62 protein-coding genes (1 of these 62 running past the window's edge) are annotated in these 53,505 nt (G+C 63.3%); 32 read left to right on the top strand and 30 right to left on the bottom strand.

The window, feature by feature from the left end; all coding sequences use genetic code 11:
• Positions 1 to 151: 151 nt before the first annotated feature.
• Positions 152 to 550 carry a mercury resistance transcriptional regulator MerR gene (merR, locus tag CKW06_RS15085; protein WP_024956393.1) on the bottom strand — a complete coding sequence of 133 codons (399 nt, stop codon included), beginning with the start codon at positions 548 to 550 and terminating at the stop codon, positions 152 to 154.
• Positions 551 to 624: 74 nt separating this feature from the next.
• Between merR and CKW06_RS24285 the strand changes: the two genes are divergently transcribed.
• The 3 genes from CKW06_RS24285 to CKW06_RS23990 are packed head-to-tail and all read left to right on the top strand — an operon-like array spanning position 625 to position 1,483.
• Positions 625 to 972, top strand: a complete 348-nt coding sequence (locus tag CKW06_RS24285) for a mercuric transporter MerT family protein (protein ID WP_024956394.1) — start codon at positions 625 to 627, stop codon at positions 970 to 972.
• A 15-nt stretch (positions 973 to 987) separates the two neighbouring features.
• Positions 988 to 1,263, top strand: coding sequence for a mercury resistance system periplasmic binding protein MerP (merP, locus tag CKW06_RS24280; protein ID WP_024956395.1), 276 nt, complete (start codon positions 988 to 990; stop codon positions 1,261 to 1,263).
• 7 nt (positions 1,264 to 1,270) lie between these two features.
• Positions 1,271 to 1,483: a GDCCVxC domain-containing (seleno)protein gene (locus CKW06_RS23990; RefSeq protein ID WP_071534228.1), complete on the top strand. Its 213-nt coding sequence runs from the start codon at positions 1,271 to 1,273 to the stop codon at positions 1,481 to 1,483.
• A gap of 627 nt (positions 1,484 to 2,110) precedes the next feature.
• On the opposite strand, the gene CKW06_RS15065 is transcribed toward CKW06_RS23990, so the two are convergent.
• From CKW06_RS15065 to CKW06_RS15045, 5 genes are read right to left on the bottom strand one after another with little or no spacing between them, the layout of a single operon-like run.
• Positions 2,111 to 2,338 carry a hypothetical protein gene (locus CKW06_RS15065; RefSeq protein ID WP_024956396.1) on the bottom strand — a complete coding sequence of 76 codons (228 nt, stop codon included), beginning with the start codon at positions 2,336 to 2,338 and terminating at the stop codon, positions 2,111 to 2,113.
• Positions 2,339 to 2,342: 4 nt separating this feature from the next.
• On the bottom strand, positions 2,343 to 2,525 hold the full coding sequence (locus CKW06_RS15060; RefSeq protein ID WP_024956397.1) for a hypothetical protein: 183 nt from the start codon (positions 2,523 to 2,525) through the stop codon (positions 2,343 to 2,345).
• Complete coding sequence (locus tag CKW06_RS15055; protein ID WP_024956398.1) at positions 2,522 to 2,734, bottom strand: hypothetical protein; 213 nt, start codon at positions 2,732 to 2,734, stop codon at positions 2,522 to 2,524. The genes CKW06_RS15060 and CKW06_RS15055 overlap by 4 nt, the downstream gene beginning before the upstream one ends.
• Positions 2,731 to 3,204 carry a DUF5681 domain-containing protein gene (locus tag CKW06_RS15050; protein WP_024956399.1) on the bottom strand — a complete coding sequence of 158 codons (474 nt, stop codon included), beginning with the start codon at positions 3,202 to 3,204 and terminating at the stop codon, positions 2,731 to 2,733. The genes CKW06_RS15055 and CKW06_RS15050 overlap by 4 nt, the downstream gene beginning before the upstream one ends.
• 45 nt (positions 3,205 to 3,249) lie before the next feature.
• Complete coding sequence (locus CKW06_RS15045; RefSeq protein ID WP_004083494.1) at positions 3,250 to 3,966, bottom strand: hypothetical protein; 717 nt, start codon at positions 3,964 to 3,966, stop codon at positions 3,250 to 3,252.
• A gap of 251 nt (positions 3,967 to 4,217) precedes the next feature.
• Between CKW06_RS15045 and CKW06_RS15040 the strand changes: the two genes are divergently transcribed.
• Positions 4,218 to 4,700 carry a hypothetical protein gene (locus tag CKW06_RS15040; protein ID WP_024956400.1) on the top strand — a complete coding sequence of 161 codons (483 nt, stop codon included), beginning with the start codon at positions 4,218 to 4,220 and terminating at the stop codon, positions 4,698 to 4,700.
• Between the two features lie 198 nt (positions 4,701 to 4,898).
• Here the strand turns inward: CKW06_RS15040 and CKW06_RS15035 are convergent, their stop codons facing one another.
• From CKW06_RS15035 to acuI, 6 genes are all read right to left on the bottom strand, one after another.
• Entirely contained in the window at positions 4,899 to 6,245 is a 1,347-nt protein-coding gene (locus CKW06_RS15035) for an AAA family ATPase (RefSeq protein WP_032963212.1), read from the bottom strand.
• Positions 6,246 to 6,375: 130 nt separating this feature from the next.
• The gene (locus CKW06_RS15030; protein WP_024956402.1) at positions 6,376 to 6,621 is read right to left on the bottom strand and encodes a helix-turn-helix transcriptional regulator; all 246 of its coding nucleotides are present in this window, start codon (positions 6,619 to 6,621) and stop codon (positions 6,376 to 6,378) included.
• Positions 6,622 to 6,891: 270 nt separating this feature from the next.
• A complete protein-coding gene (locus tag CKW06_RS15025) occupies positions 6,892 to 8,124 on the bottom strand; it encodes a tyrosine-type recombinase/integrase (RefSeq protein WP_024956403.1) in 1,233 nt (410 codons plus the stop codon).
• 417 nt (positions 8,125 to 8,541) lie between these two features.
• On the bottom strand, positions 8,542 to 11,289 hold the full coding sequence (locus tag CKW06_RS15020; protein ID WP_024956404.1) for a UvrD-helicase domain-containing protein: 2,748 nt from the start codon (positions 11,287 to 11,289) through the stop codon (positions 8,542 to 8,544).
• Positions 11,290 to 11,396: 107 nt separating this feature from the next.
• Positions 11,397 to 11,717, bottom strand: a complete 321-nt coding sequence (locus CKW06_RS15015; protein ID WP_005410147.1) for a hypothetical protein — start codon at positions 11,715 to 11,717, stop codon at positions 11,397 to 11,399.
• Positions 11,718 to 11,863: 146 nt separating this feature from the next.
• A complete protein-coding gene (gene acuI / locus CKW06_RS15010; protein ID WP_024956405.1) occupies positions 11,864 to 12,853 on the bottom strand; it encodes an acrylyl-CoA reductase (NADPH) in 990 nt (329 codons plus the stop codon).
• 101 nt (positions 12,854 to 12,954) lie between these two features.
• Between acuI and CKW06_RS15005 the strand changes: the two genes are divergently transcribed.
• The 3 genes from CKW06_RS15005 to CKW06_RS14995 all read left to right on the top strand — a co-directional run bounded on the left by CKW06_RS15005 (position 12,955) and on the right by CKW06_RS14995 (position 15,671).
• Positions 12,955 to 13,302 (top strand): winged helix-turn-helix transcriptional regulator, encoded by a 348-nt coding sequence (locus tag CKW06_RS15005; protein WP_005410145.1) that lies wholly within the window; start codon positions 12,955 to 12,957, stop codon positions 13,300 to 13,302.
• Positions 13,303 to 13,453: 151 nt separating this feature from the next.
• A complete protein-coding gene (locus CKW06_RS15000; protein ID WP_032963213.1) occupies positions 13,454 to 14,317 on the top strand; it encodes a Smlt3025 familytype IV secretion system inhibitor in 864 nt (287 codons plus the stop codon).
• Between the two features lie 31 nt (positions 14,318 to 14,348).
• Positions 14,349 to 15,671, top strand: coding sequence for a Smlt3024 family type IV secretion system effector (locus tag CKW06_RS14995; RefSeq protein ID WP_024956407.1), 1,323 nt, complete (start codon positions 14,349 to 14,351; stop codon positions 15,669 to 15,671).
• A 110-nt stretch (positions 15,672 to 15,781) separates the two neighbouring features.
• On the opposite strand, the gene CKW06_RS14990 is transcribed toward CKW06_RS14995, so the two are convergent.
• The 3 genes from CKW06_RS14990 to CKW06_RS14980 form a co-directional block, all read right to left on the bottom strand.
• A complete protein-coding gene (locus CKW06_RS14990) occupies positions 15,782 to 15,979 on the bottom strand; it encodes a hypothetical protein (RefSeq protein ID WP_005410142.1) in 198 nt (65 codons plus the stop codon).
• Between the two features lie 161 nt (positions 15,980 to 16,140).
• A complete protein-coding gene (locus tag CKW06_RS14985) occupies positions 16,141 to 18,282 on the bottom strand; it encodes a TonB-dependent siderophore receptor (RefSeq protein WP_038646177.1) in 2,142 nt (713 codons plus the stop codon).
• A gap of 86 nt (positions 18,283 to 18,368) precedes the next feature.
• Complete coding sequence (locus CKW06_RS14980; RefSeq protein ID WP_024958237.1) at positions 18,369 to 19,013, bottom strand: TetR/AcrR family transcriptional regulator; 645 nt, start codon at positions 19,011 to 19,013, stop codon at positions 18,369 to 18,371.
• An 82-nt stretch (positions 19,014 to 19,095) separates the two neighbouring features.
• Between CKW06_RS14980 and CKW06_RS14975 the strand changes: the two genes are divergently transcribed.
• Positions 19,096 to 20,619: an FAD-dependent monooxygenase gene (locus CKW06_RS14975; protein ID WP_024958238.1), complete on the top strand. Its 1,524-nt coding sequence runs from the start codon at positions 19,096 to 19,098 to the stop codon at positions 20,617 to 20,619.
• A gap of 8 nt (positions 20,620 to 20,627) precedes the next feature.
• On the opposite strand, the gene CKW06_RS14970 is transcribed toward CKW06_RS14975, so the two are convergent.
• The 7 genes from CKW06_RS14970 to CKW06_RS14940 form a co-directional block, all read right to left on the bottom strand.
• Positions 20,628 to 22,331: a hybrid sensor histidine kinase/response regulator gene (locus CKW06_RS14970; RefSeq protein WP_024958239.1), complete on the bottom strand. Its 1,704-nt coding sequence runs from the start codon at positions 22,329 to 22,331 to the stop codon at positions 20,628 to 20,630.
• Positions 22,332 to 22,512: 181 nt separating this feature from the next.
• Positions 22,513 to 22,761, bottom strand: coding sequence for a hypothetical protein (locus CKW06_RS14965; protein ID WP_005410137.1), 249 nt, complete (start codon positions 22,759 to 22,761; stop codon positions 22,513 to 22,515).
• A 97-nt stretch (positions 22,762 to 22,858) separates the two neighbouring features.
• Positions 22,859 to 23,104: a hypothetical protein gene (locus CKW06_RS14960; protein ID WP_024958240.1), complete on the bottom strand. Its 246-nt coding sequence runs from the start codon at positions 23,102 to 23,104 to the stop codon at positions 22,859 to 22,861.
• 125 nt (positions 23,105 to 23,229) lie between these two features.
• Positions 23,230 to 23,499: a hypothetical protein gene (locus CKW06_RS14955; RefSeq protein WP_005410135.1), complete on the bottom strand. Its 270-nt coding sequence runs from the start codon at positions 23,497 to 23,499 to the stop codon at positions 23,230 to 23,232.
• 86 nt (positions 23,500 to 23,585) lie between these two features.
• The gene (locus tag CKW06_RS14950; RefSeq protein ID WP_012480650.1) at positions 23,586 to 24,230 is read right to left on the bottom strand and encodes a hypothetical protein; all 645 of its coding nucleotides are present in this window, start codon (positions 24,228 to 24,230) and stop codon (positions 23,586 to 23,588) included.
• 133 nt (positions 24,231 to 24,363) lie between these two features.
• Positions 24,364 to 24,840 (bottom strand): membrane protein, encoded by a 477-nt coding sequence (locus CKW06_RS14945; RefSeq protein WP_005410133.1) that lies wholly within the window; start codon positions 24,838 to 24,840, stop codon positions 24,364 to 24,366.
• Positions 24,841 to 24,934: 94 nt separating this feature from the next.
• Positions 24,935 to 26,173, bottom strand: coding sequence for an NADH:flavin oxidoreductase/NADH oxidase family protein (locus CKW06_RS14940; RefSeq protein ID WP_005410132.1), 1,239 nt, complete (start codon positions 26,171 to 26,173; stop codon positions 24,935 to 24,937).
• Positions 26,174 to 26,262: 89 nt separating this feature from the next.
• On the opposite strand from CKW06_RS14940, the gene CKW06_RS14935 reads away from it, so the two are divergent.
• On the top strand, positions 26,263 to 26,742 hold the full coding sequence (locus CKW06_RS14935) for a MerR family transcriptional regulator (RefSeq protein ID WP_024958241.1): 480 nt from the start codon (positions 26,263 to 26,265) through the stop codon (positions 26,740 to 26,742).
• A gap of 16 nt (positions 26,743 to 26,758) precedes the next feature.
• On the opposite strand, the gene CKW06_RS14930 is transcribed toward CKW06_RS14935, so the two are convergent.
• Positions 26,759 to 27,970 (bottom strand): MFS transporter, encoded by a 1,212-nt coding sequence (locus tag CKW06_RS14930; protein WP_005410130.1) that lies wholly within the window; start codon positions 27,968 to 27,970, stop codon positions 26,759 to 26,761.
• A 132-nt stretch (positions 27,971 to 28,102) separates the two neighbouring features.
• Positions 28,103 to 28,522 carry an HD domain-containing protein gene (locus CKW06_RS14925; RefSeq protein WP_005410129.1) on the bottom strand — a complete coding sequence of 140 codons (420 nt, stop codon included), beginning with the start codon at positions 28,520 to 28,522 and terminating at the stop codon, positions 28,103 to 28,105.
• Positions 28,523 to 28,652: 130 nt separating this feature from the next.
• Between CKW06_RS14925 and CKW06_RS14920 the strand changes: the two genes are divergently transcribed.
• The 19 genes from CKW06_RS14920 (at position 28,653) to CKW06_RS14830 (ending at position 47,017) form a co-directional block, all read left to right on the top strand.
• Entirely contained in the window at positions 28,653 to 28,910 is a 258-nt protein-coding gene (locus tag CKW06_RS14920; protein WP_005410128.1) for a hypothetical protein, read from the top strand.
• A gap of 36 nt (positions 28,911 to 28,946) precedes the next feature.
• Positions 28,947 to 30,626 carry a type IV secretory system conjugative DNA transfer family protein gene (locus CKW06_RS14915; RefSeq protein ID WP_024958420.1) on the top strand — a complete coding sequence of 560 codons (1,680 nt, stop codon included), beginning with the start codon at positions 28,947 to 28,949 and terminating at the stop codon, positions 30,624 to 30,626.
• A 424-nt stretch (positions 30,627 to 31,050) separates the two neighbouring features.
• On the top strand, positions 31,051 to 31,497 hold the full coding sequence (locus CKW06_RS14910; protein ID WP_012480646.1) for a hypothetical protein: 447 nt from the start codon (positions 31,051 to 31,053) through the stop codon (positions 31,495 to 31,497).
• 89 nt (positions 31,498 to 31,586) lie between these two features.
• On the top strand, positions 31,587 to 32,633 hold the full coding sequence (locus CKW06_RS14905; RefSeq protein ID WP_024958421.1) for a VirB8 family type IV secretion system protein: 1,047 nt from the start codon (positions 31,587 to 31,589) through the stop codon (positions 32,631 to 32,633).
• The gene (locus tag CKW06_RS14900; protein WP_012480644.1) at positions 32,630 to 33,409 is read left to right on the top strand and encodes a TrbG/VirB9 family P-type conjugative transfer protein; all 780 of its coding nucleotides are present in this window, start codon (positions 32,630 to 32,632) and stop codon (positions 33,407 to 33,409) included. Before CKW06_RS14905 ends, CKW06_RS14900 begins: the two co-directional genes overlap by 4 nt.
• The gene (locus CKW06_RS14895; protein WP_012480643.1) at positions 33,406 to 34,659 is read left to right on the top strand and encodes a TrbI/VirB10 family protein; all 1,254 of its coding nucleotides are present in this window, start codon (positions 33,406 to 33,408) and stop codon (positions 34,657 to 34,659) included. Before CKW06_RS14900 ends, CKW06_RS14895 begins: the two co-directional genes overlap by 4 nt.
• Before the next feature lie 14 nt (positions 34,660 to 34,673).
• Positions 34,674 to 35,717 (top strand): P-type DNA transfer ATPase VirB11, encoded by a 1,044-nt coding sequence (gene virB11, locus CKW06_RS14890; RefSeq protein WP_012480642.1) that lies wholly within the window; start codon positions 34,674 to 34,676, stop codon positions 35,715 to 35,717.
• A gap of 3 nt (positions 35,718 to 35,720) precedes the next feature.
• The gene (locus CKW06_RS14885; RefSeq protein ID WP_024958422.1) at positions 35,721 to 36,686 is read left to right on the top strand and encodes a lytic transglycosylase domain-containing protein; all 966 of its coding nucleotides are present in this window, start codon (positions 35,721 to 35,723) and stop codon (positions 36,684 to 36,686) included.
• A gap of 73 nt (positions 36,687 to 36,759) precedes the next feature.
• Positions 36,760 to 37,179, top strand: coding sequence for a TrbC/VirB2 family protein (locus CKW06_RS14880; protein ID WP_012480640.1), 420 nt, complete (start codon positions 36,760 to 36,762; stop codon positions 37,177 to 37,179).
• Positions 37,172 to 37,480 (top strand): VirB3 family type IV secretion system protein, encoded by a 309-nt coding sequence (locus tag CKW06_RS14875; RefSeq protein ID WP_012480639.1) that lies wholly within the window; start codon positions 37,172 to 37,174, stop codon positions 37,478 to 37,480. Before CKW06_RS14880 ends, CKW06_RS14875 begins: the two co-directional genes overlap by 8 nt.
• 84 nt (positions 37,481 to 37,564) lie before the next feature.
• Complete coding sequence (locus tag CKW06_RS14870) at positions 37,565 to 40,012, top strand: VirB4 family type IV secretion/conjugal transfer ATPase (protein WP_024958424.1); 2,448 nt, start codon at positions 37,565 to 37,567, stop codon at positions 40,010 to 40,012.
• 24 nt (positions 40,013 to 40,036) lie between these two features.
• Entirely contained in the window at positions 40,037 to 40,864 is an 828-nt protein-coding gene (locus CKW06_RS14865; RefSeq protein ID WP_024958425.1) for a hypothetical protein, read from the top strand.
• A 74-nt stretch (positions 40,865 to 40,938) separates the two neighbouring features.
• Positions 40,939 to 42,096 carry a TrbL/VirB6 family protein gene (locus CKW06_RS14860; RefSeq protein WP_012480636.1) on the top strand — a complete coding sequence of 386 codons (1,158 nt, stop codon included), beginning with the start codon at positions 40,939 to 40,941 and terminating at the stop codon, positions 42,094 to 42,096.
• Positions 42,097 to 42,107: 11 nt separating this feature from the next.
• Complete coding sequence (locus CKW06_RS14855) at positions 42,108 to 42,626, top strand: DUF4189 domain-containing protein (RefSeq protein ID WP_043034651.1); 519 nt, start codon at positions 42,108 to 42,110, stop codon at positions 42,624 to 42,626.
• 32 nt (positions 42,627 to 42,658) lie between these two features.
• The gene (locus tag CKW06_RS24220) at positions 42,659 to 43,039 is read left to right on the top strand and encodes a DUF4189 domain-containing protein (protein WP_077684470.1); all 381 of its coding nucleotides are present in this window, start codon (positions 42,659 to 42,661) and stop codon (positions 43,037 to 43,039) included.
• Between the two features lie 339 nt (positions 43,040 to 43,378).
• Positions 43,379 to 43,903, top strand: a complete 525-nt coding sequence (locus tag CKW06_RS14845) for a DUF4189 domain-containing protein (protein ID WP_005410115.1) — start codon at positions 43,379 to 43,381, stop codon at positions 43,901 to 43,903.
• 317 nt (positions 43,904 to 44,220) lie between these two features.
• Positions 44,221 to 44,757, top strand: coding sequence for a hypothetical protein (locus CKW06_RS14840; protein WP_005410114.1), 537 nt, complete (start codon positions 44,221 to 44,223; stop codon positions 44,755 to 44,757).
• A gap of 57 nt (positions 44,758 to 44,814) precedes the next feature.
• A complete protein-coding gene (locus CKW06_RS14835; protein ID WP_005410113.1) occupies positions 44,815 to 45,819 on the top strand; it encodes an XVIPCD domain-containing protein in 1,005 nt (334 codons plus the stop codon).
• Positions 45,820 to 45,916: 97 nt separating this feature from the next.
• Positions 45,917 to 47,017, top strand: coding sequence for a hypothetical protein (locus CKW06_RS14830; RefSeq protein ID WP_024958428.1), 1,101 nt, complete (start codon positions 45,917 to 45,919; stop codon positions 47,015 to 47,017).
• A 49-nt stretch (positions 47,018 to 47,066) separates the two neighbouring features.
• Here the strand turns inward: CKW06_RS14830 and CKW06_RS14825 are convergent, their stop codons facing one another.
• The 3 genes from CKW06_RS14825 to CKW06_RS14815 are packed head-to-tail and all read right to left on the bottom strand — an operon-like array spanning position 47,067 to position 49,742.
• Entirely contained in the window at positions 47,067 to 48,395 is a 1,329-nt protein-coding gene (locus CKW06_RS14825; RefSeq protein WP_024958429.1) for an XVIPCD domain-containing protein, read from the bottom strand.
• On the bottom strand, positions 48,392 to 49,045 hold the full coding sequence (locus CKW06_RS14820) for a hypothetical protein (RefSeq protein ID WP_012480629.1): 654 nt from the start codon (positions 49,043 to 49,045) through the stop codon (positions 48,392 to 48,394). Before CKW06_RS14820 ends, CKW06_RS14825 begins: the two co-directional genes overlap by 4 nt.
• Before the next feature lie 40 nt (positions 49,046 to 49,085).
• A complete protein-coding gene (locus CKW06_RS14815) occupies positions 49,086 to 49,742 on the bottom strand; it encodes a hypothetical protein (RefSeq protein WP_024958430.1) in 657 nt (218 codons plus the stop codon).
• A 274-nt stretch (positions 49,743 to 50,016) separates the two neighbouring features.
• Between CKW06_RS14815 and CKW06_RS14810 the strand changes: the two genes are divergently transcribed.
• Positions 50,017 to 50,523, top strand: coding sequence for a GNAT family N-acetyltransferase (locus CKW06_RS14810; protein WP_024958431.1), 507 nt, complete (start codon positions 50,017 to 50,019; stop codon positions 50,521 to 50,523).
• Positions 50,524 to 50,545: 22 nt separating this feature from the next.
• Here CKW06_RS14810 and CKW06_RS14805 read toward each other — a convergent pair whose 3' ends face one another.
• The 3 genes from CKW06_RS14805 to CKW06_RS14795 all read right to left on the bottom strand — a co-directional run bounded on the left by CKW06_RS14805 (position 50,546) and on the right by CKW06_RS14795 (position 52,082).
• Entirely contained in the window at positions 50,546 to 50,752 is a 207-nt protein-coding gene (locus tag CKW06_RS14805) for a hypothetical protein (RefSeq protein WP_005410107.1), read from the bottom strand.
• A gap of 56 nt (positions 50,753 to 50,808) precedes the next feature.
• On the bottom strand, positions 50,809 to 51,246 hold the full coding sequence (locus CKW06_RS14800; RefSeq protein WP_005410106.1) for an acetyltransferase: 438 nt from the start codon (positions 51,244 to 51,246) through the stop codon (positions 50,809 to 50,811).
• A gap of 68 nt (positions 51,247 to 51,314) precedes the next feature.
• Entirely contained in the window at positions 51,315 to 52,082 is a 768-nt protein-coding gene (locus CKW06_RS14795; protein WP_024958432.1) for an NAD(P)H-dependent oxidoreductase, read from the bottom strand.
• A 78-nt stretch (positions 52,083 to 52,160) separates the two neighbouring features.
• Between CKW06_RS14795 and CKW06_RS14790 the strand changes: the two genes are divergently transcribed.
• From CKW06_RS14790 to orn, 3 genes are all read left to right on the top strand, one after another.
• Positions 52,161 to 52,520, top strand: a complete 360-nt coding sequence (locus CKW06_RS14790; protein WP_005410104.1) for a winged helix-turn-helix transcriptional regulator — start codon at positions 52,161 to 52,163, stop codon at positions 52,518 to 52,520.
• Positions 52,521 to 52,595: 75 nt separating this feature from the next.
• Complete coding sequence (gene tadA, locus CKW06_RS14785; protein ID WP_005410103.1) at positions 52,596 to 53,120, top strand: tRNA adenosine(34) deaminase TadA; 525 nt, start codon at positions 52,596 to 52,598, stop codon at positions 53,118 to 53,120.
• Between the two features lie 75 nt (positions 53,121 to 53,195).
• Positions 53,196 to 53,505, top strand: the 5' portion of a protein-coding gene (gene orn / locus CKW06_RS14780; RefSeq protein ID WP_005413827.1) for an oligoribonuclease. 263 nt of this gene lie beyond the right edge of the window; only the first 310 of its 573 coding nucleotides appear in the window; the start codon lies at positions 53,196 to 53,198; its stop codon lies beyond the right edge, outside the window.

Below are 53,505 nucleotides of genomic sequence, written 5' to 3'. Positions count from 1 at the left end.
TAAAAACAAACACTTAGCGCAGTTCTGTGAGCGCGCAAAGGGTTTGTCAAAAGCGACAAAAAGCCCCGCCAGTCGGGGCTTTCTTGTAGTTGGGCAAAAGGTGTGGCGTAAGCACACCATAAGCAGTTCGCGTGACAACTACCTACGAAGCTCAGTCTGCTGCCAGTGTGTGAATGATCGGGCATGCCCCTTTCATGCCAGACGATTCGCACTCGCGCATCAGGTCAGCAAGCGCCTTGCGCATCGCAGTCAAGTCCGCGAGCTTGGCATCAATGATTTGGAGCTTGTGAGCAGCAAGGTCGAGCGTCTCTGCGCATGCGCACGCTTCCTCGAGCCTCAAGAGACCGGCGATCTCGTCCAGTGTGAATCCTAGAACCTGCGCGCGGCGGATAAATCGTAGACGCTTGACTTGCTGCGGCGCATAGCGGCGATGACCGCCCAGAGGCTTGGGTGGCTCATCCAGCAAGCCTCGCCTCTGGTAGTACCGGATCGTCTCGATGTTCACGCCAGCCGCATTTGCCAGCTTGCCGATAGTTAGCTCTGCCGCCATCAAATTCCCCTTGATCCCGTACCTAGGTACAGCATTTAGAGTAGCACCAGGCAGATAGGTTCAAGGAGACTCTTATGGCACAACTCACCGGCAACGGCTCATTGATTGCGGGTGCCTTGGCCGCAATCGGTGCCTCGGTGTGCTGCGTCGGCCCTCTCGTGCTGTTGACCCTCGGCATCGGCGGTGCATGGGTCAGCAGCCTGACCGCACTTGAGCCATATCGACCGATCCTCATCGGACTGACACTGGTGTTCCTCGGGCTTGCGTTCCGCAAGCTCTATCTAGTGCCTCAGGCCTGCGCGCCAGACACGCCTTGCGTTGATGCACGAACGCGCAAGCGCCAGCGACTAGTGTTCTGGATCGTTACTGTGCTGCTCTTCGCCTTGTTGTCGGTGCCGTGGCTGGCCCCACTGTTCTACTGATAGGAGGTTGTTCCCATGCGCCGATTGTTAATTACCACGCTTGCAGCGCTTCCGTTGGCGGTGTTCGCCGGTACGCCGAAGACGGTCACTCTTGATGTCCAGAACATGACCTGTGGCACATGCCCAATCACGGTCAAGAAGTCGCTCGAAAAGGTCGTTGGCGTGAGCGCGGTGAAAGTTGATTACGACTCGAAGACCGCCACGGTGACGTATGACCCTGACAAGGCGCAGCCGCAGGTGCTGACTACAGCGACGACAAACGCCGGTTATCCCTCCACAGTGCGGAAGTGATACTACTATGGATGCCGTTGTCCTTGAGTCTGTGCTTACGTGTCCGCATTGTGGCTTCGCAAAGAAGGAAACCATGCCAACCGATGCGTGCCAGTTCTACTACGAGTGCGAGAATTGCAAAATTCTGCTGCGCCCAAAGCCGGGTGACTGCTGCGTATTCTGCTCGTTCGGATCAGTGCCTTGCCCGCCGATCCAGACTCAGAAACAGTGCTGTGGTTAGTACGCTGGGCTTATGCGCTCCCGGTTGAACCGAGCTAACCACAAGCCCATCAATCGGTTAGCGGGCAAGCCCGAATAACTCCGTGTTTGTCGTTCCTTATCCGCTGGCATGCGCGCCGCTGCAGGCCACTTGCCGTGCTCGCTAGTACCCTAGCGGCGGCGGTGTGGTGATCGTCGCCCCAGCCGCCCGCTACGCTCGCGCAGCCGCACAAACGACAACGGGTGCCAGCGGCACCCGTTGAAGGCAGCGTCGGACAGGTAGGAGCACAACCCGCCTCGCTGCTGCATCCGATTGATTAACGTGCATCGGCATGCTGTGGCACGGCCCGGCTTCTCTAGTACCGGGCACCGCTGCACCGCTGACGACGATAAGGGCGGTGCAGGGTTTTTCAGATGCCGTCGTCGTCTTGTCTGCTCCTGCATCCTTGCCGGTTCGGTTGCGGGGTGCATAGGCGCAAGCGCTGCACGTCCTCCGACCAAAAGAGCTGACCACAGCGCATGCACTTCCGCCAGCCGACATAGCGCACCACGCGCGGCGGCTTGTGGTCAGCATCAAGCACGGGTTCGCGTCGCGCTCCGTCGTCCTGCGGCCACATGCGCGGCTCTACGAAGCCTTGGAAATTCGGCTTCATCGCAGCAACCCCCAGCCAGCAGTCCCGGCGCGTGCGGTGCCGTCGTCGATCCAGTTCATCACGCAGTGCAGCACCACAGGGCCATCGACCGGGCACATGCGACCGTCAGCAATGGCAGCGCCGAGCATGTCACTGACCCAGCCTCGCATCTCGTCGGTCGCACCTTGCGAGCGCTCCAAGTGCTTGAGGCGGGCGAGCATGCCCTTGGCGCTGCTGATGCTCATGTGGTTACTCCCGTGCCTCGCGCAGCGCCTCGCCCAGCTTGAAAGCGCGGAGCAGGTTCAGCGCGTCGCTAGTCTCGCGGGCTGCATGCGCCTCGATGCGGCGCTGCTGAATCTGTTGCAGGTCGTCGGGCGTTACCGTGTGCTTGACGGGCGCGTTCTCGCGCGGGTCGGTGTGCAGGTTCTTCATTGCAGGGTTCCTTTCAATGGGCCGATTGCTTGCAACAGGCGCGCGGCCTGCCAGCGCACGGCAGGGTCGTCGCAGTTGAGGATCGCGGCGTAGCAGGTCTCGACAATCAGCTTGAGATCGGCTTGCCCCTGCGGCGTGTCGATCGGGCGCTCGATCTTTGGCCGCGCCCAGCCATTCAGCGGAATGCTGTCGGTGTCATAGATGCTCATGCTTGTTTCTCCTCCAGCGCGATAAGGCGCGCTTCCAGTTCATCAACGGCACGGATGCCCGCCACCGACTGGATACAGTCGATAAGCAGCTTTCCGGTCTCCGGGTCAATCGCGCCTTCCGCCACCGACGCGAGCACCTGATTGGCCTGCTCGTGCAGGGGCGCGTCCGGGGTCAGTTCAAACGTCACCTTTTCAGCGCGGGCACGGAGCGGAGGCGACAGACGTTGCAGCACCATGTTGGCGGCCTGCATATCACCGGCAAGCGCAGCGTCCATGACCACACGGGCCACCGCGCTACCTTCCTTGGCAAGCTCGTCAGCGATGACGTTCTTCTTGTTCCGCGACCCGACCGGCCTGCCCCGAGGATTTCCGCTCACTCCGGGCAAGAACCCGCCACGGTGCGGCGGCTCCTGCGCAGCAGGGGAGTCCTGCCATGTCTTGAGCCATTCAGGCGTTTGGGATTCGGACACTTGATTACCTCCGCTTGATGTTGTTGATTGCAGGGGCCAACAAGGTCACTGGCCAATGTCCTTGAGGACGAAGGCTTGCTCCGCTTCCGTCTTGGCTTTCCGAAGAGCGGCGGCCTTGTGCGGGGGCGCGCCAACAGCCTTCTCAAGCTCTTTGAACACCAATCCGGCCCGCTCTTCGATCATCTGCTTGGCACCCTTCATCGCCTTGAGGCGCTGGGCAACTTCGGGAGCGCTGCGCTCGTTCCAGAAACGAACATAGGTCTGCTGGAAGTTCGCATCGAGGCCGGACAGATATGGCGGGGCACCCAGAAGCGCCGCGACTGAAGTGTGGTCACCCTCGTCAATGGCTTGCTGGATGAACTTGTGGCGCTGTTCGCTGGGCAGGTTCTTGGCGTAGGCGCGAATCTCAGCGCTGACGCTCTGCGCTGCCTTGGATTCAAGTGGCGTTGCAAGCTGCTGCTCCAGCATCGCAATACCCTTCTCCAAGTTCGAGCGGGTTACGTCGAAACTTTTGGTGATACGAGCGAGGTGCTTTTGCGCGAAGTCGTCCGTGTGAATGATCTGATGCGCTTCATTCCAAGTCGGATTGGTTTTGGCTTTCTCCCGCGCCTCATGGACAGCACGAATGCCTTCATAGGCGGTGCTGAACGCGGTCATGGTGGGCGCGAGATACGGCGCGGTCTGCTCGTCAAAGCCGTCAATGCTTGCGACGTTGTCGGGGTGCAGCGTGGGCGTGATACGGGCATCAATTTCGGTAGGCATGTGCAAACTCCTTGATAAAAGGCGCGTAACTGGTACGCATTGCTTACATGCTGGGAAATATCAGCGAAGGTCCGCAAGGAATATTTATTTAAAACAACGCTCTACAGTTCAAGAACAAACTGGGAACAAGTAATTGGGCGTTATTCGTTCGGCATCAAAGGCGCTGTCGGGTGCATCCAAAAAGTCGTTGCCGAGTCTCGGAGATGCGTCTTAGCGTTGCCCCATCTACAACCCGCACAGGAGCAACGACGATGGAAGCCAAGACCTACACGAACCGGAACAACGCCCGCCGCGCTGGTGTTGCCGCAGGGGTGCCCGCTGAACTGGTGGAAATCACCGTGCATAAGAACGGCGACGAGGTGCGCTTTGGCTGGAAGGCGAAGCAGCCGCCCGCAAGCGCTGCGCAGGGTGCGGCCAGTACCCCAGCGGCGACCGCTACCGAAAGCGAGCCTGTAGCGCCCGCTGTCGCCGTGCAGGGGGTGACCACAAGCAAGGCGAAGAAAGCAGCCGCCCCGAAGGTGGAGCGTGAAGAACGCAACGGCGTCAAGCGCCCGCGTGCGGGTGGCCTGTGCGCTGCGGTCTGGGCGTGGCTGGACGCGCACCCGGGCGCAACGATCAAGGACGCGAAAGCTGCCGCCACTGACCACGGTTGGAACGAGAACAACGTGGCCTGCGAGTTTTACGTCTGGAGGCGATTTAACGGGCTGTCACGCGCCACCGCTGCAATTGGGTGACCACGGGCAACACACCAAAACGGCGACCGACCAGCACAAGGCCGCTTTGGCATGTGGGACGCCGCCGCTTTGGTTTGCTGTGTTGCCCTAAGGGAATTACACAGCAACACGGCAAAAACCGTGTTTGCATGTGTTCCCTTCCTTGCTGTGGTAACACACCACCAACACACCAAAAACACAGCAACACACCAAGGCCGTTTAGGCCTGCTGCGGTAGCTCCATCGGTCGTAGGAACTGCCGTGCGCCGCCTTGGCCGGTTGTGGTTAGTTTCTCGTCCATCAGCCGGTTGTCAGCCTTCAGCCGCGACACGGCGGCGCGCAGCCTGCTCTGTGAGCCAACCAGCTTCATATGAATAAGGTCGTTCTGGCTGTACTTCTTGCCGTGTAGGTATTCCTCGCGCACGAACTGGAAAATCTTTTCCGCATCTCTGTCAATCACAGCGCCAGCACCTTCGGTCGCTGCAACAGCGTCAAACCGCTCAAACAAATAGCCGCGCCTCTTGAGATAGACGTGGGGCTGTGGTGCGCACCATGTCATCTTTGGCCGCGCAAGCACGAACCCCGAATCGTCGTCCGTCAGTTCGTCGCCGGTTGCTTCCGTCCATGCTTCGTGGTCAAGCCGCTGAAGCACATGCACCATGCGCGCCCCGTCTGCCAGCGCGCTGCCGCCGCGCCCGCTGTACTGGTCTAGCGACGCATCCCGCGCGTTCGCCTTGCCGGTGTGATGAACGTAGAGCACCGCGCACCGCAGTTCGTTCTTGATCCGCCGCGCGGCATCAATCAGACCCTGCTCAGAATCGTTGATACGGCTTTCACCGACGCCGAACGACACCATTGGGTCAATGATGATTAGCGACGGGTGCAGTTCGGAGGCATTGACGACGAATCGGTCAAGGAGCTTGCTCGGTGCCACCACATCCTTTTCCACTGTGGTGAGTTTGAACCCTTTGCCTGATACGTCTGTGATATTCACTTCTTCACGGACTTGCCGTTCCTCGTCCTGCGACAGACGAAGTTGCTGGCACATGTGCCGCAGGCGGGCAACCAGCGTTTCACGGCTGTCCTCTGCTGTGAGAATGATGACCGGGCCGGGATTCAGCACTCGGTGACCGAACAGATCGCGCCCAAGCACGATATGGATGACCTGAAACAGCAGCAGCGTCGTCTTGCCCGTGCCGCCCGGTGCGACGAATACGCCAACGTCCTCGTGGAACCAGTCTTCCACAATGGCAGGCTGTGCAACCCGTGCATGCCACCACTCTTCGGTTGATATTGCGGCACCGAGCTTGAATAGCTCCGTTTGTGCCCGCTGCGCCCTGCGCTCCACCTCGTCAAGGAAGCTACTGGCAAAGCCTACGTTATCTTTCCAAAAGAACCCTTGGCTTTCGGGGCTGCTGGGCGGCTGTGCGGCGGCTGGGGCCACGTTTGCATGTTGGCCGCCGTTACCCCATTGGCCCGCATGCTGGCCGTGCTGTAGCGGCGGCTGTGCCGCCTGCAAAATATCAGAGCCGCCTGAACCGGCATGTCCTACAGTGTGTTCGTCCATTGCAGTTGTTCCTCTTCAAAGCTCGCCTGACCCGCGAGCTTTTTTCTTGATGAAGTTACGGTGGGCTTGCCAACGAGGGTGCGGGGTGGGCACGTTGCGCGGCTGCATTGGGTTTTCGTCGCCATGAACGTCAAACAGCTTGTTTGGCGTTCGGCGCGTAGGCGCTGGTACTGCGGAAGGATTGCTGCTCCAACCACTCGTCAATATCGGAATCCCGATAGCGGATGGGAGCCTGCTTTGAATCGCCCAGCTTGATGAACTTCGGGCCTTTGCCCTTGCCCCGCCAGATTTCGAGGGTGTTGGGCTTGATCTTGAGCCGCTTGGCAGCTTCTTTGTTAGTGCGCAGGTTCGGGTCGAGCGCGGAAATTGTGGTCATGGCAAGTAGTCCTCAGACTGAGCCTTGCCAGCGCATGCAATAGGGAGCGTCAGGCAAGGCGAATGCTTGCCGTCATTTATGTTGTCACCTGCCCGACGGGATGGGGTGTCCGGGTCCTGGGAGGCTGGTTACTCTTGCTCCACCGGCTAACGGAGACAGATATTTAGGTGCCCCGTCTCCGGCACCGAGCCGCCCCGCGTTGCACGGGGCTGGCTAAGTTGGCGCAACTATAACGCAGCTTTACGCTAAGTGTTTGATATTTTTAACTGTTTAGCTTTCTGAACAGTCGTTTAAGGCCGCTGCCTGCTGCTCAATCCAGTCGGATATGCGTTGCGTTTCAGGCTTGAGATATTGCAGGTGCGAAGTCTCAAGGTAGTGGCGTGCGGTTACACCCTTGGGCACATGGTTCGTCAGCAATTCGACCTTGTGCAAGTCGATGCCGCAATTGGCGATGCCGATGGTCGTAAAGGTGCGGCGCAGGTCGTGCGGCGTGATCTTCGTACCTGCCGCCTCGCTAACCTTCTTCATGGTGTCGCGCGGGTCTTTGATGTGTCCAGCCTTGCCCCAGGACGAGAACACGAACGGGCTACCTTTGACCCGCTGGCGCGTGGTCAGCAACTGCACCGCCTGCGTGGATAGCGGCAGCCATACGGGGTTGCTGTTCTTCGGGTCGGGTATGTGAATCCAGCCTTCCTCAAGGTTGACCCTGTCCCATGTCAGTTCGCTGCACTCGCCAATCCGCAGGCCGGTGAGTATGAGCAGCATCACGAGGTCGATGCTTGCCAGCGTGTCGCGGTTGTAGGCTTGGTCGCGGGCATGGGTAAGGAATGACCACACCGCGCCGACCTTGCTATCCGGCACGCGGCTGGTGCGGGGCTTGAGCGGCACCCACTTCTTATAGAGCACATCGACGGGGTTATCCGTCAGAACTGGCGACCCGTCCGGCTCGCGGTATTCACGGATGGCGTAGTTGAACAAGGCGCGAAGCACCGCCATTGACTGGTTCGCCTGCGCTGGGGCTGGCCCATCGCCGCGCGTGCCGTTGTTTTTGATGTCGTTGAACCGCTTCGTGACCATCTCGCGGTTGATGTCCCTGAGCGGCTTCTTGAGCCATGCCTCAAAGGTTGTGGTCACATGGCGTTCAATCTCGGCCTTGCTGCTGTCCTTCAAGGGGCGGTCGCGCTTGTAGGCGTCGGCCACGTCGCGGAGGGTCACGCGCTGGGCTGCTTCCTTCTTGGCGACGGCGCGCGGGTCGATGCCCATGCGCATGCTGCGCAGGTGCTCGCGCGCAACATCACGGGCTTGATCGACGGTGAAGACCCCATGCGGGCCGATACTGATGCGGGGCGAACTGCCATTGACGCGCCCCTGCACGATGTAGGTGATCTTGCCGGTAGGAGTGACCCGAAGGCCGAACCCCTTGAGCGAGTCGTCCCAGTGGAACGCCTCTTTGTCAGCGGGCGCGGTGATCTTGTCGATGTAGTTCTTCGTCAGCTTAGGCATATAGCGCCTCGCTGACTGGTGCGGTTGTGGTTACTATCGTCACGTTGGCTTCCTTCGTACTTAAGGGAGTTGACCACGCGGTCGGGACTGTTGGCGCAGTCGCCGGCCGCATCTTTTCAGGCGCTCATAAGCAGTTCGTAAGCGCCACAGGTAAAGTTACGACAAGTTCCACAAAACAAAAAGCGAACGCAACTCATTGACCTGTAAAGGTGCGTATGGCTTACTAAAGAGGCGCACAGTTGCGCAGAGTCTGGGTGCGGGAAACTTGAAAACCGGCGAAGGGTTAAACCTTCCGTGGGTTCGAATCCCACTCTCTCCGCCATAACGCGAACGCCCCGGAAGGGGCGTTTTGCATTTCGGACAAGGTCCACTTGAACGCCCGCACAGCGGGTTGCAAGAGATTCCACGGGCCCATTCCTAACGCCCACCCTTCGGCTTGTTATGGCACAACGGGTAACTGGAGCACGACCGGAACGCCCCATGCGGCCCATTGCGGTCCACGAACACGCCGACCTTGCACACCGGGCAGCGTTCTTCGTGGATGGCCGCGCCTGAAATCGCGGTCACTTCCACCGCGCCGTCCTTCACCAGCTCGTCCAGGAACGGCGAACGCTTCCCCTGTAGGGTGAACATGGCCACCGAGCGTCGCGCACGCGTCAGCGCGACATAGAACAACCGCCGCTCTTCGCTCAGCGGGTAGGTATCACCCTCCGGCATTGCCAGGGAAAGCACCGGGTCATCCGAGCGCAGGCTCGGGAAGCTGCGGTTGATCATGCCCGGCAGAATCACGTAGTCCGCCTCGCATCCCTTCGACCGATGGACCGTGAGGAACTCCACGTCCATCGTGCTGCCGAAGGCAGTCTTCCAATCCGGTGGTACCGCGCTGCGATCGGCGCGATACCGCCCCAGGATGAATACAGTCACGCGCCCACTGCGGCCCTGCGGCATCGCGCCTGACAACAGCTGCTGATGCAGCCTGGCGAGGTACTGGCGAACGCCATCCTGCAGCTCCTCGCGACGATTCATCTGGAACGCTTGCAGCACTGGCCCCATTGCCGGTGCGGCAGAACGAACCGCCTTGGCAATCTGCGCTGGATTCCGGCTGACGAAACGGCTGGACGCATGGCAGAGCGCCTGGGGGCAGCGGAATGTCTGCTCCAGTTTCAGCACTTGGCCATGACCCATCCACTCGCGGAATCCGGTCATCACCGAAACGTCGGCACCGGCGAAGCGATTGATCGATTGCCAGTCATCGCCCACCGCAAACAGATAGCGGCCGGGGCGGCTGACCAAGGCACGGCAGAGCCGGGCGCGGGCGCGCGAGGCATCCTGGAATTCGTCGGCCATCACCAGTTCGTAGGGCGATTCATAGCGGCCCTGTTCCAGCAGTCCGGCCGCCATGTTGAGCATGTCTTCGAAATCGATGCCGTGCTCGTCAGCCAGTGCGTTGTCCCAGGCCTGGAAAACAGGGCTGGCGATTTCCAGGAAGCGCCGATGCCGTTCCTTGAACTGGTCTTCGGGCATCTGTCGCAGGCGCTCCGCCATATCGTCCAGCGTCAGGCAGTTGCTCTTGGCATGGGCAATGAAGGTGCGCATCAGCCCGATCAGGTCCGCGTCCGGCATGGGCTTTGCGCCTTGCTCGGGCAGCTCGCGGTCGGGGTTGGGGTCGAGTTCGACACCGGACTCGCCAAGCCTCTCCGCAAGATCCTGCAGGGCATGTCCACTGCGCAGACCAAACGAAGTGGTTTCGACAAGGGCGGTGCCGCGTGCCGCATGCTGCTGGCGCTTCCAGTGCATGCCATCGGCGTAATGGGCGAAGTGCGGCGGCGGTTGGCCATCGGCATCCAGCGTAAAGTGCTCGTGATACATCCGGGCGTCCGGGTAGTAGAAGTCCGGGCGATAATGGCGATGGGTGTCCGTCGCAGTATCGAACTCGTAGCGTCGCTCGTAGTCGTACGTCACGCCGTTGTAGAACAGCCAGTCGGCGATCACGCATTCTTCCAGGCTCTTCACCCGCTCACCCTGCAGGGTGCGGATGTAGGGCGTGCCATCGCGGTCGTAGCCATCGGCCTCCATTTCCGCGCCGAATGCCGGCAGGTCGCGCCCGAACACCAGGCGGAACATGTCCCACTGGGTGCGGAAGTGGATCGAGCGATCCTTCAGGTCGTCCACCAGTTCGGCCAGCTTGTTGAAGCCCAGCGTGGCGTCAATGGCCCATTCGGGGATGTCGGGCTTGCGGCCGGTGGCCTTGGCGATGATGGCCAGGCCCAGGGCGTGGAAGGTCCGGGCCTCAACCACGGTGTTGCCCATGCCGAGTCGATCGAAGGTTCGCTGCGCACGCTCCTCCAGTTCCTTGGCAGCATCCTTGTTGAAGGCGAGCATCACGATGCGTTCGGGCTCGACAAAGCCGCGGTCAATGGCATAAGCGGCCTTGGCGACCATCGTGGAGGTCTTGCCGGAGCCGGCCGCGGCCACGACCTGCACCCGATTGTCGAAGCAGATGACGGCGCGGGCCTGTTCCTCTGTCAGCGGCTTGCTCTCGACCTGGCCCAGGAAGCCCTTGGCCAACACCAGCTCGCGCAGGGTCATGGCCTCATTGGCTTCGGCCCAGGCAGCGGGCCAATCCAGGTTCCAGTCGCGCAGGGCGTCCAGCGCTGCGCGATGGCTGTCCGCATGCAGATCTTCATGCACGTCTTCATCGCGGAACAGCTGCTCCAGCTCAGGCGGCTGCAGGGGCAGGTCTGAGCGCTTAGCCAGCAGCGCCTGCTGCTGCTCATGGGTGATCCAGCGGCGGCCGGCACTGCCACGATCAATGAGGGCATCCGCGTCGCTCAACCAGGACTGGATCTGCTCCAGAATCGTGTCGAACAGGGCCTTGCGTCCGCGCGTGGTTCGCGCAAAGAGCAGGTGCTGCAGGGCCCCCGCAAGCCGGGACGCTGGTCCGTTGGGGAGCCCGTCCACGCACAGCCCGGCAGCATCGCCGGTCTGCAGTTCGACCCGTGACCAGCAGACCCCTCGATGGACCTGCACCTGCTGATCATCATCCACGCGCAGCCGGTACTGCTGGCCGGAGACACTGAGTTCAACGTACTCGCCATCAAGCCGCAGCGACCAATGGGGCGAACGGGTCACGCGTCGGCCCCAGCCCGAAGGGCGCCATTCCATAGACATCCAGATACTGCCCCGCAAGCCTCAGTGGGGCGTACAGCGCCCCCAGGCCCACATGATAAGGGCCCTTGAAGATGCGTGCGTCCTCGCTCGCGGGCAAGGCATCACTCGTAGGCGCGATCCTGCTTCGTCGGCGGTACTTCCACCACATCACCGCGTCGGATCAGCTCGTCCAGATCCACCGCCGAAGCGGCCAGGGCATCCTGCGCATCGAAATCCCACTTGTCCTTGTACTCGCGTGCCAGCAGGTCGCAGACCGCTTTGGCACGCGGATAGGCATCGTCCTTGCCCTCGTTCTGCTTCAGCGCATCGCGATGGATCTGGCACAGCATGAGCTGGTGCGCATCCTCGGCGCGCTCGCGCTCCCAGGTGATGTCGGGCAGGCCCGAAAGCGCAGCGGCAAGTGCGAACGCGGTCATTGGCATGTCGGGTGTCCAGGCAGCGATGGGAACCCGAGCGTATGCGAGCGGCAGTGGCTTGGGGACACCACCGCCCGCGTCGTTTCACTGCATGTTCACCATTCGCCGCAGCATGGAAGCTGCATCAGATGCAGTTGATCCAGACTATCTCCTCACGCATTCACATTCACCACAATCCGCCCACGCACCTTGCCCGGGATGATCTGGTCGTAGACGTCCAGCACCTCGGCAAGCCCGATCAACTGCACGGTACTTTCGAGCTTCTGCGGATCCAGGTCGGTGGCAAGCCGGTCCCACGCGCGCTGTCGGATGTCCTGCGGCGCATTCACCGAATCCACACCGGCAAGCGTCACGTTGCGGAGAATGAAGGGCAGCACCGAGCCATGCAGCTCATCACTCTGCGCCAGCCCGCAGGCGGCCACGGCGCCTCGGTATTTCGTCTCGGCAATGGCGTTGACGAGGGTAGGGCCACCGGCCACATCCACCACCCCGGCCCAGCGTTCGGCGCTCACCGGCCGCTCGCGCGGTTCTGAAAGCCGCGCGCGGTCGATGATCTCGGCGGCACCCAGGCTGTGCAGATACTCGGCGTGTTCAGGTCGCCCAGTGGCAGCCACCACGCGATAGCCCAGCTTTGAGAGGATCGCCACCGCGATCGAACCGACGCCACCGTTGGCGCCGGTCACCAGCACATCGCCCTTTTCGGGCGTCAGCCCCGCATGTTCGAGGGCCAGTACGCACAGCATGGCGGTATAGCCTGCGGTACCGATGGCCATGGCGTCGCGGGTGCTGAAGTTGCCCGGAATCCGGTTGAGCCATTCGCCCCGCACGCGCGCGCGCTGGGCCAGCCCGCCGTGATGTCCCATGCTCAGGTCCCAGCCATTGAGCACAACGCGGTCGCCTGGCTGGAAGTCGGCTCTACTGGATTCCAGCACCACACCTGCCAGATCGATGCCGGGAATGAGCGGGAACGTCCGGATGACCGGACTCTTGCCGGTCAGGGCGAGCGCATCCTTGTAGTTCAGCGTGGAGTACTCGACGTCCACCAGAACGTCGCCGTCCATCAGATCGGCTTCATCAAAATCGACCAGCTCGGTCGAAACCTGGTTGTTCGTCTTGCGGGTGAGCAGTGCTTTGAACGTCATGCTGGGCCTCACATTCAAGGAATGGGGTCATGCTAGGCTCGCACCGTTATCGCAACAAGAACGATGATTTTCCGTAGGTACTATGGTTTTCCGGAGTATGCATGCGTAGCAGGCGTTGGGACGGCAAGAGCGGTTGCGCGGTGGAAGTCACGCTGTCGGTGATGGGCGGCGTGTGGAAGCCGATCATTCTGTTTCACCTGATGACAGGCAAGCGACGCTTCATGGAGCTGACGCGGCGTGTGCCCAACGCCACCCAGTCCATGCTGACCAGCCAGCTGCGGGAACTGGAGGCTGACGGCGTGGTGATCCGCCACGTGTACCCGGAAGTGCCGCCGAAGGTGGAGTACGAGCTTTCCGAATTCGGCCGCACGCTGGTGCCGGTGCTGCTTGCCATGCGCGAGTGGGGTGAAACCTATCGCGGCCATAAAGGCACGGACAGCAACGGCTGAGACCTGGAGTGGAGTGCCGAAGCAGTATCCGCAGTACTGCCGGCAGCGTATGTGGAGCGCCGCCTGGTTCCATGAAGGGCTGCGATGCGGTTCCTGTTCCGTGGACGCCCGGTTGCCTATAGTGACGCTGGAACCCTGCAATGGAATGCCCATGCACGTGATGTCCCCCAGCCGGTGTCTGACGCTTGCACTTGCCGTTGCAGTGAGTGCCGGCGCCTGTGCGCGGCCACCGTCCAACGAACACGAAAGGAATCCCGCCATGTCCGGCGCAACCCAGACCGGCCGCACGATCAACGGCCACACCTATACCGATGCGCCCGTGGACGTGAAGCTCGGGCCGAATACCTTCCGCATTCCAGCCAACTACCGGGACAGCCAGATCGCACCGTGGCCGGGCGAGGGCGTGACGCTGGTCATCGAGTGGCCGGACATGAAGCCGACACCGCCGGGTGCGCGGGCGAATCCGCGTACGAATGATTTCCGGAAGGAGATTCCCATTCGGATCAACTACGTCGATCGCGTTCCCGTCGAAACACTGCTTTCAAGGCTGTCGTCAAATGAAGCCATCACGGAGGAGGGCTCTGTGGAAAGGGAGGATCCCAGGGACCGTCTCGATCAACGCGTTGCAAAGCCGCAGACCTTGGGCCTGACGCCCTATGCAATCGATGAAGCGAAGATGGTGGTGTACGCGAAGAAGTATGAGGCGCGGTACGGGAAGCCGCCTGTGCGCAATCCCGCCTACGAGAGAGACTGGTACATCGCACGCCAGGGCGATGGTCGGATCAGCTCGTTCATCAAATGTGACGGCGAGGAATTCCGACGCGACGGCGTGCGGCTGGAGGGGCGCGAGGTGATCAGTGAGCCCGGGGAAGTGGCAGCGGGCTGCGTTCATTACTTCGTGGACATCGACAACAAGCTGTCCGTCAGCCTGGACTACAAGAGAGCGTTTCTGAAGGACTGGAAGCGCATGGAAGAGGCCGTCAGGGACGTCATCGCGCGCACCCGGTCCAAGTGATCGGTGATTCAAGGAAGAGAAGGGGTAGGGTATGAGTGGATTGACCGAGCGAGATCTGAGCGTCCTTGGCAGCTACGCCAGAGACGGTAACCGCGAGCTTTACTGGAACTACCTGTCGCAACTGCCGGGAGCCGATGGATACGGGACACTGGCACTGGGTGTTGTACGCAATGACAGCCTGCCGGGACGCGTCGCGAACGTGTATGCACAAAGCTACGCGAAGACTCAGCAGGACGAGGGATCCCGGTTTCCAAATGCACAGTTGACGGAGCGGCAATGGGAGTCCTTTGGGCAGACCCTGCTCGAAAGAGATCTTGAGTTGCGGCAGCAGTGGATGAACGAGCGCCGCCCAGACCTGGCACTGAATCTTCCCGGCAAGGATGTAATGCTGGCTCACGATCGGGCATTTGAACGGCATGAACTCGATCCCAACTGCTGGACGCCGCGCGTGTTGCTGCAGGCGGCTGAGCAGAAGAGCGGCCCCGCGAAGCTGGAACAGATCTGGACCAACATGCTCAACAATGACTACGCCGGAGGCCCGCGTGTAGGCAACACCAGCGTCGATGCCATCAGCCAGATGGGATGGACGAAAGGCGGCCAGTACCTCACCCGGTTGAGCGTGCTGGAAGCCACCCAGGCCCTGGAAGGGCGCTCGGCGGTCGATCCGAACGTCATCGGTGGCAACAGCTACTACGCGATGTACTTCGAGGCGGACAGGAAATGGGCCAGCATCAGTGCGGGCGGCGGTCACATGTCGCTGCGCGAGATCACCGATCCCTCACGTATCGCCGAACTCAACGACGCGCGCGAGGTTCGTCTGGAGCGCCTGGAGAAGCGAACCCAGTTCCACCCGGACGACCCGTATCGGACCATTACCCGCAGCCCGCTTACCGCAGCCGTGGACGACGTGCCGGATCCCTCACAGGCGCCGACCCGTCTGGCCGACATTGGTCCTGGCCACCGTGAGTACACATTGCTGCAGCAGGTGCGCGAAGGCGTGGCCGCGATCGATGCCAGCGCGGGGCGTACCCACGATGAGAACAGCGAGCGTCTTGTGGCGAGCGTGATGGCCTTGGCCCGCCGCAACCAGCTTGAACGCGCCGATCACGTGCTGCTGAGCGCCCAGACGGGCGACGCTCCCGCAGGGCGGAACGTGTTCGTGGTGCAGGGCGAGATGACCGACCCCGCCCACCTGCGCGTTTCAATGCCCACGGATATAGCAGTACAGACGCCGGTTACGCAGTCGTTGCAGCAGATGAAAGCGGTCGACCTGGAGCGCCAGCAGACTGCCGGGCAACGCCAGCAGGAAATTGATGTGCAGGCGCGCGAGAACCATGCGATGCGGATGGGATGAAATCACACCGCCAGTCGCGTATGGAACCTTTTCAGTAGTAAGGCGCAGCGCCTGCCAGCCAATGCCAGCCCCCGAAATGGGGGCCGGCACGCATCACGGCAGTGCGTGGCTTACGGGATGGTGCAGCCGCTGTTCCGCAGGCAACGAGCAAACGCCGGGTAACAGACCTTCTCGCCATTACCCGCCGCCAGGCACGCGTCATACGCGGTGTAGCAAGGGGTACAGCGGGACTGCGCGGAGGCACTGCCGATTCCCAGGGTCAGTGCAGCAGCCGCGATAGCAACAGACAGCTTGAATCCAATCTTCATGCTTCACTCCGTTGATAGCCCTCCTTGGGCAACGGCAACGCTACAGGCGGAGGAGATCGTGCACAAGTGACTGGAAGTGCCGACGGTTTCGGACACGCGTGGGCCAGTGCCAGGCAACGATCTGCTTGCCGGCATTGGATCAGCGCTAAAAGTGCTTCCGGTCAGAAGCTGTAGGCCGCCTGCACATACACCCGCCGTGGCTCGCCGGGGAAATGCCCGTTGCGTTCAATGAAGCCACTGGCCGCGTACACCTTGTCGAACAGGTTCTTGACGTTGGCCTGGAACTGCCACTGCCTCCACGTGGTCTTCCAGCTCATGTCGAACACGGTGTAGGCCTTGACTGTCTGCCCATCCAGGCTGACGCGCTCGCCGACGTGATCGGCGCCAAAACCGATGGCGGAGTTGATCGCCGGCAGGTCATAGCGCGTCCACAACCCCAGCTTGTTGCGCGGCGCATTGGCGAATCGGTCGCCTGAGGCGTTGGTGATGCCATTCGGTCCGGCGTCCTTCACCCGCGCATCGTTGTAGGCGTACGTCAGATTCAGCACCCAGCGCTCGCTGAGGTCGGCCAGCAGGTCAAGCTCCATGCCGGTGCTGCGTACCAGGCCCAGCGCGGCCAACTGGTTCACGCCACCGATCACCTCGCCGGTGGCCTGCACGATGTTGCTGCGGTCGATCCGGTAGACCGCCATGTTCAAGGCCACACGGTCGGCCAGCAGCGACTTCATGCCTACTTCCCACTGCTTGCTGCGCTCGGCATCGAACGGTCCGCCAGCGGCCGGGTTCTGGTTGGCGGCACTCTGCGGCACGAAACCACTGGCGACGTTGGCGTAGACGTTCAGGCCCTCGCGCACGGTGAACGTGCTGCCCAGCCGCCAGCTGAGATCGTTGCCATCCACACTGTTGCCAGTGATGCGATCCTCATCCTTGAAGCCATCCCAGCGCAGCCCGGCCAGCACATGCCAGCGTGGGCCCAGTGCCAGTTCGTCCTGCAGATAGCCGCCATGGCGCTTGCTGCGGGTGGACGTGCTGCGCCAGGGCAGGGCCGCCAGGTTGTAGTCGTGCCAGGTACTGGCGCCGTACATGGGATTGAACAGGTCGATGCCGCGCACCGGCCCGGCGCCACGCGCAAGGTCAGCGCTGTTCGCGGTCTGTGCGGTGAAATCCGCATCCAGCTGGTACACATCGGCGCCGAACAGCACCTTGTGCTCAACCGTGCCGGTGGCCACCCGCCAGACGGCATTGCCGTTGGCAGTGAATGCTTCGTTGTCGCGGATCTGGTTGCGCAGCTGGCGGGTCATCCACTCGGCCACGCCATCGCGGTCACGATCGATCAGGCCCATCGGCTCGTGGTACATCTGGTGTTCGTTGTTGCTGAACCAGCGGGCGGCGAAGTCCAGGTCCAGAGTGTCGCTCGGCGCGAAACGATACTGCGCCAGCGCCACCTTGGCGCGCATGTCGAGGAAGTCGCTGGCCTCGTTGTGGTTCCAGCGGCGGTCGGTCAGGAACGTGCCTGCATCGTTGACCGGCACGCCGCGCAGGCGGTTGCCGCCAAGGTTCTGGGTAATGTCGGTGAACTGCAGCACCAGTTCGCCGGTCTGGCCGACGTCGAAGGCCAGCGAGGCATCGCCGATCACGCTCTCGCTGTCGGTATTCCAGCGCACGCCCTGTTCACTGTCGGCATAGAGCCCGGCGCGATAGCGCACGCTGCCGGCGGCATTCAATGGCCCGGTACCCTCGATCGATCCGGCACGGAAGTCCTTGTCGCCCAGCTGGACCTCGATGCGGCGTTCGGCGCTGGCTTTCGGCTTGCGGTTCACGTAGTTGATGACACCGCCCGCATCACCCCCGCCATACAGTGCACCTGCCGGCCCCTTCAGCACTTCCACGCGCTCGATGTTGAACAGCTGCGGCACCGAAAATCCTGCATACGGGTCACCGCGCAGACCGTCATACAGCACGTTCTCCTGGCGGAAGCCGCGCAGGGTCACCCCGGCATAGCTGAAATAGCTGATGCCGCTGATGCTGCGATAGAGATCGGTCACCTGGCGCGCGGCCTGGTCGTCGATCAGTTCACGCGGGATGACCTGGATCGACTGTGGGACCAGTTCCAGCGGCGTATCCGTGCGGGTACCGACCGCGGCATCGTCTACCCGATACAGTGTCTGTGCGCGTCCGCGGACTTCGACCTTGTCCAGATCCCTGGGTGCGGCAGCGGAGGGCTCAGCTGCATGCGCAAGGGTCGCCACGTGCAGGGTCAGTGTCAGGCACAGGGTGCGTTGCAGGGGCATGGGCAGGGGCATTGGGGAGGGGCATTGGGGAGGGGCACGTGTCTGCAAATGAGAAAGATTAGCATTTGCGATACTTCGGCGCCTATTCCCCGGATGCGCTATGGACGCGCGCCGGGGTCCGTATACGGGGTGCCCGCCAAGGCCACCAGTACCCCGGTGGCACCGCGCACGATCAGCTGCCGCATGGCCTCACGCGGGTCCTCGCCCTCCAGCTGGCTTGCCAGTCCTTTCTCATAGGCCGCCACCATCGACGCCAGCAGCATGGCCGCGCCCAGTCGCGCTTCGGCGTCATGTTCGGGCCGGCCGACAGCGTGGGCCATCAATCGCGCCAGATCGTCAGTCAACTGCGCCTGCAGCCGTCGCGCGTGCGCGACCAGTACCGGGCTCTCCGCCACGGTGCCCCAGAAGGCGACAGCGCCGGCATTGATGCGCAGCAGCGGATGGCCAGCCTCCAGCAGCTCACGAACGAGCGACTGGAAGGCCGCGAGCGGGGTCAGGCCGCTGCGCGCCATCATGCCCTCGCGCAGCAGCGTGCGCGCCTCCTCATCCCGGTCGAACACCAGGTCTTCCTTGCTGGCGAAGTAGTTGAAGACCGTCTTGCGTGAGACGCCCGCGGCTTCGGCGATCTCGGACATGGAGACGGCCTCGAAGCCGCGCCGGATGATCAGCTCGGTGGCGACGTCCGAAATCGTTTGTCGAGTCACGGCCTTGCGTTGTTCGCGGCGGCCAGGAGGCGGGGTCATGGGCGGTTCACTTGTGAAAACGTACACCGAGTGTAACATTTGATCCGCCAGAGCGCCGACCCGGCGCTCACAAGGAATCTCGATGCTGTACGACGTCGTCATTGCCGGTGCTGGCCCGGTTGGCCTGTTCCTGTCCTGCGAACTGGCCCTGGCCGGGTGTTCGGTGCTGGTGCTGGAGCAGGCCGGGTCCGCCGGTTCGCCGTTGAAGCGCCTGCCATCCGGGCTGCGCGGCCTCAACGCCCCCACGCTGGAGGCACTTGATCGGCGCGGCCTGTTGGACGCGGTCGCCGCGACGCAGGTGCTCAAGCCCGACAAGGGCGCGCCGCCGCCCGGCACCGCTCATTGGCTGGCGCAACCGCGGGCGTTGGGCGGCCACTTCGCCGGAATACCGTTTGCGTTGGACGACGTCGACCACACGCGCTGGACCTGGCGCCTGCCGACGCCGGTGGGCACCCAGATGGCGGTGGAATTGCAGGCCCTGGAAACGGTGTTTGCCGAACGTGCGACTGCGCTGGGCGTGCGCATCGAACGCGGGCGTGTGGTACAGACGGTGGATGCGCACGAGGCGCAGGTTGCCGTGCACACCGGCTCCGGCAGGGTCCACGGCCGCTGGCTGGTCGGTTGTGATGGGGCCCGCAGCACGGTACGCAAGCAATCGGGCTTCCTCTTCGCTGGAACCGGGCCAGAGTTCACCGGTTACACGCTGCTGGTCGAACTGGCAGATGGGTGTGTACTCACACCAGGCCGACAGTTCACCGATCACGGGATGTGCAATTTCAACCCGCCAGGCATGCTGGCGCTGGCCGATTTCGATGGTGGCGCCGGCCATCGCACGCCACTGGACCGGCACACCGCGCAAGCGTTGCTGCGGCGGGTGTCTGGCCGCGAGGCAACGATCACCGCATTGCACCTGGCCACGACATGGACCGATGCTGCGCGCCAGGCGACGGCCTATCGCAGCGGACGTGTGCTGTTGGCAGGTGATGCCGCGCACATGCATTCGCCGTTGGGCGGCCAGGGACTGAACCTCGGCATCGGCGATGCGATGAACCTCGGTTGGAAGCTGGCCGCCGTGGCGCGGGGCAAGGCCGATGAGGCGCTGCTGGACAGCTATCAGGCTGAGCGCCATCCGGTGGGCGCCAAGGTGCTGGACTGGTCGCGCGCGCAGGTTGCGCTGATGCGACCCGGGGCCGGTTCGCGCGCGCTGGCAGCGATCATGGCCGACCTGGCCGGCACCCGCGATGGGGCCACGTATCTGGCCGAGCGGATCTGGGGTGTTTCGCAGCAGCTGGATCTTGACGGAGACCACCCGCTGGTCGGCAGGAGCGCGCCGGACTTCCGGTTGGTCGATGGCCGCCGCCTGGGCGAACTGCTGAGAGCGGGGCAGGGGGCGCTGCTTGTTTTCGACCCGGCGTCTTCGCCACCGCAGCATGGCCAACGCTGGCAGCCTTCCATCGCCTGCGCCGCAGATACCGGGGATGTGGCGTCGGGCCTGGGGGCGGTGCTGGTGCGCCCGGATGGCATCGTTGCCTGGGCCTGTGGCACACGGGGGGATATGTCCGGCCTCGATTCAGCGCTTGCTTCCTGGACCGGTCCGATCCGGTGATCTGCCCGCTAATGCGCAGTCACCATCGTCTGCGAGCGACAGCTGGCCTCGGTCATCACCAAGGCCAGCTGCTTCAGTGAGTAGGGCTTGCGCAGCAGCGTGAAACCGTGGCCTGGATCGCGGGCCAGCAGTTCGCTGTAGCCACTGGTGAGAATGATCGGAAGATCGGGCAGGCGGCTGCGGATGGTGCGGGCCAGATCCAGCCCATTGGTCCCGGGCATGACCACGTCGCTGAACACCACGTGGAAACGCGCAGCGTCGCGCTCGAGCTCCGCCAGTGCTTCGTCGGCATTGCGCGCGAGTACGACGTTGTACTCAAGCTCGCGCAGCGCACCGACTGCAAATTCGGCCACATCCACATTGTCTTCCACCACCAGCACGCACAATCCGTGACCATGCAGCAATCCCGGTTGCGCGGTCGGCAGCTCGATGGAGGCGTTAGCCTGCGCCAGCGGCAGATACAGCGTGAAGCGCGTACCGACACCGGCCTGGCTCTGTACGTCCACTTCGCCCTCGGACTGCTTGACGAAGCCGAACACCTGGCTGAGGCCAAGCCCGGTGCCCGCGCCCACTCCCTTGGTGGTGAAGAATGGCTCGAAGATCCGGTCCACCACGGACGGATCGATACCGGCACCGGTGTCGCTGACGCTGATCGCAGCGAAGTTGCCTTTCATCGGCGCCGCGAACCGCACGGAAGGCACCGATGTCAGCTGTTCCACATCGATCGTCACCTTGCCGTGGCCGTCGATGGCGTCGCGCGCGTTCACCGCGATGTTGATCAGTGCGGTGTCGAGCTGGGTCCGGTCCAGCAGCACCGGCAACGGGGCGTCGGGCAGGTTCACCGACACGGAGATGCGTGCACCCAGCACTGTGGTGATGATGTCTGAAAGCGCGCGTACGCTCTCGCAGAGGTCGAATACCTGCGGCGACAGGCTCTGCCTGCGCGAGAACGCCAGAAGCTGGGCGGTCAGGCGAGTGGCGCGGTCAGCGGCGGTTTCGATCGCCTGTACATAGCGCAGGCGCGCATCTTCGGCCGGCCAGGTATGCAGCAGCATGTCCACGGAACCGGTGATGACCTGCAGCAGATTGTTGAAGTCGTGGGCAACGCCGCCGGTCAGCTGGCCGATGGCCTCCAGCTTCTGCGACTGCCGCAGCTGTTCGCGGGCGCGTACCAGTTCAAGATGGGCCTCGCGTGCCTGCTCGGTGATGGCCGCCACCTGGCGGGTGTGCCGGTCGCGTTCGATCACCCGTTCGGTCTGCTCGCTGACCATGCAGATGATGCCGGCCACGCCTCCGCAACCGGCACGCAGCGGCGAGTAGGAGAACGTCCAGAATGTCTCGCGCAACGTGCCATCACGGTCCATCATCAACGGCATGTTCTTGAAACTGCGGCTTGTACCGCCGAAGGCGTCGTTGACAGCATCGACGACGTCGACCCAGACGTCCGCCCAGACGTCTTCCAATCGGCTGCCCATGGCGCCGTGCAGCTTGCCGCCCAGCATCGGCAGGTAGGCATCGTTGAAGAAGAACGCCTTGTTGTCGCGGCCCCATGCGATCCACAGCGGCTCCGGAGAATCCAGGATCATCGCCAGCAGAGCGCGAAGTTCGGGAGGAGCGTTGGTCGCGTCGGCGGAACGGGCCCAGTCGCTGTCCTGCAGCAGTCGGTAGGCGAGTTGATCGGGTGCCGAGACAGGAAGGGGGAAGGGATGCATGGCCGTGCGCGAAGAAAGGTGCCGCAGCTTAGCCGAGGTGATGTCATTGCGCCCTGCACAGTTCCTTTGCCCCGGCCGTCATCGGCCCTTCGGGCGGACGAGGTGGCTCACGGGGCGGCCTCTGACTGCACCATCATCCCTGCGCCAACGGCCTGCGTCGTGGCACCGTCGTATTGCAGCCTCAGACACCCAGAAGCGAATTCACCTGCCAATCGGCAACCCGCGCATGGCTCACCGCCTGATGACTGCCGCATCCGTCGCAGCGGAACAAGGCGCCGCCCGGCAGCTGGACCAGATTGTCTTCGCTGGCCGAGCGGGTTTCAGAGCAATGCCGGCAGATGACAGTGAGCGCCGTAATGCGCTCCACCCCGCCAGACAGGTCGAACACAGCTTCAAAGGCATGGATGACAGGGTGACCAGTGGCCGGCATCGGGAAAGTCGTCGTGATGGGGAGGCCTTATCCTGCCCCCCCGATCGTGACGGGCTGGTCATCCGCATGCATTGGAACGATCAAGATGCCCGGCGGCTCAGAGATCCTTCTTCTTGCCGCTCAGGTCGATCGGCCTGTCACTGCCCTTGCGCTCGCTCGACCACACTTCCATGCTCTTGTTGCAGCGGCTCTCGCGGGCAGCCACTTCGGGCGGCAGGTCCTTCAGATGCGGCGACTCCTGGCAGGCCTGGTGCATGTTGCTGTCGTCATACGTGGCACAGGCGCTGAGCGTGGCCAGGGCAAAGGCGGTGAGGGAGGCGCGAAGCAGGGGCTGCAGGATCATGGGGAGGTCTCGGGTGGTGCCGGGCTGGCCATGGAATTCAAATCCGTGACCCCGGGCACGAGCAATCCGTCCAACCGCACTTGTTATTCTGTAACAGATGCGCGATAGTCCGGCGCCTGCTGCTGTCAGGCGACGCAGATCATCAGGATCATGCTCAGCGCCAGCATCAGCACGAATACGCGCCGGCTCAGCGCAAGGCAGGCCAGGCAGGCGGCCAGTGCCCAGGCAGCCAGCAGCGCGCAGGCCAGCAGCCACAGCCCGATCACGATCAAGGATCCGGTCGCCAGCGCCGACAACGCGATGGCCTTGTACAGAGCCACGCCCAACACGCTGCCGAGCACGCCCGCCTGCAGGGCGATGGCATCGTGATGTGCGGGGGCAGGCGCGTGGAGCATGGTGGCTGGATGGTTCCAAGCGTGAGCGGCGCGCGTACTGTGCCCGAACATACATCCACGCCATGTGTACTTCGCCGACGGCGCGATCAGTGACGGCGGCGCGACAGCAATAGCCCAATGCCCACCACGGGCACGATCCCAAGGATCGGTGCTTTGTACAACGGCCAGCCATGCAGTACGCCCGTGATCACCAGTGCCGCCGTCGCCAGCAACAGGCCCGCACCCCAAACGCGTGCGGGCCAGGCACCGAAGAAGTGGCGACGTTGCGGAGCCGCGGCAGCGTTGGCGGGCCGATCTGCGAGCGCCTCTGCCAGTGCGTCCCGGAAGGTTGGGAAATCATGCATCGATGCCCGCGTGCGCTGCAGCAGCACGCTCGGTCCATCGATCAGGATCAGATCGACATGATCGTCCAGGTTGTAGGACCGGATCTGCTTGAACGGGAGAGGAGGACGGTGCTGGAATACCAGACGATCCTGTTCCAGTACCACCCGGTCCCGTTGTGGGGAATAGACAACGAAGCCGAGAATCAGCGGCGACAGCGTGAAAATCGCTGCCGCGCCCAGTGCCGGAAGCGGCCCAAGTTCGGGTGCGACGGCAAACAGGAGTATTGCCAGTGGTCCGGCTCCGGCGGCAACGATGGCGTACTGGTGATAGCGCCTGAAGATGCGTACTTCGCTGCCGATTTTCCGCGGCCGGGCGGGGAGACGGGAGCGGGCGGTGGGTGACTTCATGGACTGCGTTCGATCACGGCTTTCCGGCAAGAAAGCGTGGCGTCGCGTTGCAATGAAGTCCATACAACTATTTCGAATCCACCCTTGCTGGACCCCTGTGTGAGTCCTCGTGCGCCTTCGCCCACGCATCTGCTCAGTCGAACTCGCCCTCGGCCGATTCCAACCGCTGCCGGTACGCCGCCCGATGCTGGTACAGGCGCTGGCACTCGGCGGACCGGTGGATCCGGCTGGCCGGTTCGTTGGCCACGGCGTCGCACATCCTTGCGATGTGGTTGTTGGACGCCAGTTCTGTCACGAAGAACACGGCGGTGATGCCGGTACCCAGCAGCACGACATAGAGCAGGCGGCTGAGCCAGCGCGTGCGCTTGCGCTCGAAGTGCTGCTGGAGGGTCAGGTCGAAGCGGATGATGCTGAGCACGATCCAGATGATCGCGACCAGGAAGCAGAGCGTGGGCAGCAGGCCTCGCCAGAGTCCTGCTTCGTACACCGACTCGCTGTAGTGAACTGCTGCCCCGGCACCTGCGATGGCGATCGCCAGCGCCCAGTTACGGCCCAGCGAGAGCAGGTCATCGAGCAGCTTCTCGCGGTTCCTGGTCGATCCTGCTGCCACGTGGGCTCCATCTCCATGCTGCGACCGGCGGCGGAACTGCCGCCGATCCTGCAGATGGTGGAGCATCGCTGCGGCGATGAGAAGACCGCGCGGCTCAGTGTGCGATGGCGCGGGCGCCGATCCAGCGCCGGTAGCGGCGGGTCCGACACTTTGCGGCCGCCTGTGCCAGCAGCAGTGCCCATACCGGTGAGACCGTGGGTGCGGTGGGGCGGCGCCGGCTCAACCGGCCCAGCTGATACTTCACTGCGGCCATGTGCGCGCTGGCCGCCAGCGGCTTGCTGCGCCAGTTGATGTCGCGCAGTGTCGGCACCGGATCGCGGCCCTGCTGCCAGTGCTGCGGCAGATCCGGCTCGATCGCCAGCGCGGTGGCGATGCCGACCATGGCCACGCCGCTGGCCAGCACCTGCTCTGCCACTTCGCGGCGGCGGATGCCGCCGGTGACCATCAGCGGCATCGTTGCCACCGTGGCGATCTCGCGCGCGAATTCGAGGAAGTACGCTTCGCGGGCCACGCTGCGTTCGTCGCGTGCGGCGCCGGTCATGGCCGGTGCTTCATAGCTGCCGCCGGACAGTTCGACCAGATCCACGCCGAGGGGCGCCAGCATCTCGACCACGTCGCGCGCGTCCTCGGGCGAGAAGCCGCCGCGCTGGAAATCGGCGGAGTTGAGCTTCACCGCCACCACGAACGTGGGCGCCACCGTCGCGCGCACACCCTGCACGATCTCCAGCAGCAGGCGCGCACGGTTCTGCAGGCTGCCACCCCAGCGGTCATCGCGGCGGTTCGACAGCGGCGACAGGAACTGGCTGAGCAGGTAGCCGTGCGCGGCATGGATCTCCACGCCGCTGAAACCGGCGCGCTCGGCCAGCTCGGCACTGCGGATGAAGCGAGCGATCACGTCTTCAATATCCGCCTCGGTCATCGCCCGCGGCGGCGCGAACTGTTTGGACAGTGCGCCCATGTCCAAGGGGACCGCCGAAGGCGCCAATGCCGGCTGGCCGAGCGCGGCCGGCATCTGCCGCCCGGGGTGGTTGATCTGCATCCACATCTGCACCCCGCGCGAGCGCGCGGCGTCGGCCCAGGCGATGAAACGCTCCAGGTGGCGATCGTCCTCCAGCACCACGCCGCCGGGGCCGGTCATGGCGCGGCCATCGACCATCACGTTGCCGGTGATGATCAGTCCGGCGCCGCCGTCGGCCCAGCGCTGGTACAACTGCAGCAGCGCTTCGGAGGGGGCGTGGTCGGCGTCGGCCATGTTCTCCTCCATCGCCGCCTTGGCGATGCGGTTGCGGATGAGGGCGCCGGAAGGCAGCGCCAGGGGCGAGAACAGCGACATGGGACAGCTCCAGGACAGGGGAATGGCGCTACGCTAACCTTCAAGTTTTATTGAAGGTCAATGGGTTCCGATGTCGAGAATTCAGGCAGATGAAGATCGGTGAGCTGGCCCGCCGCACGGGCCTGGCGGCGTCACGCATCCGCTTCTATGAGGAGGCAGGGTTGCTGGTCGTCCAGCGGCAGGCCAACGGCTACCGCGACTACCCGGAGCAGGCGGTGCTGCTGCTGGAGCTGATTACCGGTGCGCAGCGCGCCGGCTTCAGCCTGGAGGAGATACGCGCCTTGCTGCCACCGGACATGGGCCACTGGCAGCACGACGCATTGATCTCAATGCTGCAGCAGAAGGTGGCCGACATCGAGGCGCTGCAGTTGCGGCTGGCAGAGAGCCGGGCGCACCTGCTGGCCCTGATCGAGGACATCCAGGCGCGGCCGGAGGGCATCGACTGCGCGGCCAACTCGCGGCGGGTGCTGGAGCGCGTCAAGCGCGGTGAGCTGGCGCGCCCGACACTTGCGGCCGGCGATACGGCGTTGCTGCGGCCGGATCGCCGCCGCCGCGCGGGCAGCAGCTGACAATCCGGCGCGAAGGTCAGTGGCTGCCCACGCCGGCTGTCTTGCGCTTCCTGTCCAGCATCACCGCCACGCACCACAGCAGCAGGCCGCCGATGGCGGTGGCGGCACCGACATAGCCGGTGCTGGCCGGGCTGAAGCCGGCACTGATCGCCATGCCGCCCAGCCACGGCCCCAGCGCATTGGCGGTATTGAAGGCGGCATGGTTGGAGGCGGCGGCCAGGGTCTGTGCTTCGCCGGCCACGTCCATCAGGCGCGTCTGCAGCACCGCCGCCAGCGCGCCCATGGTGCCGACGGTGATGATCATCGGACCGATCGTCCACACCGACTGCGCGGCCAGCGGATACAGCAGCAGCATCACGATCGACCACAGCAGCACCACCGCGGCGGCCTTGAAGTGGAACTTGTCCACCAGCCAGCCACCGGCGATGTTGCCGATGATCGCGCCGATGCCGAACACGCCCACCGCCAGCGGCATCCACGATTCGGCCACGCCGGTGACCTGCACCAGGGTCGGTGCCAGGTAGGTGAACACGCAGAACATACCAGCGAAGCCAACGGCGCCGATCGCCAGCGCCAGCCACACCTGGGTGGTGTTGAAGGCGCGCAGTTCGCGCATCGGCGAGGTACGGACCTCGTCCGGGTCCGGCAACAGGAAGCGCGCGATCATCGCCACGGTGGCGATGGCCAGCACGCTGACCAGGGCAAAGGCGGTGCGCCAGCTCAGCTGCTGGCCCAGCCAGGTGGTCAGCGGATTGCCGACCAGGATCGCGATCGACAGGCCCAGCAACACGCGCGACATCGCCTGGCCGCGCTGGCCGGCAGGGCTGATCGCGGCGGCCACCAGCATCGCCACGCCGAAGTAGGCGCCATGCGGCAGGCCGGCGACGAAACGCGCAATGAGCATCGTGCCGTAGTTCGGCGCCAGTGCGCTGGCCAGGTTGCCGACGGCATAGAAGCCCATCAGTGCCAGCAGCAGCTTGCGGCGAGGGAAGCTGGCGCCGACGAAGGCGAGGATCGGGGCGCCGACGACCACGCCGATGGCGTAGGCGCTGATCAGGTGGCCGACCTGGGTTTCGGAAATCGACAGGCCGCGGCTGATCTCCAGCATCAGGCCCATGCTGGCGAATTCACTGGTGCCGATGGCGAAGCCGCCCAGCGACAGGGCAAGGATGATCAGGGTGCGCTGACGGGGCGTCAGCCGCGCAGCCAGGGAAGAGTTGGGGCTCATGCGGGGCGCGATGGGGGCGGGGAGCCGGTCATTGTACTGCTGCACCGCAACAAGGGCAGCAGCACTCAGGGTAAATCAGCGTTTGATCGGTGACACGTTCGCCCACCGGCCACCGGCCACCGCGCGGCGCGATCAGATGCCCAGCGCTGCCCGGGCGTGCGCATACTTGCCGCGCAGGCGCCCGGCCGTCGCCGCGTCGAGCATCGCCAGGCGCTGCGGATCGGCGTTGTCATCCAGATCGGCCTGCTTCACCTTCAGTGCCAGCGGGTGGGCGGCAATGCGCGCGTAGTAGCTGTCCGCGTCGGGGGCCGCGTCGCGGTTGAGCAGGTGCACCGCCTCGCGCAGCGGGGCGGGAAAGACCTCGATCCGTGCGGCAAACGCCGGGCAGTCTTCGGCTACGTCATGCAGCCAGGCCACCACTTCGGCGTCATCGTCGCCGCGCACCGCGGCCGCCACCCGCGCCACATGGCAGATGTAAGGCTGGCCGGCCTTGTCCGTCTGGCCCGCGTGGGCCTCGGTGGCCAGCGTGCGTGCAAGTGCTACCCAGTCCATTGCAGTCTCCTTGGATATCCGCAGACAGTTTCGCGCAGAAACCGTAGCGCTTGTGCATACGCCGATGACACTGCGATGGGCATCATGGCGGGGCAGGGGACGCAGTGTTGCCCCGACAAGGAGGAATGCGATGCAGGAATTCAGGCATGTGCTGGAAACCCGTGGCCGCTATCAGCTGGTAGCAGTGTCCTACGAGCCGGTGTACGCTCCGGGCGATGTGGTCGGCCATGCGGTCGTCGCCGACGATGGGGATCGTCTGACCGACCTGGTATCACTGGCCGAAGCGCGCCAACTGCTGTTGCAGCGGGTGCGTGAAGAGGGCGAAGAGCCCGGGCTGGAGAACGAAAACAACCTGCGGAAGAAGGCGTCGCGCTGGCGCCGCCGCTAGGCCGTCGCGCCCTCGTGCGCATCATGGAGGATTCGGGTGTTGCCCAGTAAGAAGTATCTGCTCATCGCCATCGTCACGCTGGCGACCCTGCTGCTTGGTTTCGCGTTTTCCGGCTACCTGACCCTGTTGTTCCTGGGGTTGGACACCAAGCTGTTCACCTGGAACACGTACTACCAGTACTACCACGCCATCGGCCAACCGCAGGTTGCGACGTTCGTGGGCAAGATCAAGTGGGCCGGCTACGTGGGCTTCGGCTTGCCGCTGCTGGTCCTGCTGGTGACCGGTCTGGTGCTGCTGCTGAAGAAGGACAAGCGCTCGCTGCATGGCGACGCGCGTTTCGCCACCGGCGCCGACCTGTCCAGGCATGGCATGTTCAAGAAGACCGGCCAGAGCATCGTGGTCGGCAGCCATGGCGGCAAACTGGTGCGGCTGGATGGCCAGCAGTTCGTGATTCTTGCGGCACCCACCCGTTCAGGCAAGGGCGTGGGCGTGGTCATCCCGAACCTGCTGGAATACGGCGAATCGCTGGTGGTGCTGGACATCAAGCAGGAGAACTTCGACCTGACCAGCGGCTGGCGCGCCAGCCAGGGCCAGGAGATCTACCTGTTCAATCCCTTCGCCGAGGATCGGCGCACGCACCGCTGGAACCCGCTCAGCTATGTCTCCGATGATCCGGCATTCCGGGTGTCGGACCTGATGAGCATCGCCGCGATGCTGTATCCGGACGGCGCCGAGGACCAGAAGTTCTGGGTCAGCCAGGCGCGCAACGCGTTCATGGCCTTCACCCTGTATCTGTTCGAAAACTGGGACGACGAGCGCAGCAGCGGCTTCCCGGGCGGCTCGGGCACGCCGACGCTGGGTTCTGTCTACCGGTTGTCATCCGGCGATGGCACCGATCTGAAGAAGTACCTCAAGGCCTTGTCGGAGCGTTCGTTCCTCAGTGGCAACGCGCGATCGGCGTTCGCCAACATGCTGTCCCAGGCCGACGAGACCTTCGCCTCGATCCTGGGCACCTTCAAGGAACCGCTCAATCCCTGGATCAACCCGGTGCTGGACAAGGCCACCAGCAGCAACGACTTCCTGCTGACCGACGTGCGCAAGAAGAAGATGACCATCTACATCGGCATCCAGCCGAACAAGCTGGCCGAGAGCCGGCTGATCATCAACCTGTTCTTCAGCCAGCTGATCAACCTCAACACCAAGGAACTGCCCAAGTCCAACCCGGACCTGAAGTACCAGTGCCTGCTGCTGATGGACGAATTCACCTCGATCGGCAAGGTCGAGATCATCGCCTCGGCGGTGTCCTACATGGCCGGTTACAACATCCGCCTGCTGCCGATCATCCAGAGCATGTCCCAGCTCGATGCCACCTACGGCCGGGAAGTCTCGCGCACGATCATCACCAACCACGCGCTGCAGATCCTGTACGCGCCGCGCGAGCAGCAGGACGCCAACGACTATTCGGACATGCTGGGCTACACCACCATCCGCAAGAAGAACGTCACGCACGCCCGCGAGAAGACCCACAGCTTCACCGAGGAGCGGCGGGCACTGATGCTGCCGCAGGAGCTGAAGGCGATGGGGCCGGACAAGGAAGTGTTCCTGTACGAGGGCATACCGCATCCGGTGAAATGCGACAAGATCCGCTACTACAAGGATCGCTACTTCACCTCGCGGCTGCTGCCGAAAGTCGACGTTCCCATGCTTAACGTCTAATTCACGTCGTTAAATTTGTGACGTAGATTCATATTCACTGACGTGAAAACGTGAGTTGAGTCAAGAATTCGGCATTTGTTCATAGATTTTCAGACTTGTCTGACATGGAATTGACGCGTGGTTGTGCGACCCTGTGCATGCCGTTCAGAAATGTGTGATGGATGGCAGATGTTGTAGAGCAGGGTGGCCAGGAGTTTGTGCCATGAAACATGGATGGTTTCGACGTTGGTGAGGTATGCGGGTGTGTCGCCGGGAGTGTCTGGCGGCCCCGCGACTTGGTTGGCAGCCGTTGGCTGCAGGGGAGCCGGAGTGGGTGTGCTGCCAGTCAGTGCGTCGCTCCGATTCCGGCGTGCGCGACGCAGCGCCGGACGACCAGGGGACCAATGCTCGGGACTGCTTTTTCGTACGTCAAAGTGAAGCCCGTATGAATCAGGCGTTTATCGCGAAAATGTCCATCGCCGCAGTGGCGGCGTTGATGGTGGCCGGTTGCGCCACCAAGTCCGCTCCCGATTTCGGAGGCCGCTGGAAGCCGGTGAACCGCTTTGCTGCGGCAACCACCGAGATCCCGCTGTACTCCAGCTACGTCTACCAGGCCTCGCCGATGGATGGCACGCTCAAAGCCATGCTCGAGCGCTGGGCCAAGGATTCCGGACGCACGCTGGATTACCGCCTGAGCTCGGACTTCACCCTGTACGGCGCGGTTTCCAACATCGACACCACCAACGCTCAGCAGGCCGTGATCGATCTGACGGCGGCCTATGCAGCGCAGGGCATCTCCGTCTCCATCGTTGGCAACCAGATCGTTGTGCAGAGCGCTGGTTCGACGCCGACCGCGTCGGCACAGGGCGCTGATTCCAACAGCGGCACCTGAGTCCACCTCGAAATCATCGAACGTGCCGCTCCCCGCGCCTGTCGCAGGGGTGCCACGCCCATTGATGTTTCAGCAGTACGGAAGAATCCATGTTCCGCAAGAAGGATCCCGGCAATAGTCCCAAGGTCGAGCAGTCGGTCGCCAAGGCGGTCAGCTACGAGATCACCGTGGCCGACATGGCGCGTCGCAGTGAGCGCCGCGCCTGGTGGGTCGCCACCGGCTCATTGCTGATGTCGCTGGCACTGGCTGGCGGCTACTACTACATGCTGCCGCTGAAGGAGAAGGTGCCGTTCCTGGTGATGGCTGATGCCTACACGGGTACCGCCACGGTGGCGCGCCTGAGGGGCACGTTCCAGGGCGAGACGATCACCTCCAGTGAAGCGGTCAACCGCAGCAATGTCGCCCAGTACGTGCTGGCGCGCGAGTCGTACGACTCCGCGGTGATGGGGTTGCGCGACTGGGAGCTGGTGTTCGTCATGTCCAGTGATGCCGTGGCCGCAAGCATGAAGCAGCGCTATGCCAGCAACAATCCGCAGAATCCGTTCGTGATGTACGGCCGGGGCAAGGCGATCAGGGTCAAGATCCTCAGCATCACCCCGCTGGGCGTGCAGGCGAACGGCAGCTTCCGTGGCGCGTCCGTGCGCATCCAGCGCAGCCTGCTCGACAAGCGCAGCGGTGTGTCGACCTATCTGGACAACCAGCTGGTCACCATGCGCTTCCAGTACAACCAGAATCTGGCGCTCTCCGAACAGGACCGCGTGCTCAACCCATTGGCGTTCCAGGTCACGGAGTACCGTGTCGACAACGACTATGCGCGCGGCGTGCCCGTGCCGGATGACGGTGCCATGCAGCAGCAGGCCCAGGATGCCGCGCAACAGGCACAGCTCGCCGCGCAGCAGGCGCAGGGCATGTACGTTCCGAACAATCCGGCCGCTGCCACCATGATCGATCCCGCCACCGGTCAGCCTGTCGCAGTGCCGGCCAATGGGCAGATGCAGCCGATGCAGGGTGCGCCCATGCAGGGGCAGCCGGTCCAGGGGCAGCCGATGCCGGGGCAGGGCGCGCCGGGACAGCCGGCAATGATGCCGGCACCGAACCATTCCACCGGAAATGCTGATGGAGCAAGCAACCGATGAGTAGTCGAAAAATCAGGGGAAGCGCGTGGGCGCTGCTGTCGTTGCTGTCGCTGGTGTTTTCCAGCGCGGCGATGGCACAGGCAGTTGACCACTACGAGTATGAGAAGGACCGCATCTACCCGGTTCGCACCGGCCTGGGCCTCACCACCCAGATCGAGCTGAGCCCGAACGAGAAGATCCTCGACTACAGCACCGGCTTCAGCAGCGGCTGGGAACTCACCCGTCGCGAGAACGTGTTCTATCTCAAGCCGAAGAACGTCGACGTCGACACCAACATGATGGTGCGTACCGAGACCCATTCGTACATTTTCGAGCTGAAGGTCGTTGCCACCGACTGGCGCCAGCTTGAGCAGGCCCGTCGCGCCGGCGTGCAGTACAAGATCGCATTCGTCTATCCGAATGACACTGTGTTCGGCCCTGCCCAGTCGGCGGTCGAGGAGGAGGCGCAGCCGCTGCTCAGTACCGAGCTGGCCAAGGATCGCCAATACAACTTCAACTACTCCTATTCGACCAGCAAGGCCAAGAAGATGGGATGGCTGGTCCCGGTCAACGCCTACGACGATGGCCGTTTCACCTATCTGAAACTGCCCAACTCGCCCGAGTACAAGACCGGTATCTTCCCGGCCGTATTCGGTCGCGAGAAGGAGTATGGCGAGGATTTCGTGGTCAACACCACGGTTGAAGGCAATACGCTGATCGTGCACGGGACGTACCCGTACCTGGTCATCCGCCACGGCGACTTCGTCGTCGGCCTGCGAAGGAACGTGAAGAAATGAGCCAGCAGAACACTCCCGAAAACGATCCGAATCCGTCTCCGTACGGACAGGGGCCTGCGGCTCAGGAGCCATCGGCGAACCCCTACTACGGGCACGCGCAGGCAGAGGCGGCGCCGGATCTGGATGCCAGTGCCCCACAGCTTCGCTCTGCGGAAGAGCAGCGCTTGAACCGCAAGGCGCTGTTGTTCCTCGGCGGCATCCTGGTGTTGTTGCTGGCCATGGGCTTCCTGCTGCTGCGCAAGGGCAAGGAAGACGCTGAAGAAGCCAAGGCGCCGCCGCAGGTTGCACGTTCGAGCACCCCCGACCTGCCGATCATTGCACCCTCCGCGATTCGCGAGGCTGCCCGGGAAGCCGCCGAGCCCATTCCGATGCTGCCGCCACCGCCGCAGGAAACGATGGGCCCGACGTTCATTCCTCGTGCCGAACCCGAGCGCGAGGTCGAGCGTGGCCCGAGTCTGCTGGATCGCCGCATTGCCGGTAGTGGTGGCGCAGGCGTGGGCACGGGCGACGCTGGCGGCCAGGCCGCAGCAGGGGACAACGACGATCCCTACATGCAGGCCACGTTGGCTGCGCTGCAGGCGCAGAACGGCAATGCTCCGCCGGCCAAGGTGCGCCGCGGGCCTGATGTGGAGGATGTGTCCAATGCTTCCTACATCCGGAGCCCCGACGCGCTGCTGGTGCGTGGCACCTATCTGCGTTGTGTACTCGAGACCCGCATCATCACCGATCTTGCAGGTTATACGTCGTGCCTGTTGACCGAGCCGGTCTACTCGATCAACGGCCGCAGCCTGCTGCTGCCCAAGGGGTCCAAGATCTATGGTGCGTACGGTGGCGGTCCCAAGGGCAAGCGCGTGGAAGTGATCTGGGATCGCATCACCACGCCCAATGGCATCGACGTGGCCATGTCCAGCCCGGGCGTGGATCAGCTGGGTGGTGCTGGTCATCCCGGCCAGTACAGCGCGCACTGGGGTAGTCGCATTGCGTCGGCGTTGATGATCAGCCTGATCGCCGACGCCTTCAAGTACGCCGCAGCCGAGCATGGCCCAGAGTCGACGACGGTTTCCAGCAATGGTTTCGCCGTTCGTTCGCCCTATGAAAGCGCCACCGCGCGCACGATGGAGCGTCTCGCCAACGAAGCCCTCACCAGTTCGAATCGCCCGCCGACTGTCACCATCAACCAGGGCACCATCGTGAACGTCTACGTCGCCAAGGACGTTGACTTCACCAACGTGCTCAACCCGCGCCGGTAACCCGAAGAACAACCATGGACGCCGAAGTGTCACCCCTCGCCCTCGTTTCCAGCGATTTCCTGCGCTATCAGTACGAAGTGCTGGGCATCGCCGAGTACATGACATCCCCGGAAGTGACGGAAATCTGCATCAACCGTCCCGGTGAGCTGTACCTGGAAACCCGGGCCGGGTGGCAGCGGGTGGACGTGCCGGGCCTGACCTTCGAGCGGGCCCGGCAGTTCTGCACCGCCGTAGTGAACGAAAGCAACACCGGCCAGCGCATCACCGATGCCGATCCGGTGGTGTCGCTCACGTTCCCCACCGGCCAGCGTGCGCAGTTCGTGATTCCACCTGCCTGTGATGCCGGCAAGGTTTCGATCACGATCCGCCTGCCGTCCAAGCACACCAAGTCGCTCACCCAGTACCACGAGGATGGTTTCTTCAACCAGATCCTGGAACAGGATGGCAGTCTGAGCGAGCAGGACCGCGAGCTGCTGGAACTGCGCCAGCAGCGCGAGTACGCAGAGTTCTTCCGTCGTGCGGTGATGTACCGCAAGAACATCGTGGTCTCCGGTGCGACCGGTAGCGGCAAGACCACCTTCATGAAAGCGCTGGTCAATCATATCCCGGACAACGAGCGCCTGGTCACGATCGAGGACGCACGCGAGCTGTTTCTGACCCAACCCAATGTGGTGCACCTGCTGTACTCCAAGGGCGGGCAGAGCACCAGCAATGTCAGCGCAAAGAGTTGCATGGAAGCCTGCCTGCGCATGAAGCCAGAACGCATCATCCTGGCCGAGCTGCGCGGTGACGAGGCGTTCTACTTCATCCGCAACTGCGCATCGGGCCACCCGGGCTCGATCACCAGTTGCCATGCCGGTAGCCCGGAGCAGACCTGGGATCAGCTGGCGCTGATGGTGAAGGCCTCGGCCGAGGGTTCGGGCCTGGAGTTCAACGTGATCAAGCGACTGTTGATGATGACCATCGACATCGTCGTGCATATCAAGGCGCATGCCGGCTCGCGCTACATCACCGGCATCGACTTCAATCCTGGGCGTGCCCAGGGGCAGGAGGGCTGACCAATGCTGCCAGGACTGGAAATGATGGCGTGCCCGGAAATGGCCGTCTCGATGGACGTGATGCAGCACGTCATCAACGTGGAATCGTCGCGCAACCCCTATGCCATCGGCGTGGTCGGCGGCGCCCTGGTGCGCCAGCCCAAGGCCCTCGACGAGGCGCTGGCCACCGTTCGCATGCTGGAGGAGAAGGGCTACAACTTCTCCATTGGCCTGGCCCAGGTCAACCGTTACAACCTGGGCAAGTACGGGCTGGATTCCTACGAGAAGGCCTTCCAGCAGTGCCCGAACCTGCAGGCTGGTTCGCGCATCCTCGCCGATTGCTACAAGCGCTCCGGTGGTGACTGGGGCAAGTCGTTCAGCTGCTACTACTCGGGCAACTTCGAGACCGGCTTCCGTCACGGGTACGTGCAGAAGATCTATGACTCGATCCGCCGCGGTCAGCAGGTCGCAAGCAACGGCGTCGCGCCGATTGACGTGGTCAGCCGCGGCGAGCGTCGGGTGGTCAGGGTCGAACATCATCCGCAGACGGCCTCGCCGGCCCAGGCACGCATCGTCGCCCAGGCCAGCGCGCCGGTGTACGTGCCGTCCAATGACCCGGCCCGGGCCTACACCGTTTACCCATCCACCGGTGCGATGGCCCGCGGCAGCCTGCTGAACATCGCCGACCAGGCGGTATCGCGCGTGGTGCTGGGCTCGGTCGATCGAATGATGCAGCCACAGGCACAGGGTGGAAACGACATGCCGCAGCAGGCTCCACAGCCGTATCAGCAGCCTGGTGCGGCGCAGGGCGGGGCCGCCATGCCGCAACAGCTTCCCGGGATGGCTGCCGGGGCGAACGCGCCGGTGATGCTGCGCCCGTGGAATGAGCGTAACGCGCCGGCAGCGGACACCCAGAATTTCTACAACGCACCGGCGCCCCGTGCGCCGGTGCAGCAGATTCCCGCAGGGGATGCGGCCTTCGTGTTCTGACGAAGTCGTGGTGCGACCGGTCCCCCGGCTGGTCGATTCAGTTGTGTTAGTCCATCAACAAGGAAATCAATCCATGAAGCGATTCAATCTCGACCTCGTCCAGGCCCAGCGCACGCTGAAGACCATGCTGATGGCCGTCGCATTCGCCGGTGCTGTGTTCGCTCCCCAGGCCCTGGCCGGCACTGACTTCGGTGGTACCGATGGCAAGGTCTGCGGCTTCTTCTCCAACATCAACGGTCTGCTGAACATGGCCTCGATCGCCGTGGTCACGATCGCCGTGATCTTCGCCGGTTACCAGATTGCGTTTGCCCACAAGCGCATCGGTGACGTGGCCCCGATCCTCATCGGCGGTGTGCTGATCGGCGCGGCAGGCCAGATCGCGCGCATGCTGCTCGGCAAGGAGGCTGGCAGCTGCGAAAAGGTCGGTGGTGGCGACGGCGCTGGCATGGCGTTTGAAATGATCAAGCACGCCGTCCAGTACTACAGTGCATAAGAACGTCCTGTTCCGGGGATGCACGCGCCCAGCGATGTTCCTGGGCGTTCCCTACCTGCCATTTTTCATGGTGGCGGGTGGGTTGTTGCTGCTGAGCATGTACACGAACTTCTGGTTTCTGCTGACCATCCCGGTGGCCATCTTCATCATGCGGCAGATGGCCAAGCGTGACGAGATGATCTTCCGCCTGCTGGGCCTGCGCCTGATGTTCAAGCTCAAGGTGCGCAACGTGCAGGAGCATGATGGCATGTGGGTGTTCAACCCGAATCACTACCGCAACAAGCCAGCCCCCAGGGATTGAGGGCTGGATCCGGCCAGGCGGGCGTTGAGCGCCCGCCTGGCCAACTCCGCATCTTTGTCGGCAGTACCTTTTGGAAGCAGTCGTATGTTCAACCCAGATACCTCCATCAGCGAATTCATCCCCTTGTCGTCGCACGTGGCTCCGAATGTGGTGAAGACCACGGGCGGCGACTACCTGTTGACGTGGCACCTGGAAGGGCTGCCGTTCGTGGGGCGCGAAGAATGGGAGCTTGAGCATCGGCACAACACCTTCAACCGGTTGCTGCAGACGCTGCGCGCGCCGGATTTCGTCAACGTTGCCTTCTGGGTGCATGACATCCGGCGCCGTCGCACCCTGAAGGGAAAGAGCTACTACAAGCAGCGCTTCAACCAGGATGTGTCCGACCAGTACATGGGCATGCTGTCCTCCCAGCGCATCATGCAGAACGAGCTGTACCTGACGATGATCTATCGCCCGGTGGTGGCGGGAAAGCGCTTCGTGGAGAAGTCCGCGAACGTGGACAAGCTGCGCGCCGAGCAGGAGCAGGCCGTCGAGAAGCTGATGGAGCTCGCCGGCAACGTCGAGGCTGTGATCCGCGACTACGCGCCTTACCGGCTCGGTATGTACGAAGCCAAGAACGGCGTGGTGTTTTCCGAAACGCTTGAGCTGTTCGGCTACCTGATCAACCGCATCGATGAGCCGGTACCGGTGCTGTCGGCGCCTGTGAAAGACTATCTTCCGGTCAGCCGTCATATGTTCTCGGCCAAGACCGGCGATTTCGTGATCAATACGCCCAATGGCGTCAATCATTTCGGCGCGATCCTGAATATCAAGGAATATGCCGAGGGGACCTATCCGGGCATCCTCAATGGTCTGAAGTATCTGGACTACGAGTACGTCATCACCCATTCGTTCAGCCCGATGGGGCGCCAGGACGCATTGAAGGTGCTGGACCGGACCAAGGGCATGATGATCTCGTCGGGCGACAAGGCGGTCAGTCAGATCGTCGAACTCGACCAGGCGATGGATCATCTGTCGTCAGGCAACTTCGTGCTGGGCGAATACCACTTCATCATCGCGGTGTATGGCGACAGCCAGGCGAAGCTGTCGCAGAACGTGGCCTCGACCCGTGCCGAGCTGTCCAACGCCGGTTTCGTGTCGACCAAGGAGGATCTGGCAGTCACCTCGTCGTTCTATTCGCAGCTGCCGGCCAACTGGCGCTTCCGCACGCGGCTGGCCAACGTCAGCTCGCTGAATTTCCTCGGCCTGTCGCCGCTGCACAACTTCGCCACCGGCAAGCAGCACAACAACCCGTGGGGCGACTGCGTGACCACGCTGCAGACCACCAACGGTCAGCCGTATTACTTCAATTTCCATGCCACCCATCCATCCGAGAATTCGCTGGGTGAGAAGGCGATCGCCAACACCATGGTGATCGGCAAGTCCGGTACCGGCAAGACCGCGCTGATCAACTTCCTGCTCAGCCAGGTTCAGAAGTACGAGCCGTCACCGACCATCTTCTTCTTCGACAAGGACCGTGGTGCGGAGATCTTCGTGCGTGCCTGCGGTGGCAATTATCTGGCCCTGGAGAACGGTGCGCCGACTGGCTTCAACCCGTTCCAGTGCGAGAACAACGAAGCGAACGTGCAGTTCCTGGCCGACCTGATCAAGGTGCTGGCCGGCAAGCGCGAGTACAGCGCCCGCGAGGAAGAGGACATCTACCGTGCGGTGGAGAGCATGCTCGATACGCCGATGCATCTGCGCAGCATGACCAACTTCCAGAAGAGCCTGCCCAACATGGGCGACGACGGCCTCTATGCGCGCATGCGCCGTTGGACTTCGGGCAATTCGCTGGGTTGGGTCTTCGACAATCCGATCGATACGGTGGATCTGAGCAAGGCCAACATCATCGGCTTCGACTACACCGACATCATCGACAATCCCGAAGTGCGCGTGCCGGTCATCAATTACCTGCTGCACCGCCTGGAATCGCTGATCGACGGTCGACCGCTGATCTATGTGATGGACGAATTCTGGAAGATCCTGGACGGCGAGGGTGGCCTGAAGGAGTTCGCGAAGAACAAGCAGAAGACCATCCGTAAGCAGAACGGCCTGGGCATCTTCGCCACGCAGAGCCCGGAAGACGCGCTGAAGAGTGATATCTCCGCTGCCCTGATCGAGCAGACCGCCACGCTCATCCTGCTGCCGAACCCGAACGCCAGCAAGAGCGACTACATGGATGGCCTGAAGTTGACCGAGGCGGAGTTCAAGGTGGTCACGGCACTGGACGAGCGCTCGCGCTGCTTCCTGGTCAAGCAGGGCCATGCTTCCAGTGTCTGCCAGCTCAACCTGCGTGGCATGGACGACATCCTGTCGGTGATCTCGGCCTCGACCGACAACATCGACATCATGCATCGGGTGCTGCAGACGGCTGCAGTCCGCAATCGGATCACCGTGGACGAACTCACGCCGGAACAGTGGCTGGAGGACTTCTACAAGAACCGAAAGGGCTCTGGTAAAGCCAAGGCCTCTGCCGAAACCGATGCGGCTTGAAAGCCCTGGATCAGACAGCGCCGAATGAAATCCATTCCCCTGGAGAAGAACATGAGCATGACATCCCGAAATCACAAGCGCCACCGCGGTCTGCGTCAGAAGCGCCTGGCAGCCATCCTGCTGGGGAGCATGGTCATGTTCTCCACCACGTCGGTTTCGGCCGGTGGTTACCCTGTCTTCGACCTCAGTAATCTCATGCAGGCACTGAAGGACTTTGCCCAAGGGAAGGCGCAAATGAAGGCTGACGGGCTGGAGTACGCGGCTCAGGTAACTCGGTGGAGAAGGACGTTCCAGGAGTACCAAAATGCGCTTGTCCAGATCCAGGGCATGATCAACAACTTCGGCTTGCCGCCAGGCGCCACATTGGAGCGGGTTCCAGACGACTATATGGTCGCCGACCTCTGCCGTACGTCGGCGGGCTTCAGCGCTGGCAGCCTGCTGAAGAAGTTTGTGCTGGATACCTCCGGTGATCTCTACGCGCAGCAGCAGCAGCTGTGCGTCAACATCCAGATGATGGAAAACCGGAAGCGCAACGAGACGGTGGATTTCATCGAGAAGACCATTCCCAGCATCAACGCGTCGTTGTCTGAGATCATGGGCTGGCGAGGCGGCGCCGATGGCAATCTTGCGGGAACTCTTTCGGCCGTGAACAGTGACTCCCTGCGTACGGCAAACGATATTTCCAAGCTGCAGCAGGAGTGGGAGGCGCGCATGCGGTCCTACGACGCCTATCAGGAGTCAATGATGGCCAATCAGCGCGTGCTGGCGCGCGTGGCATTGAAGGGCAAGCCGGGCGTCATCTCGCAGCTGGTCAAGACGGCCGCATTGGAACGCGCTTTGCACGTCGACTGACGCCGCTTGGGGCAGGTGCATAGGCACCCGCTCCACGAGGTTGTCCGGTAGGGATACATCAAGGGATTGCGGAAATGATCAGGTCGATTGCCAATTTTGATTTCAATGGCGGATTCCAGGATTTGATGGGGCACGTTGCACGTGTCCAATCGATCGGGGATTTCGTGTTCTTCAAGTTCATCTTCGACTTCCTGCGAAGCAAGATAAACAAGTTCGGCATCGACATGATGGGGGAAATGATGCAGTGGGTCGGCGGCATCGCCCTCACGCTCATGACCCTGTGGGTGCTGGTGCAGGGCTTCCGCATCGTGACCGGCCGCAGCCGGGACTCAATGATGGTGCTGGTGACCAATATGGCGCGTGCGGCGTTGATCGTCAGCGCGGCCACCACGATGGGCGCTTTCGGCACCAACCTTCAGAGCTTCCTCACCCACGACGTCAAGGCAGAAATCACGAAGGTCGTGACAGGCTCGAACGAGTCACCCGAAGCTCAGATCGACAAGAGCCTGGCATGGATGCAGGTGGCGCTTTCCAGTATCGACGCCATCCAGATCATGAATGACGGGGAGCTGCTGGAGGACAAGAAGCGGGCACTGTTCTTCATCGGCATGGGCACCGCAGGTCCAGCCATCACCGCTGGTGCGATGCTGATGCTGTATGAAATCGCCATGGCGCTGTTCATCGGCTTTGGCCCCCTGTTCATCCTCTGCCTGTTGTTCGACCAGACCAAGCAGTTGTTCCAACGTTGGCTGTTCTACGGCATTGGCACGATGTTCTCCATGGCCGTACTTGCAGCGATGGTTTCCATCGCACTGGACATGGTGGTACGTGTGGCGGCCACTTTCTGGACCACAGCGCTGGTGCAGGAATTCATCCTCAAGGAAAGCATGTCCGACGGCATGACCAGCCAGGCAATGCAGCAGGGAGGCATGGGCCTGATCCTCACCGCGTTGATCCTGACTACACCCCCAATGGCAGCGATGTTCTTCCAGGGTACCCTGGGCACCTTCATGGCATATTCGCAGATAGGCGGTGGTGCAAGTGCCTCGCCGAGTGCCGATGGTCGTCCGCCGGGCATGTCGGCTCCGCCGCCGGCGGCTCCGGAGTCGTCTTCTGGCTCAAACTCCCATGGTCAGCAGTCGGCGATGGGGAAGATGTTTGATGGAACCGGAGGCCCGGGTTCAGCGGTTCCCGGTCAGCGTGGTGCGGCAAATCCGAGTCATGGAAACTAGAGATTCAGTTGATGAACGTAAGCGCCTCTCTAAAGCATCTGTGCTTGTCCCTGATCCTACTGGGCTCTGTGCACGTCAGTTCGGCGTTCGCTGAAGGGCGCTGCCCTCCGGGTCAGTACCCGATTGGCGACCAAGGCGTTGGTGGCTGCGCACCCATACCCGGCGCGGCTCAGAGCGCCCCGCAGGAGAATCCCGGGTACTGGGTCAAGACATGGGGTGCTGTCGCCAGCTCGCCTGGAGGAGATGCAGGTTCGGCCACTGGGCATCAGGCCAAGGCTTCGGCAGAGCGCCAAGCGGTCGAGCGATGCCGGCAGGGCGGAGCTACCGACTGCACAGTCGTTTTTACCTACTACAACCAGTGCTATGCGGTTGTCCGGGCTGCACGACCGGACAATGGCATGAGATTCAACACCGGGGCGACGAAAGAACAGGCGCAGGAGCGGGCAATCAAGGACTGCAAGGATTTGGGAAGTCAGGCTTGCTCCGTTTTCCATTCTGACTGTACCAAGCCGTTCTTCCAGCAAGACTGATCGGTTGTGACATCACACGGAGATTCAAGGCAATGGCCGACTTCAAATCTCTGCGTGGTGATTCAGCTTTCGTGATTTCTGCTCTGCTGTTCGCTGCATTACTTGTTGCCAGCAACGCCAGTGCCGAGGGCCGATGCCCGTCCGGCCAGTACCCCATCGGCGATCAAGGGGTTGGTGGGTGCGCCCCGATTCCTGGGGCAGGGGTAACTGCCCGCGAACCCGGGCCTGCGGGTCAGTGGCATAAGACGTGGGGGGCAATTGCGTCGTCCGACGCGACCGCAGATGCCGGTGTTGCGACGGGCCGGCCGAGCAAGGAGAACGCGGAGCAGTTTGCTCTGGCAGACTACGGTAGGCGCGGTGCTTCCGATTGCCGAGTCATCTACACGTATAGAAACCAGTGCGTTGCATGGTAGGTTCCCAATAGCCAGGGCGGGGCTTCCCGCGCCGGTTTTGCCAGCGCCAAGGACTCCGCCGAAGCGCGGAAGTTTGCCCAGCAGTCGTGCGTCGACACCGATGGAAAGGCGTGTCAGGTTGCATACGAGGACTGTACGAAGCCGGTCTATGAGTCATTCTGACCCGTTGATTGGATTGTCGGACTGGTAGTCAGCGCAACTCGCGATGGCGGCGGAAAGCTTCATGTGTTTGGGCGCAGCTCCGTTTGTTCTCTTGGCTCCAGCATCGACAGTGGGCAACGATCGTCCGCTCAGGTCATCCCACCCCTCACAATGGGCAGCAAAGGAATGGGTCTCCCCATGAAACGAATCCACCTCGCTTTTCTCCCGTGCCTGCTGATTGCAGGCCTGCTGCCGTTCACCGCGCTTGCCGAAGGCAATTGCCCGCAGGGCATGTATCCCATCGGTGGCCAGGGTGTACAGGGCTGTGCGCCCATTCCGGTGAGCAGCTCAGGCTCCCCGTACAACAATCGCCCCAACTGGGCGCAGACCGTGCGTGGCGTGGCGATGGATGCCCGCGGCGACACCTTCATCAGCAACTCGATGCGCTCGCGGGGCAAGGCCAAGCGTGCATCCATGAAGGAGTGCAAGGAGTTCGGGAAAGGCGAATGTACGTTGGCGACCCTGTTCCAGGCGCAATGCGTGGCGGTCGCCCACGCGGGCCTGGGCACTGAAACCACCAGCGTCGCCACCGCCATGTCCGAACAGGGAGCGGTCATTGTCGCGATGCAGCAATGCAACGCGAAGGCGGCATGGAAGCAGCTGCCGCAGGGACAATGCGGGATCGCCAGAACGGCCTGCACGGCGGATCTGTTCATCAGGTAAGGCGCCATTCACGCTAAGCCCCGTTTTCTGTGATCAATTCCGCTTTTCGATTTCCTCGCACTTCGACGCGGCAGAACGCCTCGCGGTAAGCTCCCCACGCGTCATGAAAATGACGCGCCAGTGCCGCCGAATGCAGGGGTTCTTCCGTCCAATGAGGACGCTGTCAGCCCCTGCGTCGGGTGACGCTCGCCATCATCGCGGTCTTGCCGTACGCAAGGCTATGATTCCTGTCCGCGCAGGCGCGGATAAGCCGGAACGCGTTCCGGCTGGGCAGGGAGGCGGGTATCGGCATGACCACATTGAAGGAGTGGGAGGGGATGGAAGACAGGGTTGGCGCGCACATGGACGATGCCCTGGCATTTGTTCCGTCCGGTGCGAACCTGCTGGAAGCCGTAAGGGGCGAACTCAACGGCGATGGCATCGAGTATCAGCTGCTGGTCATCGACCAGCCGACGCCGGAAGGGCTGGTGCCCGGCCAGCACGGGCCAAACCGGGTGCTGCTGTTGCTGCGCGGTGATGGGCGCGGGCGCTGGCAGCTGGCCGCGCGCAACGACAAGCTGGTGCCGTGTTCCACCCGAGGTGGCCTGGCCGGCGACCCTTTTGCGTATGCAATGGTCGAGAAGGGCACCTTCAGCGTGATCACCAACGGCGGTAGCCGCGAGCGCTGGAGCAGCACCTACCGGTTCCGCTATGCGCCCGCGGACAAGGCCTGCTGGGTTGACGGGGTGAGACGCAAGGTCGTGGATATCGAGACCGAAGCGACCAACATCCGGGATTACTCGGCGGCGGAGCTGGGCAGGGTGAGGTTCGAGGACTTCGACCCATCCAGTGTTGCCGAGGTGTCGCTTCCATGAGCCAAGCTCCAACCGGCGGAAGGGAATCCGCGCTGATGAAGATTCAGGAGTTGCACTGTGTCGACCGATAGAGAGTCGCAGCTGTTGCGACAGGCGACCAAAGCCGGCATCGACTCCCCGCTTGAACTGGCCAATTTCATGGCCCAGGCAGGGCACGAGTCGCGCGGCTTGAGCCGGCTCAACGAGAGCTTCAACTTCACCCGGGGAATCTCGCAGATCCCGGTGGAGGCTGCGTGGCGCAATGGCAACGCCGCGTTGGAGAGCGCCCGCCAGGAAGCGCTGCGTGGTCGCCCGGGAAACCTGGCCGAGCTGATGTACGGCGGGCGCATGGGCAACGACGCGCCTGGTGACGCGCTGAAGTACCACGGCCGCGGCTATCTGCCATTGGTCGGCAAGGAGAATTATGAGCGTGCCGGCAAGGCGCTGGATCTGGACCTGGTGAATCACCCGGAGCTGGCAGCGCAGCCCGAGCACGCAGACCGAATTGCCGTATGGCAGTGGCAGACACGGGTGCCGGAGGGGGCGCGCCATGATGTGCGCGAAGCAACTTATGCGCTCAACGGCGCGCTCAATGGCATCGAGGCGCGCCGGCAACGATTTGAGGTCTGGCAGCAGAAGTTGACGCCGGACGTGATGGCGCGACTGGATCGCGGCGAAGTCGGTGCGCCGGCGCAGACCGTTGCACGCGACATGTCGCATGCCGGTGAGCCCGGCAACGCATTGTTCGAGGATGCGCGCCGGCACCTGCAGCAGATGGGGCCACAAAGTGGACTGCGCAGTGCACAGGAGCTCGACAATACCGCTGGCGCATTGGCGCTGAGGGCGCAGAAGGCCGGCCTGTCGCGCATCGATCATCTGCTGGCGGGCAACGACGGCCGTACGCTGTTTGCAGTGCAGGGCGCGCTGGGTGATCCGGCCATGCTGCGTGCGTCTGTTGACCGGGAGCAGGCCTCCCAGCAGCCACTGGCGCAGAGCAGCCAGCAGTTGGCGGCCAGCGTTGCGCAGCAGGATCCGACGGCCGCGCTCGCCCGCGAGCAGGAGCAGCGTTCTCGATCCCTGTAGCACTTGGTGCCGGCGGGCAGGGTGCCCGCCGTTGTTTTGCGTACGACGCGTGGCGCCCTGTGGCGCCGACATGGAAACCCACCCGTAAGGACACCACATGCGAATCGTTCCCTTGAATGCCCTGCAGGCCGCTGCCCGCTGCAATGCATCCGCGCGCCGCCTGCCGCCGCTCTGGCTGCTGTCACTTGGACTTGCCGCAGCCTCGGCACAGGCTCAGGAGACAGCGCCGCCCGTCGCGGAAACGCACGCCACGGCACAGGCGATCGCTGATGCGCCTGCAGGGACGGCACCGCCTGCCACCGTCGAGCGAACCGTTCCGGCGGTAGCACCCGCACCGCCCGCATTGGCCATCGTGCCATTGCCGCCCGAGCGGGCGACCGAGCGGGCGCTCGGTGCGCGCTGCCCGGTGGATCTGGCCGGGCGACTGGCGACCCAGGGCGACCTGCTGACCGGCGCCTGCCAGGGCACCATGCCGGCGCATCTGGCCGCTCTGCTGGTCGCGCTGCCCGAGCAGGACATCCACCTGCCGCGCAACTGGCGCGAGCGAGAGGTACAGCAGAAGGCCTGGTTCAAGGCGGTGCCTGGGTACGGCCAGCGACCGGACTTCATCGTGCGGATGGGCGACGTCTGGGTGCGCTCGCTGGAAGGGCGCGACGCCGACAGCACGTTCTACCTGGTGTCCGCGCCGTTCACCTGTAGCGACCAGGTCGCCAACCGCGATGACTACAGCGCGGAGCCGGTACGTGTGCCAGCGGGTAGCTGCCGCGAGGCCTATGTGGGCCAGCGTGTGTACCAGGTGCGTGGCGATGCGCCGCCGAGGGATGTTACCGCCGAAGCGATGCCGGCCATGCCACAGGTGACCGAGGCGGATCGCGCACGCCAGCTGGCGCGTGGGGGCAGGATCACGCTGGATCACAGCAAGCTGCAGTTCGGGCCGGCCATGCGTTGGTTCGTGCAGTATCCGGAGACGGTGCCGAAGGGTGGGACGCGTGCGTTCAGTGACTGGAACCGCGAGCATCTCGCCTTCGTGGTCTGGACCGGCGATCGCTTCGAGTTGCGCGACAAGGTCCCGCGCAGCCAGTGGCCGTGTGATCCGGTCGCGCCGGGCGATCGCGCCTGCGGCGGCTTCCCGGATTCCGGGCCGGATCTGTTCGTGACCGCCAGTGCATCTGTGCCGGTCGCGGCCACCAGCCCCTGAGTCACGGTGCTGAGGCGGGAGCCGGAATGACCGGCTCCCGCGCTGTCCATCAGGCCTGCAGGCTGCGGGTCTGATGCTGCTGCTGTTCCAGCTGTTGGTCGCGCTCCAGCGCAAGGCGCTGGCCTGCAGCCTGCTGGTCGATGCGCTGGCTGCTCTGTTCCAGCGGCGTGTTCATCGCCACTGCCGTATCCACCGACACGCGAAGGTGGGCGGGATCACCGCCCTGGCCCTGCACGGCGAAGCTGCGCGAGGCATCGGCGTTCATCACCAATTCGTCGATGCGCTTGCCGCCTGCAGCGTGCATCTCCGCCGCCAGGCTGCCCGCCAGCTGCGTACTCATCACGTCCGGCACGCGGCCAACGCGCACGTCATGTGCGTGCACGCCGCGGATCGCGTCGTTGAACAGCGGGTTGCCCAGGTGGTTGGCATCGTCCATGCGCAGCATGCTGGTGTGATGGCCGTTCTTCTCCGCCTCGCGACGGGCCGGCTCACCGGGTTGCAGCGGGCCACGGATGTGGTCGTACAGATCGATGGCGCCGCCCGGGATGCCGCGTGCAGCGCGGGTGACGCCGCGACGCAGTGACTCGACGTCGTCGCGATACTCCTCGATCATCTTGGCGTTGTCTTTCGCCAGCTTCTGCGTTTCCGGGTGCTTCAGTACCGAGCCTTCGTTGAGGAAGTTGCCCAGCTTGTGCGCACCGAACGAGCTGGTGGCCGCGATGATCGGGCGGTCCGGAATCAGATCACGCAGGGCGTGATTGCTGAAGCCGTTTGCCGCGAGCGTCTTGATCTCGTCGGGCTTGGCATAGATGCGTACCTGGCCGAAATGCGGTGACACGGCGCTGACCGGATCGGAGGCCATGACGTGGTTGATCATGGTGTTGCCGCCTTCCGGAATGCGATAGCTGAGGCTGACCGCGCCGTAGGCATTGAAGGTCTCGCCCTTGACGTTGAAGTGGTGCGAGGTGATCTGGGCAAGAGCGCCGCCGAGGGAGTGACCGGTGACGGTGACCTGGGGCGCGGGCACACCGTTCAAGCGGGATTGAAGCGCAGCGCCTTCGAGCGTCCTCTGTGTCAAAGCAATCGCGTCAGGCGCCTGTACGTTGGTGCGCGCAACCACCATGCCGCCGTCGGTCAGAATCGCATCGCGAGCGATCTGCTCGGTGCCACGATGCGCAATGACGATCTCTTTGGTGTCTACGCGCTGATAGACGGTGCCCTGATAGCCGTTGAGACGATTGTTGACATGCTCAAGTATCTTGTACTCATGGCCGTTTAACGTGACTTTTTCTTCTTGGCCGGGTTCACGTCGGCCGACGGCCCGATCCTTGTAGGCGTCATTGGATAACGCGGCGTAGTCATGAGAGGTGATGGTCACGGCGCGACCTCACTTGCGGAGAGGGTGATCGTAAACAGCTTGTCCTGCAGATCAGCGGCGTAGTTGCTGCGATCGGGCTCGCCACTGGCTGGGAAGTTGGGAACGCGATCTGCCTTCGGATAGACCAGATCCGGATAGTAGAGCGTATGGGCGCCACCTTCGGTCAGCGGCTTGGCGTCGACGAAGGTGAGGAAGCGGGTCTCTTCTTCGGCACCCGTCGCCTTCAGCATTGCCCCGGCACCGGTGAACTCCCACTTGCAGACGCCACGACCGTAGTAGTCCTCATCCAGCATGCGGTCCACATATAGCGTGCCGCGGTACTCGCCCTCAGCGACCTTGCGCAGCTCCACCGGTTCCTGGCTGGTGATACGCGCGGCGGTACCGGTGGCCGGCTCGATGTGGCCGCACTGGTCTTCGTTGGTGACGTCGTACTGCGCTACGCCCTTGACCAGTGCGAAGTCGCCGGGTGCATCCTTCAGGCGCAATACCAGTTCATAGGCCTTGCGCGGGGTGGGGTTGAGCTTGGCGAGGCCGCGCCCGCCCTGGGCGACATCGGCTTCAGCAGCGGCACGTTCCTGGTTCATGGCGGTCTCCGGGTTGCAGGCGGTCAATAGAAGCAGAGCAAGGCACGGAATCATCTTGTGGCGCAATGTCGGCCTCCTTGGGGGTAGGGGTTGTTGAACTGGCAGCTCATGGCACGAGCTTCTGCACAGTGGTGGTGGTTGAGAACAGCGCGTCGCGCAGATCTTCGCTGTACCCCGACGGATCTTCCTCGCCACTGGTGCCAAAGTTGGCGACAGTGTCGGCGCGCGGATAGATAAGGTTTGGGTAATAAAGCGTAAGAGGTGAGTCGCTCTCCATGCGCTCCTTGTCGACGAACGTAAGGAATCGCGTATCCGCCTCGCCGGTCGTAGCGCGCAACATCGCACCGACACCCGTCAACGTCCAATGGCAGACGCCACGCCCGTAGTAATCCTCGTCCTGCATGCGGTCGAGGTAGAACGTACCGCGGTATTCGTTCTCGTCGACCTTGTGTAGTTCCACCAACTCCTGGCTGGTGATACGGCTGGCGGTACCGGTCGCCCACAGGACCCGGCCGCAGTCCCTGTGGTTGCTGACGTCGTACTGGGCAACGCCCTCGACCACCGCGAAGGGACCGGGGGCATCCTTCAGGGTCCGTACCAGCTCGTAGCCCTGCTGCGGTGACGGGTTGAGCTTGGCCAGGCCGCGTCCACCTGCGGCAACGTCACGCTCTGCGTCCGCGTAAGGCGAGCAGGCCGTCAGCGCCATCAAGAGGCCCATCGGTACCAGGTGGCGTCCATCGCGTGTCGGCGTGGCTACATCCATGGCCGCATCCTGCATCGTGCGTCCGTGTCCATATATCCTTCCCTGGTGACAGGTTTATCGATTATGGAGTGTTCTGGAAACCTGGCGCCAGCTACGGCAAGGTGTCGGTGACGGAATTTTGACGCATTCAGCGTTCGGCAGCGTCGCCGAATCGATTGCGGCACAGGCGATTCGGGGTTGACCAGGCGATTGCGCTTCGCGTTCGACATTTCGCCGCCAATTTGTGAAAACGGTCGCCTATTCACGCGACTCTCACGCAAGCGAGCATTACGCCATGAACTACACCATCCGTGCCGAAGCCATTGATGATCACGCCACCCTCCATGCGCTCACCGAGGCCGCATTCCGGAACGCTGCGCACAGCAGCCATACCGAGCAGTTCATCGTCGACGCCCTGCGCGCGCGCGGGGAGCTGAGCGTTTCGCTGGTGGCCGAGATGGACGGGAAGGTGATCGGCCATGTGGCGGTGTCGCCGGTGACGATCAGCGATGGCAGCACGGGCTGGTTTGGCCTGGGGCCGATTTCGGTATTGCCCGCCTGGCAGGGGCAGGGCATCGGTGCGGCCCTGATGCATGCCGCACTTGAAGCACTGCGTCAGCAGGGCGCACATGGCTGTGTATTGCTGGGCGAGCCCGCCTATTACGGTCGCTTCGGCTTCTGTGCCGAGCCGGGCCTGGTGCTGCCGGGTGTGCCGCCGGAGTACTTCCAGGCACTTTGCCTGCAGCCTCCGTTGGCACAGGGCGAAGTGCAGTACTCACCGGCCTTCGAGGCGACGGCCTGATCCGGGCCTGGCACGTTTCTGCTCAGGGCGCGCGCCAGACGGTCGGTTCGGGTTGCGGCTTCGGAATGCGGTAACCGCCGATGTGTTCAAGCAGTTCATTGGTACGGCGCTGCTCGACCAGTACTTCACGCAGCAGGTTGCGCACGGCGAAGATGGCGAACGGCACCAGGATCCAGACCAGGCTGATGCCCAGCGCAAACAGGGTCAACAGGGCTTTTGCACCATCCATGCGGCATTCCTTGGTCGAAAGCAGCCACGCTAGCACGTGGCTGCTGCCGACGGATGTCAGCCGTTGTGCCGAAGGTGGATCAGCGGATACGGACGGCCTTGCGAATCCAGCGGTGAACGTCCGGTTTCGACGAAGCCCATGCGCAGGTAGAAGCCGACGGCCTGTGCGTTCTGTTCGTTGACGTCAGTACTCAGCTGCGGATGCTGGGCCAGTGCGTGCTGCAGCAGTTGCCGGCCGATGCCGGTGCCACGTACGTCCGGATCGATGAAGAGCGCTTCCATGTGCGTGCCATCGATCAGCATGAAGCCCAGCGGCCGATCCTGCGCATCGACAGCAACGGTCATCGGCGCCTGCGGCAGGAAACCGGCGACTTCGGCATCGATGGCCTGGCGGTCTTCTGCACTGAGGAAGTCGTGGGTGGCGTCGACGGCGCGGCGCCAGAGGTCGACAAGAGCGGCGCCGTCGTCGGCGCGGGAGGGGCGGAGGGTGGTCATGGGTTCGCCAAGGTGCTTGCAAAGAGTGCGTAGTATGGCGCGTCCCGATCCAGCGCGCAGATGTGGATTCATCCGGCGTTGCGATGGCGGATGAAGGGGCTGTAGGCAGTGGCCTCCGCGCGCAGCACAACGCCGTCCTCGAAATCGCTGCTGTCGTTGAAGGGCACGGTGGTCCACTGCGGCCATTGCGCCAGGCGTTCGCGGTAGTGGTGGGTTGCTGCAGCCAGTGCCTCGTCGTGGGCCTGCATGCGCTCCGGTGCCAGCCCGGAACGCACGCCGTGCACCACGTGCGGTTCCATCACGTCGAAGCCGACGTAGCGCAGGCTGTACATCAAGGGCCACAGCAGCAACCGGGTATCTCCCTCGCGGCCGTCGACTGCGCAGGCCCGTGCCGATGAGCCGGTGGTGACGCTCAGCAACGCACGCTTGCCGCGCATCGCTCCGTGCTCGTGACGCAGGCGGCTGTTGTACATCGGCCCGTACACCAGTACGCGATCCAGCCAGCCCTTCAGGATGGCCGGCGCCGCGAACCACCACAGCGGGAACTGCAGGATCAGCAGGTCTGCGGCCCGCAGCAGTTTCAGGTGACGTTGCACATCGACGGGCAGCTGGCCCTGCTCGGCGCTGTGCCGCTGTTCGCGTTGGGCGTCGAAGTGGCCGGGATGCAGGCGATGCGGATGGTGGTCAGCCGCTTCCAGCGGATCGAAGCCCTCCGCATACAGGTCGACCACGTCCACCTGCAGCGCGTCATGCCGCAGTTGCTCGGCGGCCTGAGCGGCCAGATGTGCATTGAAGGAGCGGGGCTCGGGGTGGGCAAGCAGGATCAGGGCACGCATGGGGCGAGGTGTTCGAGGAGTGTGCGACCATCCTCGCGGTGCCGGCATGCGCCGGCAATTACGCACCTTGAGGTAACCATGGCCTTTCCCGGGGATGTCTATGCCGCCGACTGTTCGGCACGCGATGCGCTTGCGCTGATTTCAGGCAAGTGGGTGATGCTGCTGCTGCCGGCATTGGCGCAGGGCCCGCTTCGCAACGGCGCGTTGCTGCGGAAGATCGAAGGCATCTCGCAGAAGGTGCTGACCCAGACCCTGCGCCAGCTGGAGCGCAATGGGCTGGTCGAGCGGTGTGACCGGGGCAGCAAACCACTGCATGTGGAGTACCGCCTGACCGAGGTCGCGCGCGGCCTGGTCGAGACGCTGTCCGCCCTGGATCGCTGGGCCGAGCACAACTTCCCGGCGCTCGATGCGGCCCGCGAGCGCTTCGACGCGCGCTAGCGGCGCCTGCACGGCCCCGGGCGTACAATGCGCCCCCGGCGGCCATCCTGGCCCAGTTGAAAAGCGAGAACCGCCATGACCGATGTCCTGGGTGTACCGGTGCACGACGCCGATGAACACTGGATGCGCCATGCACTGGCCCTGGCCGAGCGCGCGCAGCGTGAGTTCGACGAGATTCCGGTCGGGGCGGTGCTGGTGGGCGCCGACGGCCAGCTGCTGGGCGAGGGCTGGAACCTCAACATCGCCTCGCACGACCCCAGCGCGCATGCCGAGATCGTGGCCATGCGGGCCGGTGGAAAGCTGCTCGCCAACCATCGCCTGCTTGGCAGCACGCTGTACGTGACCTTGGAGCCGTGCGCGATGTGCGCGATGGCGATCGTGCATGCGCGCGTTTCGCGCCTGGTCTACGGCGCCAGCGACCCCAAGACCGGTGCGTGCGGCAGCGTGTTCGACCTGCTCGGCGATGCCCGCCACAACCACCGGGTCGAGATCCACGGCGGGGTGCTGGCCAAGGAAGCCAGTACGCGCCTGACCAATTATTTCCGCGCCAAGCGTGGCAAGCCGCCGCTGCTGCTGGAAGACCACGTCGGCGAGGGCTGAGGGGCGAACGGGTATGATGGGCGCCTCTTTCCTTCACCGGTAGGCCGCGCGCCTGCCCAGCAACGAGGCGACACAATGGCGGACACCGGCGCGGCCAACGAACGACTGATCTGGATCGACCTGGAAATGACCGGGTTGGACACCGACAACGATTCGATCATCGAGATCGCCACCGTGGTCACCGACGCCCAGCTGAACGTACTGGCCGAAGGTCCGGAATTCGCCATCCATCATCCGCTGGAAACGCTGGAGGCGATGGACGAGTGGAACCGCAACCAGCATCGTCGTTCGGGCCTGTGGCAGCGCGTGGTGGACAGCACCACCACCCTCGGCCAGGCCGAGGCGCAGACGGTGAACTTCCTGGCGCAGTGGATCCCGGCCGGCC

It is taken from the genome of Stenotrophomonas maltophilia (assembly GCF_900186865.1).
Taxonomy (GTDB): Bacteria; Pseudomonadota; Gammaproteobacteria; order Xanthomonadales; family Xanthomonadaceae; genus Stenotrophomonas; species Stenotrophomonas maltophilia.
Note: the sequence above shows the minus strand (reverse complement) of the source record. Positions and strands in the feature narration are given on the sequence as shown.

What these genes read in the sequence shown, in the direction of transcription:
- CKW06_RS14970 (WP_024958239.1), bottom strand. Translation starts at nt 22,331, where the DNA reads ATGCATCCCTTCCCCCTTCCTGTCTCGGCACCCGATCAACTCGCCTAC.
- CKW06_RS14955 (WP_005410135.1), bottom strand. Translation starts at nt 23,499, where the DNA reads ATGCTCCACGCGCCTGCCCCCGCACATCACGATGCCATCGCCCTGCAG.
- CKW06_RS14940 (WP_005410132.1), bottom strand. Translation starts at nt 26,173, where the DNA reads ATGTCGCTGTTCTCGCCCCTGGCGCTGCCTTCCGGCGCCCTCATCCGC.
- CKW06_RS14810 (WP_024958431.1), top strand. Translation starts at nt 50,017, where the DNA reads ATGAACTACACCATCCGTGCCGAAGCCATTGATGATCACGCCACCCTC.
- CKW06_RS14985 (WP_038646177.1), bottom strand. Translation starts at nt 18,282, where the DNA reads ATGCCCCTGCCCATGCCCCTGCAACGCACCCTGTGCCTGACACTGACC.
- CKW06_RS14885 (WP_024958422.1), top strand. Translation starts at nt 35,721, where the DNA reads ATGCTGCCAGGACTGGAAATGATGGCGTGCCCGGAAATGGCCGTCTCG.
- CKW06_RS14925 (WP_005410129.1), bottom strand. Translation starts at nt 28,522, where the DNA reads ATGGACTGGGTAGCACTTGCACGCACGCTGGCCACCGAGGCCCACGCG.
- CKW06_RS15065 (WP_024956396.1), bottom strand. Translation starts at nt 2,338, where the DNA reads ATGAGCATCAGCAGCGCCAAGGGCATGCTCGCCCGCCTCAAGCACTTG.
- CKW06_RS14845 (WP_005410115.1), top strand. Translation starts at nt 43,379, where the DNA reads ATGAAACGAATCCACCTCGCTTTTCTCCCGTGCCTGCTGATTGCAGGC.
- virB11 (WP_012480642.1), top strand. Translation starts at nt 34,674, where the DNA reads ATGGACGCCGAAGTGTCACCCCTCGCCCTCGTTTCCAGCGATTTCCTG.
- acuI (WP_024956405.1), bottom strand. Translation starts at nt 12,853, where the DNA reads ATGACGTTCAAAGCACTGCTCACCCGCAAGACGAACAACCAGGTTTCG.
- CKW06_RS15060 (WP_024956397.1), bottom strand. Translation starts at nt 2,525, where the DNA reads ATGAAGAACCTGCACACCGACCCGCGCGAGAACGCGCCCGTCAAGCAC.
- CKW06_RS14980 (WP_024958237.1), bottom strand. Translation starts at nt 19,013, where the DNA reads ATGACCCCGCCTCCTGGCCGCCGCGAACAACGCAAGGCCGTGACTCGA.
- CKW06_RS14865 (WP_024958425.1), top strand. Translation starts at nt 40,037, where the DNA reads ATGAAATCCATTCCCCTGGAGAAGAACATGAGCATGACATCCCGAAAT.
- CKW06_RS14880 (WP_012480640.1), top strand. Translation starts at nt 36,760, where the DNA reads ATGAAGCGATTCAATCTCGACCTCGTCCAGGCCCAGCGCACGCTGAAG.
- CKW06_RS14990 (WP_005410142.1), bottom strand. Translation starts at nt 15,979, where the DNA reads ATGAAGATTGGATTCAAGCTGTCTGTTGCTATCGCGGCTGCTGCACTG.
- tadA (WP_005410103.1), top strand. Translation starts at nt 52,596, where the DNA reads ATGACCGATGTCCTGGGTGTACCGGTGCACGACGCCGATGAACACTGG.
- CKW06_RS14905 (WP_024958421.1), top strand. Translation starts at nt 31,587, where the DNA reads ATGTTCCGCAAGAAGGATCCCGGCAATAGTCCCAAGGTCGAGCAGTCG.
- CKW06_RS14795 (WP_024958432.1), bottom strand. Translation starts at nt 52,082, where the DNA reads ATGCGTGCCCTGATCCTGCTTGCCCACCCCGAGCCCCGCTCCTTCAAT.
- CKW06_RS14920 (WP_005410128.1), top strand. Translation starts at nt 28,653, where the DNA reads ATGCAGGAATTCAGGCATGTGCTGGAAACCCGTGGCCGCTATCAGCTG.
- CKW06_RS14895 (WP_012480643.1), top strand. Translation starts at nt 33,406, where the DNA reads ATGAGCCAGCAGAACACTCCCGAAAACGATCCGAATCCGTCTCCGTAC.
- CKW06_RS14800 (WP_005410106.1), bottom strand. Translation starts at nt 51,246, where the DNA reads ATGACCACCCTCCGCCCCTCCCGCGCCGACGACGGCGCCGCTCTTGTC.
- merR (WP_024956393.1), bottom strand. Translation starts at nt 550, where the DNA reads ATGGCGGCAGAGCTAACTATCGGCAAGCTGGCAAATGCGGCTGGCGTG.
- CKW06_RS24285 (WP_024956394.1), top strand. Translation starts at nt 625, where the DNA reads ATGGCACAACTCACCGGCAACGGCTCATTGATTGCGGGTGCCTTGGCC.
- CKW06_RS14950 (WP_012480650.1), bottom strand. Translation starts at nt 24,230, where the DNA reads ATGAAGTCACCCACCGCCCGCTCCCGTCTCCCCGCCCGGCCGCGGAAA.
- CKW06_RS14995 (WP_024956407.1), top strand. Translation starts at nt 14,349, where the DNA reads ATGAGTGGATTGACCGAGCGAGATCTGAGCGTCCTTGGCAGCTACGCC.
- CKW06_RS14805 (WP_005410107.1), bottom strand. Translation starts at nt 50,752, where the DNA reads ATGGATGGTGCAAAAGCCCTGTTGACCCTGTTTGCGCTGGGCATCAGC.
- CKW06_RS14860 (WP_012480636.1), top strand. Translation starts at nt 40,939, where the DNA reads ATGATCAGGTCGATTGCCAATTTTGATTTCAATGGCGGATTCCAGGAT.
- CKW06_RS14975 (WP_024958238.1), top strand. Translation starts at nt 19,096, where the DNA reads ATGCTGTACGACGTCGTCATTGCCGGTGCTGGCCCGGTTGGCCTGTTC.
- CKW06_RS15000 (WP_032963213.1), top strand. Translation starts at nt 13,454, where the DNA reads ATGCACGTGATGTCCCCCAGCCGGTGTCTGACGCTTGCACTTGCCGTT.
- merP (WP_024956395.1), top strand. Translation starts at nt 988, where the DNA reads ATGCGCCGATTGTTAATTACCACGCTTGCAGCGCTTCCGTTGGCGGTG.
- CKW06_RS15045 (WP_004083494.1), bottom strand. Translation starts at nt 3,966, where the DNA reads ATGCCTACCGAAATTGATGCCCGTATCACGCCCACGCTGCACCCCGAC.
- CKW06_RS14855 (WP_043034651.1), top strand. Translation starts at nt 42,108, where the DNA reads ATGAACGTAAGCGCCTCTCTAAAGCATCTGTGCTTGTCCCTGATCCTA.
- CKW06_RS15055 (WP_024956398.1), bottom strand. Translation starts at nt 2,734, where the DNA reads ATGAGCATCTATGACACCGACAGCATTCCGCTGAATGGCTGGGCGCGG.
- CKW06_RS14965 (WP_005410137.1), bottom strand. Translation starts at nt 22,761, where the DNA reads ATGCCGGCCACTGGTCACCCTGTCATCCATGCCTTTGAAGCTGTGTTC.
- CKW06_RS15020 (WP_024956404.1), bottom strand. Translation starts at nt 11,289, where the DNA reads ATGGAATGGCGCCCTTCGGGCTGGGGCCGACGCGTGACCCGTTCGCCC.
- CKW06_RS14960 (WP_024958240.1), bottom strand. Translation starts at nt 23,104, where the DNA reads ATGATCCTGCAGCCCCTGCTTCGCGCCTCCCTCACCGCCTTTGCCCTG.
- CKW06_RS15025 (WP_024956403.1), bottom strand. Translation starts at nt 8,124, where the DNA reads ATGCCTAAGCTGACGAAGAACTACATCGACAAGATCACCGCGCCCGCT.
- CKW06_RS14910 (WP_012480646.1), top strand. Translation starts at nt 31,051, where the DNA reads ATGAATCAGGCGTTTATCGCGAAAATGTCCATCGCCGCAGTGGCGGCG.
- CKW06_RS14870 (WP_024958424.1), top strand. Translation starts at nt 37,565, where the DNA reads ATGTTCAACCCAGATACCTCCATCAGCGAATTCATCCCCTTGTCGTCG.
- CKW06_RS23990 (WP_071534228.1), top strand. Translation starts at nt 1,271, where the DNA reads ATGGATGCCGTTGTCCTTGAGTCTGTGCTTACGTGTCCGCATTGTGGC.
- CKW06_RS14790 (WP_005410104.1), top strand. Translation starts at nt 52,161, where the DNA reads ATGGCCTTTCCCGGGGATGTCTATGCCGCCGACTGTTCGGCACGCGAT.
- CKW06_RS15005 (WP_005410145.1), top strand. Translation starts at nt 12,955, where the DNA reads ATGCGTAGCAGGCGTTGGGACGGCAAGAGCGGTTGCGCGGTGGAAGTC.
- CKW06_RS15015 (WP_005410147.1), bottom strand. Translation starts at nt 11,717, where the DNA reads ATGCCAATGACCGCGTTCGCACTTGCCGCTGCGCTTTCGGGCCTGCCC.
- CKW06_RS14935 (WP_024958241.1), top strand. Translation starts at nt 26,263, where the DNA reads ATGAAGATCGGTGAGCTGGCCCGCCGCACGGGCCTGGCGGCGTCACGC.
- CKW06_RS14830 (WP_024958428.1), top strand. Translation starts at nt 45,917, where the DNA reads ATGCGAATCGTTCCCTTGAATGCCCTGCAGGCCGCTGCCCGCTGCAAT.
- CKW06_RS15040 (WP_024956400.1), top strand. Translation starts at nt 4,218, where the DNA reads ATGGAAGCCAAGACCTACACGAACCGGAACAACGCCCGCCGCGCTGGT.
- CKW06_RS14840 (WP_005410114.1), top strand. Translation starts at nt 44,221, where the DNA reads ATGGAAGACAGGGTTGGCGCGCACATGGACGATGCCCTGGCATTTGTT.
- CKW06_RS14930 (WP_005410130.1), bottom strand. Translation starts at nt 27,970, where the DNA reads ATGAGCCCCAACTCTTCCCTGGCTGCGCGGCTGACGCCCCGTCAGCGC.
- CKW06_RS24220 (WP_077684470.1), top strand. Translation starts at nt 42,659, where the DNA reads ATGGCCGACTTCAAATCTCTGCGTGGTGATTCAGCTTTCGTGATTTCT.
- CKW06_RS14815 (WP_024958430.1), bottom strand. Translation starts at nt 49,742, where the DNA reads ATGGATGTAGCCACGCCGACACGCGATGGACGCCACCTGGTACCGATG.
- CKW06_RS15030 (WP_024956402.1), bottom strand. Translation starts at nt 6,621, where the DNA reads ATGACCACAATTTCCGCGCTCGACCCGAACCTGCGCACTAACAAAGAA.
- CKW06_RS15035 (WP_032963212.1), bottom strand. Translation starts at nt 6,245, where the DNA reads ATGGACGAACACACTGTAGGACATGCCGGTTCAGGCGGCTCTGATATT.
- CKW06_RS14900 (WP_012480644.1), top strand. Translation starts at nt 32,630, where the DNA reads ATGAGTAGTCGAAAAATCAGGGGAAGCGCGTGGGCGCTGCTGTCGTTG.